The following is a 57,671-nucleotide window of genomic DNA, read 5'->3' as shown; positions in this document are numbered from 1 at the left end:
AGGAGAAGTCCGGGAAGTAGTCCTTGATCAGTTTGGGGAAGACGCCCGCAAAGCCGATGAAGGAACCGAAGGTACCGATGTACAGAAACGCCATGACCCACAGGTGCGGTTCCTTGAGGGCCGCCAGCGAGCCGGCCACATCGCCTTTGGCGCTGGTGAGGTTGTTCATGTACTTCCAGGCGCCGAAGGCGGCGATGAGGATCAGGGGAATCCAGATGATGCCGGCCACGGGAAGGTTGACCGTTCCCGCCGCCAGGAGCGTGATGGCGATCGGAACAACAAGCTGCGCGACGGCGGCACCCAGGTTTCCGCCGGCGGCGTTCAGGCCCAGCGCCCAACCCTTTTCGCGGGCCGGGTAGAAGAAGGTGATGTTGGCCATGGAGCTGGCGAAGTTGCCGCCACCGAAGCCGGCAAGGGCGGCGATGAGAAGCATGACACCGAACGGCGTTTCCGGGTTGGAGACGCAGATCGCCAATCCCGTGGTGGGGATCAGGAGCAGGAGTGCCGAGACGATGGTCCAGTTCCGGCCACCGAACTTCGGAACCATGAAGGTGTAGGGGATACGGAGTGTTGCGCCTACGAGGCTGGGAATGGAGATGAGCCAGAAGATCTGGTTGGAATCAAACGTGAAACCGGCGGCGGGGAGCTGGACAACCACGATGGACCACAGCTGCCACACAACGAATCCGAGGAATTCGGCGAAGATGGACCAATACAGGTTTCGCTTGGCGATGGACCGGCCTTCGGCTTCCCACTGGCCCTTGTCCTCGGCATCCCAGTTGGCGATCCAGCGGCCGGGGCGGTGTTCAAGGGTGGGGGTGGCGGCAGCAGTGGACTGGACGGGAACCAGTGCATCTGCGGTGCTATCAACAGTCACGGGAGTGCCTCCTTGGTGGGGGACGTTGTTCTTCCAAGGTAGGTTTGGCGCATTTCACGGACGGACGCTGTTTGTAAACGCCCTGTGACATTTCCCTATCGGCGGGGTCACCGGCGCGTGAGGCCGTGGTGAGGTATTGTGGCGCAGACCACATCGTGGGATTTCTGCGGCTGTCCGCATGTTGGACTTGGTTGTCCAGTCAATGGACAGCGGGAACTATTATTGAACTCTCGAATAATCCATGTGAACGAAAGCTGCAACTACATGTCTTCCACCGCACCATCCAAGGAAGGCGAGTCCACTCAGCCGGTGAACTCGCGGGGCAAAGTGATCTTCGCCAGCCTGATCGGCACGACGATCGAGTTCTACGACTTCTACGCCTATGCCACCGCGTCGGTACTCGTCTTCCCGAAGCTCTTCTTCCCGGACGCCACTGATATCAACGCGTTGCTCAGTGCGTTTGCCATCTTCGGCGTGGCCTTCTTCGCCCGCCCCGTCGGCGCAGTGGTCTTCGGACACTTTGGTGACAAGATCGGCCGCAAGGGCACCCTGGTCGCTTCGCTTCTGACCATGGGTATTGCCACGTTCCTGATCGGACTCCTGCCTACGGCATCCATGCCGGGTTGGGCCATCCTGGCGCCCATCCTCCTGGTGGTTCTGCGCTTCTTCCAAGGCCTCGCCCTTGGTGGAGAATGGTCCGGCGCGGCTTTGCTCGCCACCGAGAACGCTCCGGAAGGCAAGCGCGCCATCTACGGAACGTTCCCGCAGCTTGGTGCCCCGATCGGCTTCATCATTGCCAACGTCATCTTCATCTGGATGAACGTGGCACTGACCGCCGAAGAGTTCCTCGCATGGGGCTGGCGGGTTCCGTTCATCCTCAGTGCCGTGCTGGTCATCGTGGGCCTCTACGTCCGGTTGAAGCTGGTGGAAAGCGTGTCCTTCACCAAGGTCATCCAGCAGGAGAAGGTCCAGAAGCTGCCCCTCGCAGCCACACTCAAGAGCCACTGGCGCCCCGTGGTGGCCGGTACCTTCATCATGTTCGCCACCTACGTGCTCTTCTACATCATGACCACGTTCACTTTGTCCTACGGCACCAAGCCCACCCTGGCCGGTGCCCAGGCCGCCGCCGAAAAAGCCGGCAAGCCCATGACAGCTGACCAAATCGCAGCATTCGTTCCCGGACTGGGCATTACCCGCTCTGACTTCCTGTGGATGCTGATCATCGGCGTGGTCTTCTTCGGCATCTTCACGGTGGTTTCCGGGCCGCTGGCTGAGAGGTGGGGCCGCCGCAAGTTCCTGCTGGGCGTCACCGCCGGCATCTTCGTCTTCGGTGCGCTCTGGTTCACCATGTTCGGCCCTGGCCAGGCCGCCGCCATGGTTGGACTCATTGTTGGCTTCACGCTCATGGGCCTGACGTTCGGTCCCATGGCCGCCATCCTGCCCGAGCTCTTCCCGGCAAATGTCCGATACACAGGTTCTGCGGTCGCTTACAACCTGTCGTCCATGATCGGTGCCGCCCCGGCATCGTTCGTGGCCATCGCACTCTGGTCGGCAGCGAACGGAAGCACCTGGTTGGTGGGTGTCTACATGGCCGTCGCCGCTGTGGTGACCTTCATCGCCCTGTGGTTGACGCGTGAAACCAAGGACACCGACTACGAGAACAACGTAGCCTAAGTACGCCTTAACGACGTCGGCCCCGCACCGTTTGGTGCGGGGCCGACGTCGTTAAGCGGTTGTTCTTAGTCCTCGATGGTGGCGATGACGGCGCCGGCGGCGACGGTCTCGCCTGCCGCGGCGGACAGGCCGCGAATGGTGCCGGCCTTGTGGGCTGTGAGGGGCTGCTCCATCTTCATGGCTTCGAGGACGACGATCAGGTCGCCCTCGGCCACGACGTCGCCTTCAGAGGCTGCCACCTTGACGATGGTGCCCTGCATGGGCGACGTCAGGGCGTTGCCGCCGGCCGCAGCAGCCGTAGCACCAGCGGAACGGGAGCGCTTTTTGGACTTCCCGGACTTGGTGCCCGAGCCACTCGAGACGGCAGCCACGCCGCCACCCAAGCCGGAAGGCAGGACGACCTCAAGGCGCTTTCCACCAACCTCGACGACGACGCGCTGGCGCTCACCGGCGTCGGGGTTTTCTGCGCCGGCCGTGCTGGCAGACCAAGCCGGGATGCTGTTGACGAACTCAGTTTCGATCCAGCGGGTGTGAACCTTGAAAGGACCCTCGGCCGGGGCGAAATCGGGGTCGGTGACGACTGCCAGGTCGAACGGAATAACGGTGGGGATACCCTCCACCACCATCTCTTCCAAGGCGCGGCGTGAACGCTGCAGGGCCTGCTCGCGGGTAGCGCCGGTGACGATCAGCTTGGAGAGCATGGAGTCGAAGTTGCCACTGATGACGTCTCCCTGATCCACGCCGGAATCGATCCGGACGCCGGGTCCGGTCGGGTTCTTCAGGGTGGTGATGGTGCCAGGGGCGGGCATGAAGTTGCGGCCCGGGTCTTCGCCCGTGATGCGGAACTCGAAGGAGTGGCCACGGACCTCGGGGTCCTCGTAGCCGAGGGCTTCACCGCGGGCGATGCGGAACTGCTCGCGGACCAGGTCGATGCCCGTGACTTCTTCGGATACGCAGTGCTCCACCTGGAGCCGGGTGTTGACCTCGAGGAAGGAAATGGTGCCATCCTGGCCCACCAGGAACTCACATGTGCCGGCACCAAGGTAGTTGGCCTCCTTGAGGATGGCCTTGGAGGATTCGTAGAGGCGCTTGACCTGCTCTTCGCTCAGGTACGGCGCGGGAGCTTCTTCGACAAGTTTCTGGTTGCGGCGCTGCAGGGAGCAGTCGCGGGTGGAGACCACAACCACGTTGCCGAAGCCGTCGGCCAGGCACTGCGTCTCAACGTGGCGCGGTGCATCGAGGAAACGCTCGATGAAGCACTCGCCGCGGCCGAAGGCTGCGGTGGCTTCGCGCACGGCAGACTCGTACAGTTCAGGGATTTCGTCCATGGTGCGGGCCACCTTGATGCCACGCCCGCCACCGCCGAAGGCAGCCTTGATGGCGACAGGAAGTCCGAATTCCTCGGCGAACTTCAGGATTTCGTCGGCATCCTGGACGGGGTCGGCCGTGCCAGGGACCAGCGGAGCCCCCACCTTTTCGGCGATGTGGCGGGCCTGGACCTTATCACCCAACGCGGAGATGGCCTCGGGGGAGGGGCCGATCCAGGTGATACCGGCGTCGATGACCTTCGCAGCAAACTCGGCGTTTTCGGCCAGGAAGCCGTAACCGGGGTGGATGCCGTCGGCGCCGGACTGCTTGGCAACCTCAATGATCTTGTCCATCACCAGGTACGACTCGGCAGCGGTGTTGCCACCCAAAGCGTAGGCTTCATCGGCGAGGCGAACGTGGAGGGCATCGCGGTCAGGGTCGGCGTAAACCGCCACGGAGGCAATGCCTTCGTCCCGGGCGGCTCGGATGATGCGGACCGCGATTTCGCCGCGGTTGGCAATCAAGACCTTGGTAAGAGGGCTGGAAATGGGCTGCGCCGGGTTAGCTGACAAGTTGTTGACTCCTTCTGTCCTTCAGGGAGCCTAGCGTGATTGTGAGGGTTCCGCCCATATTGATGGGGGATTCCGTGTGTGAGGCGATGTTCCTTTGTAGGGTTGCTACAAATTGCTTCTACTGGCTGTTTGAGTTCCACAGCTCTGTGATGCCTACGTTCGCGTGCACCAGCAGATCCCGGAGGGTGGAGATGGAAAGCCCGACGACGGCGTGCGGGTCGCCGTCGACCTTGCGGATGAAGGCCCCACCCAGGCCGTCGATGGTGAAGGATCCGGCGCAGTGCAGGGGCTCGCCGGTAGCGATGTAGGCGTCGATCTCGCTTTCGGACATCTGCGCGAAGTGAACTTCCGCGCTGGAGACCCCGCCCACCGTGGCGCCTGTGCCGTCCGGGGACCAGTCGCCGGCAGCTGCGTCTTCGTCCGCGTCAGCTGCGGTATCGCGGCAGTCAACCAGCCAGTGCCCTGTGTGCAATACTCCCTGCGAGCCGCTCATGCGAAGCATCCGCTCCCGGGCGACTTCCGCGGTGTAGGGCTTACCGTGGGACTCGCCGTCGAATTCGAACACCGAGTCGCACCCGATTACCAGGGCGCCTTCAGCTTCGGGGAGGGCTGCAACGGCTTCTGCCTTGGCCCGGGCGAGCAGCAGGGCGGTGTCGTGGGCGTCCGTCACGCCGTACTTCGCCTGGACTGCATCCTCATCGACTTCCGAGACCAGGATCTCATGCTGGATGCCCGCCTCCGTGAGCAGCTTGGTGCGGGCGGGGGACTGGGAGGCGAGGATCAATCGGGTCACGCCCTCCAGCCTAATACGACCCTCGCTCACATCCCGCCTGCTTCCCGCGGACGCTCTCTCACGTCCCGCCTGTTTCCCGCGGACCCTCTCTCACGTCCCGCCTAAACGCCCGACGCTCCATCACTGGCGTGAAGCAAGTGATGGAGCGTCGGGTTGAAGGGGTGATTACGTGGAGGAGCGTTAGTGGACCAGCTCTCCGGATCCGGCCTTGGGGCGGTCGCTGCGGGTGAGCTTGGCGCCTTCGACGTCCACGTCCGGGAGGATCCGCTGGAGCCACTTGGGCAGCCACCAGGCTTTTTCGCCCAACAGGTACATCACGGCCGGAACGATCGTCATGCGGACCACGAACGCATCGATGAGCACACCGAACGCCATCGCAAAGCCCAGGGGCCGGACCATGGTGAGGTGGCTGAAGATGAAACCCGAGAACACGCTGACCATGATGATCGCGGCGGCGGTGACCACGGCCGCGGCGTGGCTGAACCCGGACCGGACCGCGTGCTTGGCGGACTCGCCGTGCATGAACGATTCGCGCATGCCGGAGGTGATGAACACCTGGTAGTCCATGGCCAGGCCGAACAGCACGCCGATCAAAATGATGGGCAGGAAGCTCAGGACGGCGCCTGGGTTGGCGACGTCGAAGATTCCACCCAACCAGCCCCACTGGTACACGGCAACCACGGCACCGAAAGCGGCGGCCAGCGAGAGCAGGAAGCCACCCGTGGCCAGCAGCGGAACGACGATCGAGCGGAACACCAGCAGGAGCAGGATCAGCGAAAGTCCCACCACAATTGCGAGGTAAGGGGGCAGTGCCGCACCAAGTTTGGCGGACACATCGATGTTGCCGGCCGTCTGGCCGGTCAGTCCGATGGTCACATCGTTCTGGTCACGGATGTCGGTGCCCTTGGCGCGGACGTCGGAAACCACCTGGACGGTGCTGGCGCTGGCGGGTCCCTCTTTAGGGATCACCTGGTAGACCGCGGTTCGCAGGTCATCGCTGAGGGCCACGGGCACTGCGGCGATCACGTTGTCCACGCCCCGCAGCTTGTCGGCGACATCGTACTGTTTGTTCTTGGCGCCGTTTTCGCTCAGACCTTCAGGGAACTCGGCGACCACGATGATCGGGCCCGTCATGCCTTCGCCGAAGCTGCTGCGCGTGAGGTCATAGGCCTTGAACGCCTGTGAATCGACAGGTTCGGAACCGCCGTCGGGCAGTGCAAGCCGCAACTGGGAAGCGGGCAGCGCAACGGCTCCGAGCAGGACGACGCTGAGGATCAAAGCAACCCACGGATGCCGGGTAACAAGGCCGCCCCAGCCACCGCTGCTGCGCTTCTCTTCGAGGGCGCGGTCGGCTGCTTCGTGGCCCGGTTCGGCATTGTGCTTGGCGGCCTTGGCCCAGGCGCGCTTGGAGATGAGCCGGCGGCCGATCAGCGCCAGGATGGCGGGCGTCAGGGTCAATGCGACGACGACGGCGACCGCCACTGTCGCCGCGGCGGCGACACCCATGACTGCGAGGAAGGGAAGCCCGGGGACCACCAGGGCGGCAAGCGCGATGATGACGGTGAGGCCCGCGAACAACACAGCGTTACCGGAGGTTCCCGTGGCAAGGGCCGCGGATTCTTCGCCGTCCATGCCTGCCAAGAGTTGGCCGCGGTGGCGGTTGACGATGAACAGGGAGTAGTCGATACCCACCGCAAGGCCGAGCATCAGGGCGAGCATCGGGGAGATGGAGCTCATGTCGATCACGCTGGTGAGCGCGAATGTGCCACCGACGCCAACCGCGACTCCGATCAAAGCCATCACCAGCGGAAGGCCCGCCGCGACCAGGGTGCCGAGCATAAGGATCAGAACCAACGCGGCAACGGCCACGCCCACGATTTCGGCAATGCCGAAGATCTGGGAGACGTCCTCAGTGATTTCCTTGCTGGCATATGCCGTGACGCCTGCGGAAGATACCTCGTGAACGATGTCCTGCACTTGCTTGCGGTCGGCTGGATCTACCGCGTTGATGGAGGTCTTGAACTGGACCTGCGCGATTGCTGCCTTGTTGTCGCTGGAGACGAACCGGAGCCCCTCCGAGGCAGCAGCTTGCCGCTTGGCGAGGGCCAAGGTGGCAGCGCCGTCGGCGGCCTCCTTAGCACCGGCGTCGAGCTTTTCCTTGCCCGCGGCGAGCTCAGCGCGCTTGGCACCGAGCTGCGCGTCAATCTGCGCGGGGGTGAGGCCGGAGGCCGCCAGCTGCTGCTCGGCCGCGGAGAGTTGCGCCTCGCCAGCCGTCAGCTGTGCGCGGGAGGCATCCAGTTGGGCTTGACCTGCCGCAGCCTTGGCTTCACCGTCGGCGATCTGGCTGGCCGCGGAATCCAGCTGTTCTTGCGTGGTGAACGGGTTCACCGTCCCTTGGATGTCGGGCATGTCCTTGAGCTTGTCGAGGGCGGCCGCGACGGCATCCTTCTTGGCTTGGTCGAAACCGGCGTCGCCGGCGTCAAAGACGACGCTCGCGGATCCGCCGGAGGAAGCAGGCAGGGCTTCCTTGAGCTTGTCGGCCATCCGCTGGGTTTCGGTGCCGGGGATGGTGAAGTTGTTGGACATGGTGCCGTGGAAAGCTGCGGCTGAACCGCCCACGGCCACCAGGACGGCCAGCCAGATGGAGATCACCAGCCAGCGGCGCCGGTACGAGAATTTGCCGAGCCGGTAGAGGAACGAAGCCATGTCAGAACCGATCTTTGGTGGTTGGAACAGAGGGGGCGGCTGATGCCGGAGATTGTGGGGCTGAAACGTCCGACGGCGGCGCGAAGCCGGCGCCGAGGAGACCCATCGCATCGATGAGGTGCTGGCGAAGGACGGCGAGGGATTCCGCGGAGAGGTCGGGCCCTCGTTCGGCGAACCAAACAGTCATGGCCGCCTTGCCGCAGGAGATCACCGAGCCCGCCAAAGCATGCAAGTAGAGCTCGCTGATGCCTTCACCGAGCCTGCTGCGGGCAGCGTCAATGATTTGCCCGGTGCAGTGTTCCCAGGCTTCAAGCTCGGAGCGGGCCAACGCGCGGTTGTCCTGGGTGAGGCTGAACAGCTCGGCCATGGGTGCCACGGACATCGGATCTGCGAGGGCCATGAGGGCGGCCTGCGCGGATTCAAGGATGGATTCTTCTGCGGGGCGCAGGCGGAATTGTTCCAGGGCGTGGTCCATGAAGCCGTCGGCCACTGATGCCAGGGCCGCTTCGAGGCTGGGGAAATAGTTAAAGAAGGTCCGTCGCGAAACTCCCGCGCTGGCAGCGATGTCCTCGACGGTGAAATTGCCGGGGCCTTTGCTTCGGAGGAGGTCGAGGGCTGCGGCGGCTATTGAGCTGCGGGTTGCTGCTTTGTTGAGCTCGCGACGCGAAGGCGTGCTCGGCTCGGGGAGGAGCGGATCCGGGGACGGCTCCTGGGTACTCGTTGTGATCACGTAATTACACTAAGTGCAACTTTGCACTCTGCGCAATTTGAATCTTTTGGCGCTGAACGGAAGAGTCCCGCTCTTGTTCGCCTCACCCGCCCTTGAAGGACGGGTTCAACGAACGAGAGCGGGACTCAGTAAGGGGTTGGACCGTCTCCGAATCAGAACTGCTGCGGAGGCGTGGGCTGCGCAGGTTGCTGGGGCTGCGCAGGTTGCGTGGGTTGCGCAGGTTGCTGAGGGTGCGCGGGGGGAGCGGACTGCTGCTGGGCGGCGGTCTTCGTCAGGTAGATCGACTGTCCCGTTGCCCCGGGCTCGCCTTCGCCGAGGGGGAGCACATAGACCGCGGTTCCATAGGCGCAGACCTCGGTCCAGTTGGTGCCCATCTCGGAGGTGTCGAAACGCATGGCCACAATGGCGTTGGCGCCGCGCTGCTGCGCTTCGTTGACCATGCGTGCCATGACTTCCTGGCGGCTCTCGTAGAGTGCCTTGGTCATCTCGGGCAGCTCACCGCCTCCAAGGGAGCGGAAACCGGCAAGCATCTGCGAGCCGATGTCCCGTGAACGGACAGTGAGGCCCATGACTTCGCCGAACACGGCGTCGATCCGGTGACCCGGAATTTCATTTGAAGTGACGATCAGCATGGTCAGAGCCTATCCAGCTTTGGGCCCATTAAGAGGGAAATCCCCCGGGGAGAACTCCCCGGGGGATTTACACCGTTCTAGAAAGGGGTGGAATCAGGCTTTCGTGCCCGCGAGCTCCCTTTCATCCGCTTCGGCGGCGGCTTTGTCGGCTGCGTATTCATCAGCAAACGCAGCGCCATTGCGGGGTGCGTTGTAGAGCGACTCGTCCAGGATGCCTTGACGCTTTGCCACGATGGCGGGGATCAAAGCCTGGCCCGCAACGTTGACGGCCGTGCGGCCCATGTCCAGGATGGGATCGATCGCCAGCAGGAGGCCGACGCCGGCAAGCGGCAGTCCCAGCGTGGAAAGGGTCAGGGTGAGCATGACCACTGCGCCGGTGGTGCCGGCCGTTGCAGCGGAACCGAGGACGGAGACCAGCACGATCAGCAGGTACTGGCTGAAGTCCAGGTTGATACCGAAGAACTGAGCCACAAAGATTGCTGCGATAGCCGGGTAGATTGCAGCGCAGCCATCCATCTTGGTGGTGGCGCCCAGCGGCACGGCAAAGGAAGCGTAGCCGGAGGGGACGCCCAGGTTCCGTTCAGTGACACGCTGCGTGAGCGGCAGCGTGCCGATGGAGGAACGAGAGACGAATGCCAGCTGGACGGCCGGCCACACACCGGAGAAGTACTGCTTGACGGACAAGCCGTGGACGCGGACCAGGATCGGGTACAGAACAAAGAGCACCAGTGCCAGGCCGATGTAGATGGCGGCCGTGAACTTTCCCAGAGAACCGATGGTGTCCCAGCCGTAGATCGCGACAGCGTTGCCGATCAGGCCCACCGTGCCCAGCGGGGCGATGCGGATGATCCACCAGAGGACCTTCTGGATGACGGCCAGGGCGGAAGCGTTGAAAGTCAGGAAAGCTTCGGCCTGCTTACGGACCTTGAGGGCGGCGATGCCGACGGCGATGGCGACCACAAGGATCTGGAGCACGTTGAAGCTGACGGAGGTGCTGACGGTCGTGGCAGCGTTCGCGCTTTCGGTAACGGTTGAGCTGGCGCCGAGTCCCAGGAAGTTCTTCGGGAACAGCCCGATCAGGAATGCCCACCAGTCGCCGGTCTTGCCAGCGTATTCAGCTTTCTGGGTGATGCCGGTGGCTGCGCCGGGCTGCAGGAGCACGCCCAAGCCGATGCCGATCAGTACCGAAACGAGCGACGTGATGGCGAACCAGAGCAGGGTGTTCCAAGCCAGACGCGCAGCGTTGGAAACCTGCCGCAGGTTGGCGATAGAGCTCACCACGGCGGTGAAGATCAAAGGAACGACGGCGGTCTGCAGCAACGAGACGTAGCTGGAGCCGATCGTCTGGAGGGTTGCGCCAAGGCCGTTGGGGGCTGACTTGGTGCTGCCTGTGTACTTGGCGATGAGGCCAAGGACGAGGCCCACAATGAGGGCTGCGATGATCTGGACGCCGAAGGAACCGGCCCACTTGGGGAGCCGGAAGCCGGGCTTGCCAGCTGCGGGGGAAGTGTTGGTTGAGGTGCTCACCGGAACACGTTAGGTGTTCCCCAAATAACATAGCGAACGGACGTTGAGAAATGTTACGGGCGTGAAAGTTATTCCTACCGCTTCCGTGATGTTGACCTCAGCTGGGAATACGTCGCCGGCGGCGCGATGATAGTGGCTGGAGTCGTGGGCGGCACCTTGCTCATGGCCGTTCCAGGCGTCGGGCCCGTATTGGGTGGCATCGTCATGGGCGCTGCGATAAGCGCTGGCACTTCCATGATTTCGCAGACGGCAACGAACGGCTCAATCGACTGGGGAAGGGTCGGAACTGAAGCGGTCATCGGTGGTGTCGCCGGAGCGTTCGGCGGGGCGGCGGGTATGGTGGTCGCCCGTGGTGGAGGTGCGGTAGCCACTGCCGTGGTCAGTGGCGGTGTTGACGGGGGTATAGGGGCCGGGGCGAGCTATCTTTTCAGTGGGGGTCCTCACACGGTCACAGGACTTCTTGACGCTACTGCGCGTGGAACCATTATTGGAGCGGGCACCGGGGGAATTGCTCACGGTGCCACCTCCAAAGCGGACGATCTTTTCCACGGTATACAAACTACCAATCACGCCGGCCAGTCTTTGAGGACCATGAGCCCGAGACCCACGGGAGCCTGCGATGTATTGAATGGAGTCCGTCTTCGTGCGCAGCTGGCCGGAAAAGAGATAGCTGGCGGGCACGCATTTGGAAAGCACGTAGTGGATGAGGGGCAGTTTCCGGGAATTACAAGTAGGGAGCAATTGGCTTCTAACATTGAGAATGTGATGATTAATGGCACGCCCCGTCATTTGCCAAATGGCAAGAGCTTCTACTGGCTTGACGATACTGTAGTGATAAGAAACCCGAGGGCTGCCGATGGTGGCACATCCTTCAAACCAGATGACGGATATCAATATTTTATTTCGAGTTCTTAAGGTGGGTAATGCGCTGGATTCTTGAAGAGCCAGGATATGAGGTCGAAGACCGTCGCGAGGAGGTGCTGCAGGAGGGCCCCCCGGGACATATCCTCATCGGAACATCTCCTCAGACTATCGTTGCCCTCGCAAACTGCCTGAATGAAGCATCGACTACTGCCCTGGATCGGGCCAGGTTTGCTGTCGCAAGGGATGCGCTTCGACGCGTTCAGGAGCAGGCAGGTCCGTTTTGGATGGAGAACCCACACGGATCATTCAGTTCTGAAAAACCACTGATGTGGCGTTCAATCGAACTACAGGGACAAGAACCTATCGATTTTTTCGACTGCTATGAGGAAGGGTGGTTTCCGGTAGCTGTCGACGACGGAGAAACTGGTGTCTTACGAACGGCCGTATTGGCAGTGTTGCGGACAATTGATAATGAGGAGCTTGTCTCGCGCGTCGATGCTACTGAAATTCAGTTAAGGGAACTCCTTCGCCATATGAGATGAACGGTCGTGTCTGTTCTAAGAATTTATAGGGGATTAACGGCGAGTCGGAGGAAAACAATTGACGCAGAATCTTGCATTGCCAGTTCTCTATGACCGCATGATCGAGCGTGGCATGGTGGACCTGGAACCTTGGGAACTTCTACGCGGAGCACGGCAGGCGCAGCGGATGAAACACCTGGACGAGGTTTTCCCTGGCTGGAACCTGATTCCTTTCGCCGGCAGGTCCGATAACGATAATGTGGCCTGCTGGACCGGAAAGGACGTCGTAGTTGTCGATGACTACGATGTGATGCGGGATGCGACTGGGGCAGCCGTACGGCACCCGGCAGCGGAATACCACTCGATGGATGAATGGCTGATTGCGGCAATACGGGATTTCATAGAGTTTGACTGAACTACCGTTGCGGCACACCGAGAACCCCCGGCCTCTGGCCGGGGGTTCTCAAGCAGATCAGCCCAGCAAGGCCCGCCGCAGCACGTCCAAACCAACTGAGCCGATGTTGAGTGCCTTGCTGTGGAAGGACTTCAGGTCAAAGCCGTCGCGCCCCTCCAGCTCGGCACGGATCTGTTCCCACAGGCGCTGGCCCACCTTGTAAGACGGCGCTTGGCCGGGCCAGCCGAGGTAGCGCGTGAACTCGAACTGGAGTTGGCCTTCGCTGATGTCGAGGTTGGCTTTGAGGAAATCGAAGCCCTTTTCAGGGGTCCAAGTGCCGATGCCCCAGCGTTCGGGGACGGGCAGTTCCAGATGGACGCCGATGTCGAAGACCACACGGGCTGCCCGCATGCGTTGTCCGTCCAGCATGCCCATGTGGTCGCCCGGGTCCTTGAGGTATCCGAGTTCTAGCATGAGCTGCTCCGCGTAGAGCGCCCAGCCTTCGCCGTGGCCGGAGACCCAGCAGACATTGCGGCGCCAGTTGTTCAGGAGTTCGCGGCGGTAGGTTGCCGTTGCGACCTGGAGGTGGTGGCCGGGGACGCCTTCGTGGAAGACAGTGGTGGTTTCGGACCATGTGGTGAACGTGTCCTCGCCTGCTGGAACTGACCACCACATGCGCCCGGGCCGGGAGAAGTCGTCAGAGGGGCCGGTGTAGTAGATGCCACCCTCATCGGTAGGGGCGATCATGCACTCGAGGGTTTTCATGACGTCGGGAATATCGAAGTGGACGTCGGCCAGCTCAGACACGGCACGGTCGGAAAGTTCCTGCATCCACGCTTTGAGTGCGTCGGTGCCCTTGATCTGGCGCGCGGGGTCGCTGTTGAGGATGGCCTTGGCTTCTTCAATGGATGCGCCGGGCTTGATCTGCGCCGCGACCTTTTCCTGCTCGCCGATAAGCCTCTCGAGCTCCTGAACGCCCCAAGAGTACGTCTCTTCCAGATCGATTTGTGCGCCAACGAATGAACGCGAGGCCAGCGCGTAGCGTTCGCGCCCGACCGCGTCCTTCTCCGGTGCAAGGGGGAGGAGCTCGTCCCGAAGAAAATCGCCCAGGGCGCTGTACGCAGAACGCGCGGCTGCAGTCCCGGCGTCGAGCCTGTCCTGAACATCGGCGGGCAGCGGCTGGCCATTAAGGGCGGCCGATGAAGCCATCTTGGCGAAGAATCCGTCCTCGGCTGCGTATCGGCCGGTCTGCTCGATGACAATCCGGACTTGGCGGGCGGCGGCTACTTTTCCGGCGTCAGCGGCGGTCCGGAGGGAAACGATGTACCCCTCAATCGCCCCGGGAACATTAGCTGCACGGCCGGCGATATGCTCCCACTGTTCCACCGTGTCCGTGGGCATGAGGTCGAAGATCGCACGGATGTCCTGGGCGGGCGAGGCGATGTTGTTGAGGTCGGCGGCGTCCCAACCGGACTCGTGGATCTCCAGCTCCAGTCCGAGCCGCTCGCGCATGGCATCCAGGGTGACGGCGTCCACGTCATCTGACGGCTCAAGGCCGGCCAGGGCGTCCAATGCCAACCGTGTGGCCTCCGCATGAGCCTCGGCACCGGCGGGCGAGTAGTCCTGGTACTCGGTTTCGTGTCCCGGCAGCCCAAGCGTGGTGGCGAAGCTGGGGTTGAGTTCGATCAGCTTTTCTGTGTACGCGTCAGCGACGGCATCGATAGCGGACTTCGGGCGTACGGGGGTGTTTGCAGTAGTCACCCACAGAGCCTATCCGCGACGCCGCTTACGTGAAAGGGTTGTTGAACTTTTCTACGAACGGGAAAATTAGCCGCGGCTGCGCTTCCATGCACCCGGACCCGGGCTGGGATCCAGGCGCAGTTGTTGGCGACGGACCCAGTGACGGACGCTCGGCTTGGTTGGGGCCGCTTCCTGCGGTGTCCCAAGGGAGATCACGACGGCGGCAATCGCCGCGAGCTCTTCGGCCGTCGGTTCGCCCTTGACCACCGAGAACATCGGTTCTGCGGACACTTGGTCGGGTGCCGCGTCGGCGCGGTGCTTCGGCGTGCTCACAGCGGGATGTTTCCGTGCTTCTTGGTGGGCAGGCTCGCGCGCTTGTCCCGGAGGGCGCGGAGGCCGCGAATGATCTGCACGCGGGTATCCGAGGGAGCGATCACGGCATCAACGTAACCCAGTTCAGCGGCCTGGTAGGGGTTGAGGAGTTCTTCCTCGTAGCCCTGGATGATCTCGGCCCGCTTGGCCTCGACATCACCGCCGGCTTCGGCCACCGCAGCGAGATCGCGGCGGTACAGGATGTTCACCGCACCCTGGGCTCCCATGACGCCGATCTGGGCGGTGGGCCAGGCGAGATTCAGGTCTGCTCCGAGCTTCTTGGAGCCCATCACGATGTAGGCGCCACCGTAAGCCTTGCGCGTGATGACGGTGAGCTTGGGTACGGTTGCCTCGGCGTAGGCATAGAGGAGCTTGGCGCCACGGCGGATGATGCCCTGGAATTCCTGGTCCTTGCCGGGCAGGAAGCCGGGGACGTCCACCAGGGTGATGATGGGGATGTTGAAGGCATCGCAGTGGCGGACAAAGCGGGCAGCCTTTTCCGAGGCGGAGATGTCCAGGGTTCCCGCGAACTGCATGGGCTGGTTGGCCACGATGCCCACAGTGTGTCCCTCAACGCGACCGTATCCAATGATCACGTTGGGCGCGTACAGCGACTGCATTTCCAGGAAGTGCGCGTCGTCCACGATCTGCTCGATCACCTTGCGCATGTCGTAAGGCTGGTTGGCGGAGTCGGGGATCAACCCGTCCAGGGCGAGGTCGTCGTCGTCGAGTTCCAGTTCCTGGTCGTGCTCAACAACCGGGGCTTCGGAGAGGTTGTTGGAGGGCAGGAAGTCCAGGAGCTCGCGGACGAACTCAATGGCGTCGGCTTCGTCGGAGGCCAGGTACGTGGAGGTGCCGGTGGTGGCGTTGTGCTGGCGTGCGCCGCCCAAGGTTTCCATATCCACGTCTTCACCGGTGACGGTCTTGATGACATCGGGTCCGGTGATGAACATGTGGGACGTCTTGTCCACCATGACCACGTAATCGGTCAGGGCGGGGGAGTACGCGGCGCCGCCGGCGCACGGGCCCATGATGAGGGAAATCTGGGGGACCACGCCGGAAGCGTGGACGTTGTTGCGGAAGATGTCCGCGAACATGGCCAGCGAGGCGACGCCTTCCTGGATACGCGCACCGCCGCCGTCGTTGATGCCCACAACCGGGCACCCGTTGCGGAGGGCAAATTCCTGGACCTTGACGATCTTCTCGCCATTGACCTGGCTCAACGAGCCGCCGTAGACACTGAAGTCCTGGCTGTAGATAGCGACGAGGCGTCCGTCCACTGTGCCGTAGCCGGAGACGACGCCGTCACCCAGGGGCTTCTTCTTTTCCATGCCGAATGCGGTGGAGCGGTGGACTGCAAGGGCGTCGAACTCGACGAATGATTCCGGATCCAACAGGAGGTCGATGCGTTCGCGGGCAGTGTTCTTACCGCGCGCGTGCTGCTTCTCAATCGCTTCCGGGCCGGAGGGTTGCTCGGCACGTGCCTGGCGGTCGCGGAAGTCGGCAATCTTTCCCGCTGTCGTTGTCAGATCGTGGCTCATCAAGTGTCTCCGGCTCTGTAGCTGATTTTCGCTGGCGCAGTTCGGTGTTGGCGCGAAGCTTAAGTAGCTTCCGTACAAAGAACAGGCCCCGCAGGCCAGTCTAGTGACGCCTTTGCCGCGAACCGCTGTAGAAACCCTACAATTTTCCGCGTCCAACCCAAAGGCAACGCTATGTTACCCGTCAGTAACATACTTGGGTTAGAGTGTCCCCATGACTTCAAGCAACGACGCTTCCCGCGCACTCCCGCAGGCAGAAACTCCCTACGTGGCCACCGGATCCCTCAAGGGCAGGACCATCCTCATGTCCGGTGGAAGCCGCGGCATCGGACTGGCCATTGCCACCCGCGCAGCCCGCGATGGCGCCAACATTGTGCTGATGGCAAAGACCGGCGACCCGCATCCCAAACTTGAGGGGACGGTCTTCACCGCCGCTGACCAGCTGGTCGCAGCGGGCGGCCAGGCGCTGCCGTTGGTCGGGGACGTCCGCAATGATGACGACGTCGCTGCAGCGGTCGCCGCCGCCGTCGAGCGGTTCGGAGGGATCGACGTCGTCGTTAACAACGCCTCGGCGATCGACCTGTCCCGGACCGACGCCGTGGACATGAAGCGCTATGACCTCATGCAGGACATCAACGTCCGTGGCACTTTCCTGCTCTCCAAGCTGGCGCTGCCGGCTCTGCGTGAGTCGGGGCACGGCCACATCCTCACATTGTCGCCGCCCCTCAACCTGGACCCCAAATGGGCAGGGATGCACCTCGCGTACACCATGGCCAAGTACGGGATGAGCCTTACCACCCTCGGTCTCGCCGAAGAGTTGAAGGACGACGGCGTTTCGGTCAACTCGCTCTGGCCGTGCACCCTGATCGACACGGCCGCGATCCGGAACATGCCCGGCGGCCAGCAGATCGTCCAAGCAGCTCGTGGCCCGGAGATCATGGCCGACGCCGCGCACGCCGTGCTGACCGGCCAGGGCGCCACAGGTAATTTCTTCACCGACGAACAGGTGCTCCGCGCCGCCGGCGTGTCGGACTTCACGCCGTACAGCCTCGGTGCCCCCGAAGACCGCCTGGTGCCGGACATTTTTCTCTAGGCGGATTCCCAGACGCTTTTGGAGCCAGGCACCATCCCGGGCCGCCGCAACTGGATAGGATTCAGCTATGGATGCCGAACAGCCAGAGAGCAGCGAGCCGCATGTCCCCTCTGCCCACACAGACCGGCCCGGGCTGGACCGCCAGGCGCTCCTTGAGCCGGACTTCCTGTCGGCAACGGGCATCTCCCAACTGAACATTGTCGAGTCCACCGGCTCCACCAACCAGGACCTGGTGCGGGCCGTCACTGTCGAGCCAAAGAAGTGGGCCGACCTCGCCGTGCTGACCGCGGAGCACCAGACTGCTGCGCGCGGACGGCTGGACCGTCATTGGGAATCGCCGGAACGCTCCGCCGTGTCTGTGTCCGTGGTGTTGCGTCCCGTCACGGCTGACGGCATGCCCGTCCCCACGCAGAGCTATTCGTGGATTTCTCTTCTGGCTGCCGTCGCGTTGCGGGAGGCCCTGCAGGAAACGGCCGGCGTGACCGCGGAGATCAAATGGCCCAATGATGTCCTGGTAAACGGACGCAAGATCGCAGGGATACTGGCCCAGATGACGCCCCTGGGGGACGGTTCGGTCCCGGCCGTGATCCTGGGAGTTGGACTCAACGTGTCCCTGGCTGAAGACGAACTTCCGGTGCCCACAGCCACGTCACTCGCGCTGGAAGGGGCCACGACGACGGACCGCACCGCGCTACTGAAGAGTTACCTGTCGCGTTTTGCCCGGTTGTACCGCAGTTTCTGCAACGCCGAAGGTGACCCGGCTGCCGGCCTGGCCGGGGGACAGTCCCTGCATAAGCGCGTTGAATCCGCCATGGTGACATTGGGCCGCGAGGTCCGGGCCCACTTGCCTGGTGACAATGAACTGGTGGGGCATGCATCCCGCCTTGATGAGCATGGTTCGCTGCTGGTTGTGGACCATGGCGGCAGGGAGCACGTTATTACGGCCGGGGATGTGGTGCATTTGCGCGCCACAGAAAGCGGTTATGCGTAAGGAGTTGCTACCGGGGGAACAGGTCATCGCCGTGACACGGCAGCAGGGCCGAACCCTGTTTCTTCCTGTGCTGGTGTTCATTGTCGTTCCGGCTGTCGCCGCTTACGCCTGTGCCTGGGTGGTCAAAGGCAATGCACAGCGTCTGGTCCCCTTCATTACCGCGGAATGGACGCCATGGCTCATGGGCGCTGCGGTGGTTCTTGCTGCGTGGGTGCTGCTTGCCTACAGCTTCAAACGTGTGCTCCACTGGCGTTCTGTCCGATACATCCTGACGAGCTGCAGGATACTTGCCAAGTACGGCATGTTTCGACGCAATGACTGGCAGGTTTCCCTCATGGCGGTACGCCACGTGGGGGTTCATCAGACGGTGATCCAGCGGGCACTGCACTCCGGGAATATATCCTTGGATACCGGGCACTCCGGAGCGGCCGTGCTGAACGACGTCCCCCTGGTTGGGAAATTCAGGGGCTTCATTCTTGACGCGATGGATGAACTCCCGAAGGGTGAGGTTTTTGAGGGTGAAGTGCTGAGGGATTTTGACGAGTTGCCGTGGGAGCTGAGAGAAGGTGGAAGAGATGAGCGTTGAGGATCAGCAGTCCGGCGAGGACCTGGACCAGGAGTTCGACGCCGTACCCGAGCCTTCCGCGGACGAGGACACCGAGGCGCGGCCCGCCCCGGTGACCACCGGACCGCCCACTGGTGTGATGTCCGCGGAGCGCCTCGCCATCAAGGCACTCGAGTCCAAGCTCCTGGGCGGGGAACGCAAGCTCCGCCGTCGTGAAGTTGCCGCCGGTGCCGGCGTGTCCATCCTTTCCGCCCGGAAGATATGGCGAGCCTTGGGCTTCCCGAACTTTGGCGATGAGGACGTTGCCTTCACCGAGCGGGACCAGGCGGCGCTGTCCCGCATCCTTGACCTGGTGCGTGCGGGCCTCCTGACTGAAGAGGCCGCGATTTCCGTGACCCGGTCCATCGGGCAAATGACCGACCGTATGGTGGTCTGGCAAATCGAAGCCCTGGTGGAGGACATGGTGTCCGAACAGGGCATTCCCGACGCGGTCGCCCGCAAGAAATTGGTGGCCCAGCTGCCTGCCCTTGTTGACTCGCTCGAAGAGATCCTTGTCTACTCCTACCGCCGCCAACTCAACGCCGGTGTTCAGCGGCTGGCCGTTCGCGCCGAAGCCGGCTTGCAGGCCAGCGAGGAAGGCCGCGAGGGCGATGAGGACGACTCGCCGCTGCCCTTGGCGCGGGCCGTTGGGTTCGCGGATCTGGTCTCCTACACCAGCCTTTCGCGCCGGATGAATGAGAAGACGCTGGCGCAACTGGTACAGCGCTTCGAGAACAAGTGTGCGGAAATCATCTCCGTCGGCGGTGGCCGCTTGGTCAAGACTGTCGGTGACGAAGTCCTCTACATTGCCGAAACGCCTGCCGCCGGGGCCGAAATTTCGCTGGCGCTCGCCCAAGCCTTCACCGAAGACGAGATCCTGCCGCAATGCCGTGTGTCCATGGTGTGGGGCCGCATCCTTTCCCGGCTCGGCGACATCTACGGGCCCACCGTTAACCTTGCTGCCCGGCTCACCACCCTGGCCCAGCCCGGAACGGTTTTGGTGGATGCCATGACGGCCGCAGCCCTGGGGCAGGATGACCGATTTGTCCTGGTTCCCCAGAAATCCGAGAATGTCCGTGGCTTCGGCGAGATCCACCCTGTGATGCTGGCCCGTGGCCGGGGCAAGGGCCTGGTGCTGGACTAAGGCCCTCCGGGCCTCGTGTCCCTCCGACCACCCACCCCGGACGCTCTCTCACATCCCACCGTATTCCGCCGGACGCTCTCTCACTTCCTTGAAGAAAGTGGGAGAGCGTTCCGGTTTAAGGGGGTGGGATGTGCGAGAGGGTTGGGCAATTAGCGGTTCGGATGGTGCGTTTCAAGTCACAGCTTGGCTATTCGATGGATTAACCCGGTAGGCTGTGCGTTGATTGTGTCGTGTTCAGCAGCGGGGTCGACGCCGGCCCCCTTTGTGCTGCCTGAGTTCTGGGGGAATGTGTGATGGCTTTGCCCAATGGGCCCGGCAAACGTCGCGCCAACAGCCGACGGCGGAAGGTCCTTTCGGTCGCGGCGTTTACTGCCGCTGCCGCCGTCCTGGCGACGGGGGCCATTCTCTACCCCGGCTTCAAAACCACTGAGGTCGACCTCAACGACGGCGGCGTCTGGGTGGTCAGCAAATCCAAGAACGCGGCCGGTCGCCTCAACTACCCCTCCAAATCACTGGACGGTGCCGTCACCCCGGCAAGCACTGAATTCGACATCCTCCAGCAGGCCGGCGATGTCTTCATCGATGATTCGAAGGGCGGCACCCTCAATCCGGTCAGTGCCGCAAACATGAGGCTGGGTGGGGACCAGAAACTCCCTGGCGCAGCTGTGGTCAGTTTCGGCACCAAGGTCCTGGCCGTCACGGACCCGGCCAAAGGCAAGGTATGGGCCCTCTCGCCCACATCCATCGGCGGGTTCAGCGACGAATCCGAGCCGTTGTTCGAGCAGTCCCCGGGGGTGGTTTCAGTGGTTGGCGTCGACGACGTCATTCACACGCTTGACCCGGAGGCAGGCAGAATGACAGCCACGACGGTGGATGCCAACGGCAAGGCCATTGACTCGAAGGTCCAGAATGACCAGGTCCTCAAAGCCGGCGGAACTGTCCAGATGGCGGCAGTCGGAGACAAAGCCATTGTGCTCAATGAAGACACCGGAAACCTCGTCCTTCCCGGGGGCAAACAGCTGCACCTGGACGACGCCCGCGACGCCAAGTTGCAGCAGAGCGGCCCTGCAGCGGACGTTGTTGCCATTGCCACGCCCAAGGCGCTGATCCTGCAGCCGCTGGACGGCGGGACGGCAAAGACCGTCCAAGTCGGCGGTCAGGGCGCTCCAGCGGCGCCGGTCCATCTCGGATCCTGTACCTACGCAGCCTGGTCCGGGACCAACAAATACCTCCGCGAATGCAGCAACGAGGCCGACAACCGGCGGGCGGACATCCCCAAGGCGAGTGGGTCGCCGTCGTACGTTTTCCGGGTCAACCGCGATCTGGTGGTCCTCAACGATGTCAACGCGGGCAACGTCTGGATGGTCAACCAGAACATGCAGTTGGTCAACAACTGGGACGATGTCATTCCGCCACAACAAACATCGGACGACGCCGACAAGGACTCCGCGGACGAAGTCCAGCAGACCGTCCTCCCGGACCGGAGCAAACCGAACACGGCACCGGTGGCCAAGCCGGACGCCTTTGGAATCCGTGCAGGCAAGACCACGATCCTGCCGGTCCTGGACAACGATGCCGACGCCGACGGCGACGTCCTCACCGTCAGTAACAGCAAGGCGCTCAAGACAGGGGCGCTGTCGGCCGTCTATGGAGGCACCGGTTTCCAAATTGCCGTGCCCGCGGGAACAACAGGTTCGGAGACATTCACTTACGCCGTGGATGACGGTCGCGGCGGAACAGGCGGTGCGGACGTAAACCTCCGGGTGGTCCCCGCTGAGGAAAACAACGCGCCGCAGCCCAAGCCGAACCGCAACAACGCCTTGGTGGTGCAGACCGGAAAAATCGCCAGCCAATTCGTCCTGACTGACTGGCTGGATCCCGACGGCGACGACCTCTTCGCCGTCGCCGCTTCCAGCAGTGATCCGGCCGACCAGGTGCGGATCAGGCCGGACGGCTTGCTCACGTTCCAGGATTCGGGCGCAGGGCCGGGGCGCAAGACACTGACCATCAGTGTCTCGGACGGTTCACTGACCACGCAGGGACAGATCAGCGTTGATGTCCGTGCCCCCGGAGCGCTCCCGCCCATCGCGAACGCAGACCACGTGGTGGCCGTCGCTGGCCAGGATACGGTCATTGCACCGCTCAAGAACGATACCGATCCCCAAGGTGGCACCTTACGGTTGGCGCAGGCTCAGCCGGACGGGCAATCAACGGCGGTGGTAGGGCCGGACCAGCAAACCTTCACGTTCAACTCCACGACAGTCGGCGCCCATTACGTCACCTACATGGTCACCAACGGACCGGCGAGCGCGCAGCAATTGGTGCGGGTCGACGTCGTCTCCGGAAACAGCGATGACGCGCCTGTGGCAGTCCGTGACATCGCCCTGCTGCCCAGCGGCGGAAGCACGGTGGTGGACGTGTTGGGGAACGATTCCGACCCGGCTGGCGGCGTCCTGGTGGTCCAGTCCGTAACGGCGGGGGACGGGCTGCCTGTTTCGGTCGCCGTGCTGGACCACTCGGTGGTCAAGATTACGGACATCCGGGCAGAGGGGCAGCTTTCACTCAAGTACACGATTTCCAACGGTAAGGCGTCAGCAACGGGCGATATTTCCGTCCAGGTGGTCCCTGCGCCAAGCAAGCTCCAGGCACCCCAAGCCAAACCGGATGAGGTTACCGTCCGTGTGGGAGACGTGGTGACCATACCGGTCCTGGCAAACGACACCGACCCCAACGGCGGGGAACTCACGTTGGACCCCGTCCTGGCCCAACAGCCGGACGAGGCGGACGGACGGATGTTTGTTTCGGGGAACACGCTGCGCTTTATCGCCGGCGATCACCCCACCACGGTCTACGCCATCTACAAGGTCAGCAATGCCTCGGGGCAGACCGACTCGCAGCAGGTCACCATCCGCGTTCGCGGACGCGACGATGCCACCAACACCAGGCCGGAGCCGCGCAACCTGACAGCCAGGGTGGTGGCCGGCATGACCGTCAAGATCCCGGTGCCGCTGGACGGTATCGACGCTGACGGCGACTCAGTCCAGCTGATAGGCATCGATAAGGCTCCGGAACGTGGAACGGGGATCCTGCGGGACGGGTATCTGGAATACACGGCCGGGGGCAAGTCTGCCGGGACTGATACTTTCAGCTATCGCGTGCGGGACCGCATCGGCGCGGAGAACACCGGCACCTTGATTGTCGGGATTGCACCGGCGGAGGCGGACAACCAGAAGCCGGTTGCCGTCGATGACGCTGTTGACGTCCGTCCCGGACGGCGTATTGCAGTTGATGCGCTGAAGAACGACTCGGACCCCGACGGCGACCCCATCGGCTTGGTGCCCACGCTGGAGGCCAAACCGGAGCTGCAGGCAGAAGCAGCTAATGGGAAGGTGCTGCTCACAGCGCCCAACGCTGCCGGGACTGACAGCATCAGCTACCGGATACAGGACGACAAGAAAGCTGAAGCAAGCGCTGTCATTCGTGTGGAAACCAATCCCACGGCACCCCTCCATGCACCCATAGCCGTGGATGACAGGGTGACCCTGGCCGAAACGCTGGGCAAGACCGCTGTGGACGTTCCTGTGCTGAAGAACGATTCCGATCCGGACGGCGTGGCTGAAGACCTGAAGATCGCTCTGCCGGACGGCAACCCGAATGCCCGTGTCGGTACTGCCGGGAACATCGTGGTGACCCTGGTCCCTGAGGATCAGCTCATTCCGTACACGGTTACGGATATCGATGGCCAGGCCGCTACCGCCATCATGTGGATTCCCGGCCAAGGACTTCAGTACCCGACGCTCGCCAGGAATGACATCGTGGAGATCACCTCAGGCAAGGAGATCACTCTTGCCTTGCAGGACTACGTCAAGGTCCGTGAAGGCCGCCAGCCTCGAATCACGGTTGCCGACAAGATTCGGGTGTTGGGCGGAGATCCCGGCAACGTCATTGCCGGTGATGGAACAGCATTGCGCTACGCCGCCCAAACGGAGTACTCCGGTCCGGGCTCCATCACCTTCGAAGTCACTGATGGAAGCGGCCCCGATGACAGCGAAGGCCTGAAGTCGACGCTGACCATCATGACCCGGGTGCTTCCGGACCCTGACGCCAACCACCCTCCAACCTTCAGCGGAGCGGCCATCGAAGCCCCCAAGGGTGAGACCGCTGAACTGGACCTGGCAAACCTCGCCGCTGATGTGGATGAGAAGGACCAAGGAAAGCTCACCTTCGGGTTCGATGGTGATTTGCCGGCCGGATTCGAAGCCCGTGTGGATGGTTCGGTCCTGAAAGTCGCTGCCGGCAGTTCTCTGAATCCGGGAGCCCGGGGGACATTGCCGCTGAAGGTCACAGATGGCCGGTCCGAGCCGGTCAAGGCAGCAGTCAATGTCACGGTGGTCTCGTCCAACCGTCCCAAACCTGTGGCGAACGATGATGTGGTGGAGAAGGCCAATGCCGGAAAGTCCGAAACGGTCAACGTGCTGGGGAACGATTTCAACCCTTTCAGCGATCCGCTGACGATTCTCTCTGCAGTAGTTGAGACGGGAAATGCCTCCGGCACGCCGAGTATTGCCGGTGACTCCGTTACGGTCACCCCTGCCGATGGCTTCAAGGGCGTCCTGGTAGTGCGTTACACCATAAAGGACAAGACGGATGACCCCAGCCGCCAATCCGTGGGGCGGGTGCGCATCACCGTCAGGGATAAGCCGGATGCCCCCTCGGCACCGGCCGCAACCGATGTGCGGAGCAAGACGGCGGTCCTGAAGTGGGCCCCGCCGTCGGACAACGGGTCACCCATTACCAAATACACGGTGAAGTCGTCCGGCTTCCAGCAGGAATGCCCCACCACCACCTGCACGCTGACGGGGTTGACCAACAACGTGAAGTACGTTTTCACGGTGGTTGCCACCAACGAGGTGGGGGATTCCCAGCCCTCCGGGGCATCCAACGAAATCACCCCCGACGAGAAGCCCTCACCCCCGGATGCGCCAACCGTCAAGGCAGGTGACAAGGACATGGCCATCACCTGGACGCCTGCCAAGACCGAGGGCTCGCCGGTGAAGCATTACAACTTGGAAATATCGCCACCCCCAGCCAACGGTGTTGCCATCAAGAACGAGGTAACCGGGCTGAGCTACACCTGGGCGGGGCTGACGAACGGTGTCAAATACAAGGTCCGTGCCCAGGCCGTCAATGAACTCGGTCCGTCCGATTGGGGCTTGTACTCCGCAGAGGACCATCCTGCTGGCGTCCCGGCAACACCGGCGCCACCGGCCACCACGGTAGTGTCCGCCGTCGGTTCCCGGAACCAGCTCCGCGTCGACTGGGCCGAGCCCGACATCAACGGCGACCCCATCAAGAGCTATTACGTCATTATGACCGGCGGCAGTGGGGCCAACCAGACCCAGACCATTCCCGGCTACGTCCGGACAGCCACCTTCGAGGTCACCACCGACCAAACGGCGTACACCTTTACCGTCCAGGCTGAGAACAAGGCAGGGAAGAGCGCGGTCAGCGCAGCCTCACCGCCGCGGAGGGCGACGGGAAAGCTGGCTACAGTCCAGAACGTCAGTGCCACGCCAGCCAACACGGGCGGTGCCGGTGGCCAGCTCACCATCAACTTCAGTGCCCTCAGCGATACCCAACGCAACGGCTCCAAAGCCAGCGAGGTCAGCTACACCTATTCCGGAGGCGGACGCACTGGTGCCATCCAGCCCGGGCAGACGGTGGGAGGATTCGCCAACGGCCAGGCCACCAGCGTCACCGTCACGGCACACTCGACAGTAGCGCCCAGCTCGGACGGGAGTGCGGCGGCGACAGCGACGCCCTACGGCGCTCCCGGGACGCCGTCGGCGTCGGGGTCCAACGGTGCAGTGAACCAGAAATCTGTGACATTCAATTGGTCGTCTCCTTCGCCGTCCACCAACGACGTCAAGACCACCAAGATCAGCATCGACAACGGCGGCTGGGAAACCGTCGGCGCTTCCGGCAGCCGAACCATCAACACCGCCGGTTGGGAAGAGGGGCACAGCATTCGGGTGCAGACCTTCAACTCTTTGGGAACCGGCGGAGCCGTAGCAACGGCCAGAGCCACATCGGGGCGCCAGGGCGAGTGGACAACTACGATGAACCCCGGAGCGGTAGTGCGGTCCTGCAGCTTTACGCAGGGCGGCGCCAATTATGACCCGAACAAATACACGTGTGACGGCAAGGGTGGCAATACGCCACCGTGGATGGCGTCCGCTGATCAGGGCGCGATTGTGGTGCGTTGTTACATCGACCAAACTGATAACTGGACCGGTATGCACCGCTGGTGGCGCATCGAGTCAGGCTCATACCGCAACGTTGGCCGGTACATCATCGCAGGTCACACCAACCTTCCGGACCCCGCAGGCATAGGTGCGCCCCCGTGCTGACGGTAATGACGGCGGAAAACCGGGCAGTTGTCCCCATCGCGCGACCCCGGCAATGCACAGTAGGCTGTGCAAGCCAATGGATGGCACCTTCCCGGGTTCCCTCGATTGGCCATGGGGTGCGTGGGATAGTCTTGGTGACTGAAAATTCCGCCGCCGTATGGGGGTACTGCGGAATGCAAGGCTGCCGGCATTTGTCGGTTGGCCTGGACGTCGCTGCTTGTGGGCGGCTGTATACAAAGGGAATTTTGGGGCTGTGACATCTTTCTTGGGGCGATTGTGGCCAAAAAAGCGTCGGAACAAGAAACTCATATCGGGCATAGCGGGGACCGCGGCGGGCGCGGTACTCGTCGCCGGTGCGGTGCTCTATCCGGGGTTCAAGACCACTGAGGTGGACTTGAACGACGGCGGCGTCTGGGTTGTGAGCAAGACCAAGAACGCTGTGGGGCGGCTGAACTATCCCTCCCGCGTCCTCGACGGCGCAGTCACGCCGGCCACCACGACTTTCGATGTGCTTCAGCACGATGGCAACGTCTTCGTGGACGACGAATCCGGTTCCACGATCAACCAGGTGTCGGCCGCCAACCTCAAGCTCGGCGGCGACAAGCAACTGCCGTCGTCCTCGCAAGTCAGCTACGGTTCAACCGTCCTTTCCGTGACAGACCCTGCCCGCGGCAAGGTGTGGGCTTTGTCGCCGTCCACCGTCAACGGCTTCGACGAAGAAGGCACCGAGCCCGTGTTGACGGGCAACCAAGGCCTTGTCTCGGCCGTCGGTGCTGACAACCGCATCTACACCGCGGATCCCGGCAAGGGCGAGATCACAGTCACCACCGTTGACGCCGATGGGGTGCGAACCAACTCCGAGGTCACCAGTGTGGACGGGCTCAAGGGAGCGGGCGACCTGCAGATCGCCGTGGTGGGGGACAAGCCAGTGCTCCTGGACGCCAATTCGGGGAATCTCTTCCTCCCGGGCGGCCGCAAGCTCCAACTGCAGGACGCCCGCGAGGCGAAGCTGCAGCAGAGCAGCCAAGGCAGCAGTTACGTGGCCATCGCTACGCGCAAGGCCCTTTTGAAGCAACCGCTGGACGGAGGGACTGCTGCTACCGTCAACGCCGACGGCGAGGGCGTCCCGGCAGCGCCGGTCCAGGTCAGCAAGTGCGTTCACGCAGCCTGGGCGGGGGCCAACAAATACGTCCGCGATTGCGACAACGACGCCGATGACAAGAAGAACAACGTCCCCAAGGCAAGTGCCTCGCCGAGCTACGTGTTCCGCGTCAACCGCGATCTCGTGGTCCTCAACGATGTGAATTCGGGCAGCGTGTGGCTGGTCAACCAGAACATGCAGCTCGTCAACAACTGGGACGACGTTGTCCCTCCCAAGAACCAGTCCGATGACCAGGACCAGGAGTCGGCGGACAACAACACCATCAACGTCCTCCCGGACCGCACCAAGCCGAACCGCCCACCGGAGACCAAACCCGATGAGTTCGGCGTCCGCCCGGGCCGGACATCCATCCTGAGCGTCCTGGACAACGATTCAGATCCCGACGGCGATGTCCTTACCGCTGCTGTGGGGGCGAACGGCCCGAAGGCGGGTGCGCTGGAGAACATCTACGGTGGCTCGGCCTTCCAGATCAAGGTCCCGGCCGAAGCTAAACCGGGGACGGAAGTCTTCGACTACAACGCCTCCGATGGCCGTGGCCTGTCAGCCGGCGGCCAAGTAACACTTCATGTGGTGGGACCGGATGAGAACAAGCCGCCCTTCTTCAAACGCGGGGAGCCGACCACCATGCTGGTGGAACAGGGAAAATCGGTGAGCCAGAACATTCTCACTGACTGGATGGACCCGGACGGGGACGACCTCGTCCTCCTGGACGCAAAGTCCGATAACGACCAGGACCAGGTGAAGGTGCGCCGCGACGGCCTGCTGACCTACCAGGATTCCGGTGCTGCCCCCGGCAAGAAGAACGTCACCATCACTGTTTGGGACGGACGCGCAACCACCACGGGCCGCGTGGTGGTCAACGTGCAGCCGCCAGGTGCCCTCGCCCCGGTGGTCAACGCAGACCACGTCACTGCGGTGGTGGGTCAGGACCTGGTGATCGCACCGTTGAAGAACGACGTTGATCCCAACGGTGGTGCCCTGCGGGTGGCACATGTCGAGGCTGCCGGTCAAGCGGAGCTCGGCCCGGTGACCGACGGCGGTACCTTCACTTTCCGGAGCAACACCCCGGGCCCGGTCTACTTGACGTACATCGCCAGCAACGGCCCCCAAAGCAGCCAAGGCCTGATCCGCGTGGACGTGGAGTCCGGCAAGAACGCGGGAGCCCCGGTAGCCGTCCACGACGTCGCGCTGTTGCCCGTCGGTGGCAGCGTGCTGGTGGATCCGCTGGCCAACGACTCCGATCCGTCCGGTGGCGTGCTGGTGCTTCAGTCGGTGACCGTCCCGGATGGCTCGTCCGCTTCTGTGAGCGTCATTGACCATAGCGTCCTGCGGGTCACGGATGTCCTGGGCGCGAAGGAACCCTTCGTTTTCAGCTACACGATGTCCAACGGCCGCGCCTCAGCCACAGGTACCGTTGGCGTCGTCCCGGTGCCGGCTCCCGCCGTCGTCGAGGCTCCGCAGCCGAAACCTGACGAAGTCAACGTCCGCGTCAACGACGTCGTGACCATTCCTGTCTTGGACAACGACACCCACCCGCAGGGTGAAGAGCTGTCCGTGGACGCAGTGCTGGCCCAGGGGATCCCGGAGGAAGACGGCAAGGCCTTCATTTCCGAGAAGACCCTGCGTTTCATCGCAGGACCGACTCCCAAGACAGTTCGTGCCATCTACAACGCGGTGGATCCACAGGGGCAAAAGAGCGCCGCCGCCGTCACTATCCACATCCTGCCGCTGGAGGGGACCCAGAATTCGCGCCCGCAGCCGAAGAACCTCACGGCCCGGGTGGTGGCTGGTGGCAGTGTCCGGATTCCGGTGCCACTGGACGGCATCGACCCCGACGGCGATTCAGTCCAGCTCACCGGTATCGACAGCACGCCCACCATGGGAACGGCGACGGCGGGCAGCAGCTTCATTGACTTCGTCGCCGCCGGTGACGGCGCCGGCACCGATACGTTCCGGTACAAAGTGATCGACAGGCAAGGCGCCGTCAACACCGGAACGGTGACGGTAGGCGTCGCACCGCGCGGGGAAAACAACCAGAAACCGGCACCCGTGGATGACGAGGTCAAGGTCCGTCCCGGCCGGCAGATCGCTGTGGACGCCACCGCCAATGACACCGACCCCGACGGCGACATCATCCGGATCCTGACGGACAGCATCGAAGCTGACCAGGGCGTGGATGCCCAGGTCAGCAAGACCAGTGGCCGTGTCCTGGTGACAGCTCCAGCCGTAGAGGGCACCATCAACGTGCGGTACTCGGTGGCTGACGACCGTGATGCCGTGGGTAATGCCACCATCCGTGTGATCGTCAAGAATGACATCCCGCTGCAGGCACCGATCGCCCGCGACGACCGTGTGACGTCAGCCCAGACCCTGGGTAAGACTGCCGTTGACGTTCCCGTCCTCAAGAACGACGAAGACCCGGACGGTGTGGGGGAGAACCTGAAGATCAGCACCGGGCTGGAGACCGCCCGGCCGGGTCCCGACGGCAACGTGGTGGTGGACCTCACCGAGCAGCCGCAGCTGGTTCCCTACACGGTGGAAGATGTGGACGGCCAGAAGTCCACCGCCATTATCTGGGTTCCGGGCATCGGCCAGCAGGTTCCAACTTTGGCCAAGGACGATGTTGTGGAACTCGTTTCGGGCCAGTCCGTCACAGTGGACCTCGCTGAATGGGTGAAGGTCCGTGATGGACGATCACCCCAACTGACCCAGTTGGACCGCATCAAATTGATTGGATCCGACGGCAGTAACCCGGTGGCCAACAACGGAACGGCCATCAAATACACGGCCGGCGCCGAATATGTTGGCCCGGGCTCCATCAGCTTTGAAGTCACGGACGGCTCCGGCCCCGATGACCCCAACGGATTGAAGTCGACTCTGAGCATCCGGACCAAGGTGCTGCCGGATCCCAACAAGAACAACCCGCCGGTGCTTCTGGGAAGTGACCTGGAGGTGCCCAAGGGCGACTCCGCCAGCCTGGACCTGGGCAAGCTCACGTCCGATCCCGATTCCGATGACGTCCAGAACATGAACTACGAACTTGTGGGCGCAGCTCCTGGTGGATTCAGGGTCAACGTGGACGGCAAATCACTGAAGGTTTCAGCCGACGATTCGGTGCAGATCGGGCAGGCCGGAGCCGTCCAGGTGAAGGCCAAAGACCCACGTGGGCTCGAAGCGTTGGCCACTTACAAGCTCACGCTGACCGCTTCCAACCGGCCCAAGCCGGTAGCCAACGATGACGCTGAACCGGATGCCCAATCAGGGAAGCCGGTGACCGTGAACGTACTGGCGAACGACTCCAACCCGTTCCCAGATACGGCCCTGAAGATCGTCTCGGCTGTCACCGAGACCGGCCAAGGGTCCGCCGACATCGGCGGCGACAGCGTTACCGTCACACCGGCTTCCGGATTTACGGGCACCATGGTGGTTGCTTATACGGTCTCGGATAAGACGGGGGAGCTCTCCCGCTACGCGACAGCCCGCATCCGCCTGACCGTTAAGGACAAACCAGCAGCGCCGACCACACCGCTGGCCCAGAGCGTGGGAGACCAGACGGCCCTGCTCACCTGGAATGCCCCTGCAGATCGTGGTTCCCCCATCACCAAGTACACCGTGTACGGCGAGGGCGGATTCAAGCAGGACTGCCCTGCCAACACCTGCACCCTGACCGGGCTGACCAACAACGTGAAGTACCACTTCGCGGTGACGGCCACCAACGCCATCAATGAGTCCGAGCGTTCACCGGCTTCCGCCGAGGTGCGTCCGGACGTGAAGCCTGATACTCCGGTGGCACCGACGCTGAAGTTCGGCGACAAGCAGCTTTCGGTCGCATGGGTTCCTCCGGCCAGTAAGGGCTCTCCGATCAAGTCCTACGATCTGGAGATCTCGCCTGCCCCGGCAGGACAGAACGCCCAGATCCAGAACCTCACGGGCTCCAGCCATGTGTGGTCGGGGCTGAGCAATGGTGTGGCGTACAAGGTGCGCGTGCTCGCCAGGAATGACGCGAAGGAGCCGTCGGAGTGGAGCCCGTACTCTGCTGCCGAGACCCCTGCCGGCGTTCCTGCGACGCCTGGCGCCCCAAGCGTTTCCGGGGCCGGGTCCGTCAACCAGAACAGCCAGCTGCAGGTCAGCTGGAAGGCGCCCAACAACAACGGTGACGCCATCTCTGCCTACACGCTGACCACCTACCGCGGCGGCGCCGTCGTCGGTACCCAGTCGGTGGCCGCGACGTCGCAGAACGTCACCGTGGCCAACAACGAAGCCGACTACACCTTCACTGTTTCGGCAACGAACAAGGCCGGGGTCAGTGGCGTGAGTCAACAGTCTGCCGGGATCCGGGCCGCAGGCAAGCCTGGTCAGGTCAGCAGTGGTTCGGTCACGGCAACAGGAGCCAGCGGCCAGTTGCGGGTCACGTTCACCCCGCTCAGCGGAACAGAGCGTAACGGTTCCCAAGACAACGAAATCACCTACCGCTGGCAGACGGCCAACGGCTCCGGTCCCATCGGGCGCGGTGGCGGTGACATCGGGGGCCAACCCAACGGCACCAATGTTGCGGTCAACATCATCGCGACGTCGGTCAAGAACGGTATGGCCGGCGACGGCAAGAACATCGGCTCGGGTAACCCCTATGGTCCGCCGAACGCGCCCAACGTCAGCGGCGGCAAGTCCTCCAAGGGAGACGGCCAGGTCCACTGGACGTGGAACAACCCGAACATGAACGGCCGCCCACTGGACCACTATGAGATCAGCCTCGACAACGGTGGGTGGACTGGAGTGGGGAAAGCAAACAGCTATGACGCACCCGGTGGTGGCTGGGAAAAGACCCGTCAGCTGAAGGTACGGGCCGTCACGATAGTCGCAGGACCCGGCAGCGGAAACGTGAGTGCCACCAGTGGCGTCGATCCGACCCCTCCGCCACCGCCTCCGTCGCCAACTACCGTCCAGGCACACAACAGCACCTGCCCGGGTAAGCCGGGCCAGGCGGACACGTATAACCCGAGCGGCCCGACCTGTGGCGTCGGCTGGGTTTACCGTAATGAGGGGAAACTCAAGATCGACTGCACGAAGAACATCTATGGCGGTTCCACCAAGTGGTACCGCGTCACCGAGGGCAGCCACCCCGGTTGGTTCGTGAAGTCCACTACGGTGGACCGTTTCGGTGCCGAACCGGGCGGTTGCTGATGCACCGGACACTGCACCAACTTCATTCGCATAAGACAACGAACAGGACCAACCGATGACCATGACAAACGAGCAAGCCGCGTGGTTTGCAGAAACGTTCGAGAAGCTCGTTGCCAATGTGGGCCAGGCAGTACTGGGCAAGGAACACGTCATCCGGCTGACCTTCACAGCGATGCTGGCCGAAGGGCACGTCCTGTTCGAGGACGCACCCGGGACGGGAAAAACGTCGCTGGCCCGTGCGCTGGCTGCAACGGTGCAGGGTTCACACAATCGCATCCAGTTCACCCCCGACCTTCTGCCGTCGGACGTCACGGGTGTGACTATCTACGACCAGAAGACCCAGAAGTTCGAGTTCCACAAGGGTCCGGTCTTCAGCAACATCGTCCTTGCCGACGAAATCAACCGCGCCTCCCCGAAGACGCAGTCCGCGTTGCTTGAGGTCATGGAAGAGTCGCGCGTGACGGTTGATGGCACCACCTACGACGCCGGTCGTCCGTTCATGGTGCTGGCGACCCAGAACCCGATCGAGCAGGCGGGCACCTACCGGCTGCCGGAAGCCCAGCTTGACCGCTTCCTGATCAAGACCTCCATCGGTTACCCGGACCACGCATCCACGGTCCGGTTGCTGGGCGGGGCCAACCTCAAGGACCGGTCGAAGGACCTGACGGCCATCATCACTACCCAGGCCGTGGCTGACATGGCGGACCTGGGCGCGACCACCCATGTGGACACCGCTGTGCTGGAGTACATTTCCCGCCTGTGCGAGGAGACCCGCAACGCCCCCGAGACCCGCCTCGGTGTGTCCGTCCGTGGCGCATTGGCCATGGTGCGGGCGGCGAAAGTTTGGGCCGCCGGGCAGGGCCGGAACTTCGTGCTCCCGGACGACGTCAAGGAACTGGCACCTGTGGTGTGGACGCACCGATTGGTGATGGATCCGGAAGCCGAGTTCTCCGGTGCCACACCGGAAGTCGTGCTCAACCGCGTCCTCGCCGACGTCGCTGCCCCACAGCAGCGCGCCACGGCCTAGCGGCCACTCCTGACCCACCACGCACCTGCACTCCGGCACGAACAAAGGTCCCCACATGTCCTCCAGCACACCCCTGAACAGGGCTGCTGATTCGCTCAAGCGCGCTGCCTCGTCGCTTGGCGGCGCCGTCCGCGGCCTCCGCGGTTCGGCCGATCCCTCGGGCAACCGCCCCGACCGGGGTGGCCGAACCAGCAAGGCAAGCAAGCTCCACCCGGCGTCGCTCTGGGCTGAAGCGGCTGGAACGGCCGGTGAGGTCCTGCTCCCGGCCTGGCGCGCAGTCCGGAAAGCCTGGTTGACGTATGCCTGGCCCGTTCTTGCCGTGGTCAGCCTCCTGGGCTGGGTTGTCCTGGCTGCTGCCATCGGGCTGTGGTGGGCCGGTCAGGCCTGGGGTTGGCAGGAAGCGAAGTCGGCCGCGTTGGTGGCCTTCCTCCTGTTTGTCCTGGCCATCGCCTTCATTATTGGCCGTTCCGCGTACGGTGTGGTCCTGGACCTTGCCCGCACCCGTGTAGCTGTGGGAGACGACGCGGTGGGCAGCATCGCCGTATCCAACGTTTCCACCCGGCCCCTCCTGCCTGCGGCGCTTGAATTGCCCGTGGGCGCCAACACCGCGATCTTCCACTTGCCGCGCATGAAACCCGCCCAGGTCCATGAGGACCTCTTCACCATCCCCACAGCCCGCCGGGCAGTGATAGTGGTGGGGCCTGTCCGTTCGGTTCGGGCCGACCCCCTGCACCTCCTGCGTCGCAGGGTGCTGTGGACCGAGCCCGTGGATTTGTTCGTGCACCCGCGGACGGTGTCTTTGGGCAGTTCCGCCGCGGGGTTCATCCGCGACCTCGAGGGCATGCCGACCACCGAGCTCTCAAGCGCCGACGTCTCCTTCCATGCCCTGCGCGATTACGTCCCCGGTGATGATCGTCGCCATATCCATTGGAAGACCACCGCGCGCACCAACAAGCTCATGGTCCGCCAGTTCGAGGAGACGCGCCGCGCGCACCTCGCCATTGCGTTGTCGATCAACACCGACGAATACGACTCCGAGGCGGAGTTCGAAATGGCAATTTCGGTTGCGGCGTCCATCGGCCGCCAAGCCATCCGCGAACAGCGTGACCTGGACGTCCTGACCCAAAAGGGGCCGCTTCGCTGTGAAACCGGCCGCAACCTGTTGGACGACACCACCCGGATTGTCGGGGCACCCATGCGAAAGACCGCCGTCGACCTCGCCCGGAATCTTGCAGACGCTGTCCCGAACGCCTCCGTGGTGTTCTTCGTCGTCGGCAGCCACGTCACAGCGACCCAGCTCCGTACCTCGGCAGCCTCCGTTCCGCCGGGCGTGCGAAGCCTGGCCGTGCGGGTTCAACCCGGGGCCGCGGCGTCCAGGGCCAACATCGCGGACCTGACCGTCCTCACCGTTGGCGACCTGGACGATCTCGCCATTGTTCTTCGAAAGGCGGCAGCATGAGCTCCGCGCCCAACGTTCGCGTCCGGCCCCGTGCGGCCAGGTCTGCGGGCCGGACCAGGAATACCGGCGGGGGATCGCCCTTCGGTGCAGGCCGCCCCCTCTGGCATTTCGCCGTCGACTTCGCCTCTTTGACAGTGTTGCTGCTGCTCGGCGTTCTTGGCTTCAGCCTCAGCTTCGGGGGAGACCCCCGTTATTTCATCGCAGGCCTGGGAGGTGTGCTCCTGGGACTGGGTATTGCGGTACTGAACGCGCACTTGCGCCTGGGGATGCTCATCACTACCGCTTTGGCCCTTGGCGCCTACCTGCTGCTCGGCCCGGCGCTGGCGGTCCCGGACTCTGCCGCATTCGGCGTCCTGCCAAGCCTGGAGTCGCTGAGGACCTTGCTCCTGGGCGTTGTCTTCGCCTGGAAAGACATGTTGACCGTCGGGGTTCCCGTGGGGACCGCGAACGGCACGCTGATCGTGCCGTTCCTGAGCTCGCTGCTCACGGCCCTGGCCGCGGGACTCCTGGCATGGCGGCTGAAAAGCCCTTACTGGCCGCTGCTTCCAGTGCTTGTACTGTTCGTTACCGGTATCGCGTTCAGCACCAACGCCGGGTTCCTCAACGTGGAGCGCGGCGTCTCGCTGACCATCGTGTCAGTCGTTTGGGCGACGTTCCGCCGCGACGTCCTGCGCCAGAGCAGCACCAGGTCCGTTTCGGCCAACAGGCCCAATTCCGACGCCGGTGCGGCCCGCCGCGGACAGCTCCGCCGCCTGGGGACTGCTGCAGCCGTGATCGCCGTTGCGGTTGGCGTCACCGCGCTCGCATCACCCCTGGTGACCGCCAGCGACGACCGGAAGGTCCTCCGCAACACGATCGTGCCCCCCTTCGACCCCCGGGACTACATCACGCCGCTGGCGAGCTTCCGGAATTTCGTCAAGGACGAGAAGGACCACACCCTCTTTACGGTGAAGGGCCTGCCCAAGGATGCCCGGGTCCGGCTCGCGGCACTGGACGCCTTCAACGGCACGAACTACACCATGGACCCGAACAGCTCCGGAAACTTCAGCAAAGTGGGAGATGCCAAGTCGTTGAACACATTGGCTGACGCCGGCAGCCCGGTCAAGGCCACCAACTACACCCTGGACATCAGCATTGAGGACTATCAGGGATACTTCGTCCCGGGTGGCCGCCACACCACCGGCATGAGTTTCGCTGATGCTTCGGGCGCCGCCTCCGGTCTCTATTTCAACTCAGGAACAGACACCGCCGTGACCACCAACGGCATGGCCAAGGGCGACACCTATACGGTCCAGGTCTCCGATCCGGGCACCTTGGAGCACGGCCAGCTGACGCAGTACGACTTTGCGAAGATGACCCTGCCTGATGCCCAGGACGTCCCGCCGATCGTGGCGTCGCAGGCCAACGAAATTTCTGCCGACGCGCCCACGGCCATTGATCGTGTCCGCCAGATTGAGGCCCATTTCCAAAAGAGCGGGGCTTTCAGCAACGGGTTGGTAGCCGACGGCCAGCTTCCCAGCCTTCCCGGCCACAGTGCTGCGCGGATCAGGAACATGCTTTCGGCCAAGCAGATGCTGGGCGACGACGAGCAGTATGCCGTTTCCATGTCACTGATGCTCCGCCATTTGGGGATTCCGTCCCGCGTCGTCATGGGTTTCTATCCGGATCCCAAGAGTCCCGAAAACGGTGCAGGCGATATCAAGATCACGGGCAAGGACGTGCACGCCTGGGTGGAGGTGGCCTTCGACCGGGTGGGTTGGGTGTCCTTCGATCCCACGCCGCCCAAGGACAACGTGCCGATCCCGCCGGACCCACAGAACAAGTCCAAGCCCAAGCCGCAGGTACTGCAGCCGCCACCCCCGCCCCAGGAACCTGCGGATCTGCCGCCGGACTCCACTCCGGACGCGTTGGACGCGGACGAGAAGAAGAACAACCCGTGGCTCTTCTGGGGTCCGTTGCTCGCTGCCATCGGGGTTGCGCTGATTCCACTGGGGATCCTGGGCATTCCGTTGTTGCTGATCCTCCTGCTGAAATCACGACGCCGTAAGGCACGCTTCCGTGATGGCCATCCGGCCCAGCGTGTGGGCGGTGGCTGGAACGAGGTACTGAGCCTCGCAACTGACCTGGGTGCTTCCATCGATACCAAGTCCACCCGCCGCGAGTCCGCCACGGTCATCGCGGATGCGTTCCCGTCCACGGGGAGCACCACCACTATGCTCGCCCATCGGGCCGATGCGGCCGTTTTCGGGGCCGGACAGCCCAGCGAGGCAGAGGTGAAGGAGTACTGGAAGATCGTGGATTCGTCCCTGACCGATATCACGGGGAGCGTTGGCTTCTGGAAACGGCAGCAGGCGAGGTTCTCACCGCGGTCGCTGTTGTCGGACGGCAGGGCAGCGCTCCGCCGTCGCGAGCAGTCATCAACCACTGCCGGCCGCCGGCGGTTTCGTTTGAAGCGCATGAAGGACTCCACCGATGAACAGTAGCCAGCCAGAACTGTGTCCGGCCTGCCGTCACCCGGTCCGTCCGGGGGCCACATTCTGTACGCAGTGCGGATCTCCCCTGAGCAATCGCGGAGCACGCAAAGAGGGCAACATCAACCACGCCCAAATGGCTGCTCTGGAGTCTGCCGCCCGGCAAGGCCACACCGATCCCGGTAGTATCTCGGTAGTGTCATCGCCGGTGCACCATGCGCAGGCGGGAACAACAACGACGCCGGACGCAGGACCGGGACCAGGGGGAGGGGCAACAATGACCAGCAAGCTGGAATTGGTGCCTGCATCCACCGGGAAGCGGCTCGGTGCGGCGGTTCTGGACTGGCTTGGTCCCATCGCCGTCCTGGCCACCACTTTCGCCATCGGGATTGCCGGCATCACGCAAACCCGGAAAAACGGCTTCATTGTCTATGACACCGGGCTGTTGGTCCTCCTGGGCAGCATAGGCCTGGGAGTGACAGTGGTTTATTGCTTCGTGCTCCTTGGGCTGGAAGCCAGGACCGGCAACACCCTTGGGAACAAGCTGATGGGTATCCGGAGCACCGACTCCGATGGCTACGCACCCGGGGCAGGAGCGGTCTTTGTCCGGGGCATCGTGACCGGCAGCGTCTTGCTCCTCGGCGCGCTGGCCTCTGTCATCCTCTCCGCCCTTGGCCTGATTGGTCCGGTCCTGTGGATTGGATTGCCGCTGTTGGTGCTGGGTGCGGTGTGGGCCATCCTGGTTGTCGTCTCCAACGCATGGGACAGGGACGGCAAGCTGCGCGGCTGGCACGACAAGGCCGCGAAGACATTGGTCTTCGATGTTGGTGCAGGGCGCAATCCCGTGACCACAGGTGGCATCCAGGGTCCTTACAGTTTCGCGCCGATGAACCTCCCGCCGGTGCAGCCTGTGACCTCGCCGGTCCCGGGCGGCAGGCCCACCGAACGTGCGCAGGTTGCCCCGATGCAGGTTTCACCGTCGCAGGCCGCTCCCGGCCCAAGCCCGGCGCCGTCTGTGCAGCCATCGCACGACCCCAATCAATGGCGGCCGCCCACAGCCCCGCGCCCCGTAACCGCAGCGGGACTGCAACCGACCGTGAACCCGGAAGCCACCGCCGTCGTCCCCCAAGAGGCCCATGCCGCACCGCGGCCTGAACCTGCCAACCAGCACGGTTTTGCTGCCCACCCGGATGACGACGTCGAACGGACCCAGATGCGGCCCGGGGCCCGCCGGGCCCAGGCGGTACTGAGGATCACGGTCGACGACGGCCAGGACGTCCAGCTTGGCGGCTCGGTCCTGCTTGGGCGGAACCCTGCACCCCAGCCAGGGGAAACCGTGGAGCAATTGCTGCCGGTGTCGGACCCCGGCAGGTCCATCTCCAAAACCCATCTGCACCTCCGGGTTGATGGCGACGGCGTGTGGGTCACCGACCGGAATTCCACCAACGGGAGCGCAGTCACCACGCCTGACGGCATCCAGACCAGGCTCCACCCCGGCGACGCCATACTGGTCCGTCCCGGTTCGACAGTCCACTTTGGCGACCGTTCCTTCCACCTAGGACAAGCATGAATCCACAGCCGTCCACGCCCGCTGACGCCGGCCAGGCATCAGCACCGTCCACCTTCCGCCTGAGTTACGGGTACGGGACCGATCGTGGTCTCCGGCGCGAGCTGAACGAGGATTCGTTCATCGCGGCCGACCCCGTTTTTGCCGTGGCTGACGGCATGGGCGGCCACGAGGCCGGCGAAATAGCCAGCGGCATGTGCGTGCGGACGTTGGGGAGCTCACCCGAACTCGCGTCGGGCGTCCGCACCGCCTCTGCGGCGGAGTTGCAGGCCTGCCTGCTGAACGCCGACGCAGCCATCCGGACTGCCACCGGAGCCCGGGCAGGGACAACCCTGTCCGGCGTCGTGGTGGTGGAACAGATGGGCCTGCCCTACTGGCTGGTGATGAACATCGGAGACTCCAGGACCTACCGCCTGAGCCAGGGCGAGTTCGCCCAGGTCAGCGTGGACCACTCCGAAGTGCAGGAACTGGTGGACTCCGGTGACATCACTGCCGAACAGGCGGCAGTCCATCCTCGGCGCCATGTGGTCACGCGCGCCTTGGGTACGGGAGATGAAACCGAGGCCGACTTCTGGTTGCTTCCCATCCAGGAAGGCGACCGGATCATGGTCTGCTCTGACGGCCTCAACGGCGAACTCGGCGATGAGCACATGTTCCGCATCCTCAGCACAGTGGCCCACCCGCAGGACGCGGTGGACGCGCTGATCCAGGCGGCTCTGCGGAGCGGGGGCCGGGACAACGTCACCGTGATTGTGGTTGACGCCAAGAACGTAATGAACGACGCCGGCATCGCCACCACCGCGCCGAGGCCCGAGGTCGCGTCCGAGGTGGAGGAGGACACCCTTCCCAGGGCTTGGGTGAATGGGACTGACCACGAGGAAGGCGTCGATGGCAAGCAATAACCACCGCTCGCCGGCCCGATACCAGCAGGGTGAGTGGTTCGGTGTGGTCCGCGAGGGGACAGTTGTTCTCCTGGGCCCGGACACGCCGCACGCACTCATCGATACCGTGTGGGAGTTGCTGGCATCTGCGCCCGAGGCCCATGAGGTGCTTCACGAAGTGACGGAGGCCTTCGGTGTCTCGCTCAGCCGTATCCCTCCTTTCGGGATCATCGCCGCCACGGATGCCCTGCGTGTTTTCCTCCGCGGGGAGCTCGAATTGGTGGTGCACCTCGAGGACGGCCAGGAACGGATCACCGGGCGGGACGTGACCACCTGGACCGAACGTCGGATCGCGGATGCCCGGGGTTACAGTCTCCGCATCGACAGCAGCACCGGGCCATTGGACCAGTCTTCGTTGAGCGGGGCTGCCCTGAACAGCTTTCCCTTGGCCGAAGGCGTGGTGCTGCTGGCATCCCTTGACGTCCAGTTGGGTACCGCGGCAGGCGGCGCTGTGGCCGAGGCTGAAGCCGTAGCCATAGCCGTTCCTGGAACCGCAGCGACCGGGACCCCTGTCTCTGAACCGGTGTCCGATGAAACCATGATCGGCTTCCCGGAACCGGAACCGGAACCGGAACCGGAGCCCGAGCCCGAGCCCGAACCGGAGCCTGAGCCCGAGCCCGAGCTGATGCTGGAACCCGAACCCGAGCCGGAGCCAGAAGAAGAAGCCGAGCTTCCCGTCCACACCAGCACCACCGATCCCTTGGTCCCGTCGCTGGAGAACACCACCAACTACGACCACCTCTGGGATAAGACGGTGATGCGGAACATCGAGGACGCCGCCGTCCGCATCGACGATGAAGCCGAGCACCCACACGAAGCACCAGCCCCTCCGGCTGCGCTAACCCCGCAAGAACCACCGGCCGCGGAAACCAGAGCGGCAGCGATCGCGCCCGCTCCGGCCGAGTCCGCCGTCGGGCAGGTCCAGGCTGTACCGGCCACGGGCCTCATCGATTCGGTTCCGTGGCTCCGAAGCAGCTCCGGCACGTCAACTGCGGTGGGCAACCAGTCCGCTGCGCCGGCCGTTCAGGCCGCGGAGCAAGTGGCCGAACCCGCACCCCAAATGCCAACGGGTTGGTCGCCTGCCTTGCCACCGCCCCCGCCGTCGGAGACGTCCGGAGGAGCGGACCCGGACCACGACGGCGAAACCATCATGAAGAGCAATCTTCCCGTCGGTAACGACGCAGCCGCCCAGCAGTCCGGTGCAGCAGCAGGAACAGCACCCGTCAATGGGCCGAGTGTCCTGGCGCGTGTCTGCCCAGCAGGACATGCCAATCCGCCAACCTACCCCCAATGCTCCGTGTGCGGTATGGCACTGTCCGGGGACGCCGTTCACGTTCCGCGACCCAGGCTCGGCCGCATGCGGCTTTCCACAGGTGAGCTGATCGACCTTGACCAGTCGCTGATTATTGGCCGGCAGCCGTCGGTTTCCCGTGTCCAGGGTGGCACCATGCCCCGTTTGGTCCAGGTGGAGAGCCCTGGCGGGGACATTTCGCGCTCGCATGTCGAGGTGCGGCTCGAGGGCTGGCACGTCATGTTGTGTGACTTGAAGGCCACCAATGGCACCGTGCTCATCAGGGAAGGGCAAGCGCCACGCCGGCTCGCCCAGAACGAGATGGCTATCCTGCTGGACGGCGACATCGCCGAACTGGGTGACGATATTTCATTGCGTTTCGAGGAGATTCTTTGAGTTCCAAGAGGCCCCCCGCGCCGCCTCCACCCATCCCGGGTTTCAAATACGTCAGCCTGCTGGGTTCCGGTGGCTTCTCGGATGTTTACCTTTACGAGCAGGACAGGCCGCGTCGAAAAGTGGCTGTGAAGGTGCTGTTGTCGGACCTGAAGACCGAAGGGGCGCGCCGCCGCTTCGAGTCAGAGGCGAACCTGATGGCGCAGTTGTCCTCCCACCCGTACATCGTGACGATCTTCGAGGCCGAGATCACCGAAAACGGTCACTCCTACCTCGCCATGGAATACTGCTCCAGGCCAAGCCTGGACGTCCGCTACCGTCGTCAGCGCTTCAGCGTGGACGAGGTCCTCGCCATCGGGATCCAGGTGGCGTCCGCCGTCGAGACCGCGCATCGCGCCGGAATCGTGCACCGCGACATCAAGCCCGCCAACATCCTGGTCACGGACTACAACAGGCCTGCGCTGACGGACTTTGGCATCTCCGGCACCATCGGCGCCGACACCGAGGACGACGCCGGCATGTCCATTCCGTGGTCGCCGCCGGAGCAGTTCCGGGGAGGTCCAGTAGAAGGTGTCCCCGTGGACATCTGGGCTTTGGGTGCCACCCTGTACACGCTGCTGGCCGGCCGTTCGCCCTTCGTTCTTCCGGGGCAGGACAATTCACAGCGTGAACTGATTTCGAGGATCACCAACTCGGCACTTCCGCGCTTGGGCCGGGCCGATGTCCCCGAATCCCTCGAGCTGGTGTTGGCTACGGCCATGGCGAAGTCGCCCGAATCCCGCTACTCCTCGGCGCATGCTTTCGCCCTGGCGCTGCAGCGGATCCAGACCGAGCTCAACCTCTCCGTCACGCCCTTCGAAGTGCTCGAAGAACCGGGCCATGGCGACGAGCACCCGGACGACGACGTCGAGGAAACCCGGGTCCGGAGCATCGCCTCCATCGATCCGGACGCTTCCGGAACCGCCACGACCGGGTCCGCCCCGACGTTCCCGGCACGCACGTTCCCGTCCACGGTTCCAGGTACAAGTCCGCAGCCTGTGCAGCCCAAGAACCCGCCACAAACGGTGCAGACGCCTGCCCAGTTCCAGGCACCGCCGCAATTCCGGGTGCCGGACCACACGGCCAACCGCGCGCCCGCGGAGCCGGACACTGCCGAGTCCACGGTCCTGCGCGGCTGGCAGCCTTCCGGCAAAAACGACGACGTCGACGCCACGGTCAGCCGCTCCGGCGCGCCATCGGGTGCCTCGCCGGTTGAGCCGCAGCCGGCCGATCACGGCAAACGAAACCTGTGGTTGGCGGCAACCGGGGCAGCTGTCCTGGTGGTGGCCATTGTGGTGGGCGTGGTCCTCGGGGCAAATGCCCAACCCAAGGCAGCTCCCACCGAGAGCAGCAGCAAGCCACCCGTGGACGCGCTGGGTGATGGCGGCGTTCCTGAAGTGACCGGTTTGCACGCAGAACAGCAGTCCGGCGGCATGGGACCTCCACTCATTATTTTCCGGTGGGATTACGTCGAGATGAAGCCCGGGGACACGTTCAAATGGAGGACCAAGTCGGCCAAGTCCGATGGTCCCTACGAGTCGACGCTCGCCACCAACGCAGTGGTGTCGGGTAACACAGCACCACCGGTGTGTATCCAGGTCATCCTGGTCAGGGCTGACGGATCAGCGTCGCCCGGAGGACCCGATTCCATCGCTTGCCTGGACAAGTAGACGGCTTATGCAACAAATTCACTGCCCACTGAGGAGGCACAGATCATGGGGGATCTAGCAATAGATTTCTGTGGGGAATGGTACGAACCATCCGATGAGGACGTGTTCGACATCGGCCGCGAAGGCGACCTTGAGGTAGATGACAACCCTTACCTGCACCGGCGCTTCCTGCAGATTGCCCGTTACGACGGCATCTGGTGGCTCAGCAACGTGGGCAGCATGCTGTCCGCCACCATCGCCGACGGTTCCGGCGGGATGCAGGCCTGGCTGGCTCCCGGGGCTCGGATTCCGCTGGTTTTCAGCCACACCAACGTGATTTTCACGGCCGGTCCCACCACTTACGAGTTCGCGGTGCATTTGAAAACTCCGTCGTTCCGCCATGAAGCACGGGATGAGGACCAGGCGGGCGACACCACCATCGGGCCCGTGGTTTTCACCGATTCGCAGAAGGCACTGATTGTCGCGCTGGCCGAGCCCATGCTTCGGCGTGACGGCACCGGTTTCAGCGCAATCCCGTCGTCCGCTGAGGCCGCAAAGCGGCTGGGGTGGGCGCTGACCCGTTTCAACCGCAAGTTGGACAATGTGTGCGACAAACTGGACCGCGTAGGCGTGGTCGGGCTGCGTGGGGGAGCCGGGAAACTCGCCACCAACCGCCGCGCCCGGCTGGTTGAGCACGCCGTGACCTCGCATCTGGTGACAGCGGCCGACCTGCACCTCCTTGACACCATGACTGGAGCCGACGAAGCATGAAGTTCCGCCTGACCCTGCGGCGCGATCCGGCGGAAGCCAAGGACCTGGCCGTCACAGTTGATGGCCGCGCCACCGTCGCGGACATCGCCACCGAGCTCTGGGTGGCGGACCCCGCGCGTAAGGGGACCGAACCACCGTCGAACCTGTCCATCAGCGTCGACGAAGCGTTCGTCGGTGGCGGGCTTTCCGGGCACGTCCTCCGGCCAACGGACAACCTGCTGGAGTCGGGGCTCCGGCCCGGATCCAAAGTCTCCCTCGCGCAGGTAAGTGAGCAGTTCGCCTCGAACGGCCACGCCGACGGCAACAACAGGGGACCGGCGGCGGCGACCTTGCGCGTCTTGTCAGGGCCCGACGTCGGCCGCGAATTTTCGCTGCCGTTCGGTACCAGCTACATCGGCCGGGACCGGGACGTGGACATCCGCCTTTCGGATCCGCTCACCTCGAAGCGCCATGCGCGGGTCACCGTGGGCGAAACCGTGGAGATCGTTGACACGAATTCGGCCAACGGCCTGCTCATGGACGGGTTGCCCGTGACGCGGGCAACCCTTGGTTCCTCCGATACGGTGACGCTGGGTGACACCACCGTGGGCGTGGTTGCCCTCTCGCGGAACCACAGTGGTGGACCGTCCTCGCCGCTGGTGGACTTCAACCGCTCGCCGCGTGTGCTCCCTAGGTTCGAATCGCCCAAGCGGGTGCCACCGGCCGGTCCGAAGCGTCCCGAGCACCAGCCGTTCCCGTACATCATGCTGGTGGCACCGCTGCTGATGGGTGGCGTGCTTTTCGCCGTCACCCAGAACCTGCTCTCAGTGCTGTTCATGGCCATGATGCCGCTCTTCATTGTGGGGCACTATGTGGACCACAAGATGCAAAGCAAGCGCCAGGCCAAGGAAGGCCACAAACAGTTCACGGCTGCCATGCTGGCTTTCCGCGAGGACATCGACCGGCAGCAAAACATCGAACGGGCGGTCAGGCTGCAGGAAGCGCCGTCCGTCAGTGACACCGTGGACGCGATCTACAAGCTCGGGCCGCTCCTGTGGACCAAGCGTCCAGAACACGAGCACTTCCTCGGGGTGCGGTTCGGGCTCGGCTCCGCGCCGTCGCGGATCCAGTTCGAGGAACCGGGTGCAAACGAAACCGAACCCCGGTACATGCGCGAAATCCAGGAGTGCCTGCAGCAGGTCCGCGTCATTGAGGGTGTACCGATCGTTTCGCAGTTGCGCACCTCGGGTTCCTTCGGGGTGGCCGGTGACCGTAGCGTGGTGGACGACGTCGCCCGCGGCGTGGTGCTTCAACTGGTAGGCCTGCACTCACCGGCGGAAGTGGTCTTGGCGGCGCTGACCTCGGCCCGGTCACGGGAACGCTGGGACTGGCTGCAATGGCTCCCACACGTGGGCTCGGGCCACAGCCCCCTGTCAGGCGACCATCTGGCGGCCGGTCCCGGGGCAGGTGCGGCACTGTTGTCCCGTCTCGAGAACCTCGTGGAAGAACGCGAGTCCATGGCCAAGGAGCCCGGTCCGCAGCTGCGTCCCGGGCTTAAGGATGAGCACGAAGAACTTCCTGGCCCCGTTGTTCCCGCCGTCCTGGTGGTCGTCGAGGATGATGCTCCCGTGGACCGCGGACGCCTCACCCGCCTGGTAGAGAGGGGCCCCGACTACGGCGTCCACATCATGTGGGTGGCCGCGAATGTCCAGTCCTTGCCGGCAGCCTGCCGCGATTTCCTGTCGGTCGACGGCGATCACGGCACAACCACGGGCCAGGTGCGCCTGGGACGCCACACGTATCCGGTCAGTTGCGAAAGCGTCGATGCGGAGCTGGCGACGCAACTCGCTCGCATGATGTCACCCCTGGTGGATGTCGGAAACCCGCTCGAGGACGACTCCGACCTTCCGCGTGCTGTCTCCTACGCCACGTTGATCGGCAAGGAGCTGATGGACAACCCGCAGGCCGTTGCCGAGCGGTGGCAGGAGAACAACTCCGTCCATGCCACGGCCGTGCCCAACCGCAAAGACAACGGCAGCCTCCGGGCCCTGGTGGGGTCCAAGGGCGTGGAGCCGTTCTACCTGGACCTCAAGAACGAGGGACCGCACGCGCTGGTGGGCGGAACCACCGGTGCGGGCAAGTCCGAGTTCCTGCAGTCCTGGGTCATGGGCATGGCCGCCGCCTACAGCCCGGACCGCGTCAGTTTCCTCTTCGTCGACTACAAGGGCGGTGCAGCGTTCGCGGACTGCCTGCACCTGCCGCACACCGTAGGCCTCGTCACCGACCTTTCGCCGCACCTGGTCCGCCGGGCACTGACATCCCTGCGCGCTGAGCTGCACTACCGCGAACGCCTCCTTAACAGGAAGAAGGCGAAGGACCTGCTGGCACTCCAACGCGAAGCAGATCCCGAAGCGCCGCCGTACCTCATCATCATCGTGGACGAATTCGCCGCCCTCGCCACCGAGGTTCCGGAGTTCGTCGATGGCGTTGTGGACGTCGCAGCCCGTGGCCGATCCCTGGGCCTGCACCTGATCCTCGCCACTCAACGGCCCGCCGGTGTCATCAAGGACAACCTGCGCGCCAACACCAATCTCCGGGTCGCGTTGCGCATGGCCGACGAAGTGGACGCAGTGGACATCCTGGGCGTTCCCACTGCAGCGTACTTTGATCCGTCCATTCCAGGCCGAGGTGCCGCCAAGACCGGCCCGGGACGCATCCAGGGTTTCCAGACCGGATATGCCGGTGGTTGGACCACGGACAAGCCCCAGCGTCCCCGCATCGACATTGTGGAGATGGCCTTCGGATCCGGACCTGCCTGGGAACCGCCCCTGGACCAGCATGGAGAGGAAGAACCTGCCGGCCCCAACGACATTGCCAGGATGACCGGAAACATCATCCGTGCAGCTGACGTCCTGTCGATTGAGCCGCCCAGGAAGCCGTGGCTCAACGAACTGGCCACCACCTACGACTTCTCAAAGCTCCCGAACCCGCGAAGCGATGAACGCCTCCTGCTCGGAGTGGCCGACGACCCCGCCCACCAGGACCAGCCGACCGTTTTCTACGAGCCGGACAAAGACGGAAATATGGCCGTCTACGGCACGGGTGGATCCGGCAAGTCCGCAGCGTTGCGCAGCATCGCCATCGCCGCGGCCGTCACACCCCGTGGCGGGCCCGTGCACGTTTATGGCATCGACTGTGGTTCCAACGGCTTGAAGATGCTCGAAGGTCTCCCGCACGTCGGCGAAATCATCAACGGCGACGACGTCGAAAGAGTCGGCAGGCTGCTTCGCTGGCTCAAGGACGTCGCTGATGACCGGGCAGCACGGTTCGCGGAGGTCCGGGCCTCAACGATCGTCGAATACCGGGAACTGGCCAACAAACCGGACGAGAAGCGCATCTTCATCCTGGTGGACGGTATGTCGGCGTTCCGGGAAGGGTACGAATACAGCAAGCTGTCCGCGCTCTGGGACATCTTCCTGACCCTCGCCACGGACGGTCGTCCCTTGGGCATCCACCTGGTAGTGAGCGGTGACCGCACCAACTCCGTCCCGGCGTCGCTCCTTGCATCCATCCAGAAACGGTTGGTCCTTCGCCTCAGCTCCGAGGACGACTACATGACCCTTGATGTTCCCAAGGACGTCCTCAATGCAGCTTCGCCTCCCGGGCGTGGACTGCTGGACGGACTCGAGGTCCAGCTCGCCGTGCTGGGCGGCAACTCGAACCTTGCCCTTCAGGCGCGGGAAGTGGCCAAGCTCAGCCAGGCAATGATCCGCCAAGGCCTCGAACAGGCACCCCAGATCCAGCGGCTCCCCGAACTGGTGGACCTGGACATCCTGCCCGGCGGCGCGCAGGACAACCCGGTCATCGGCGTCGACGACGAAACCCTCGGCCCGGCTGCCATTGCGGCCAAGGGTTCGCTCCTGCTCGCAGGCCCCCCGGGCGCCGGGCGAACGGTGGCACTGGTTACCCTGGCGTACGCGCTGCGCAGGTCCAATCCCCGGACCGACCTCATCTACATCGGGTCGCGGCGCTCGGCGGTTGCGGACCTGAACATCTGGAGCAGGTCCCTGGTGGGACCGGACGAGGTCTCGGATGTGGTTGACGACCTGATCGACAAGGCATCGGATAATCCGGGCACCATGGCCATATTCATCGAGGGACTGACAGAGTTCACCGATACGTTGGCCGAGTCCGGTGTCGGCCGGTTGGTCACGTCAGCGATCAAGGCCGACCAATGGGTGGTGGGTGAGTCCGAAACGTCCACCTGGTCGCAGGCCTGGTCCCTCGCCCAGCCTTTCAAATCCGGGCGTCGCGGGCTGTTGCTCAATCCGGGAGACGTCGAGGGTGATTCCTTGCTCAACACCTCGCTTGGGCGGGTCAGCCCGGACTTCATTCCAGGACGCGGGTACATCGTGGGGCGCGGAAAAGTACGTAAGCTTCAGATCGCCATGCCGCCCGAGAACCGCAGCCAGGATTTGCCGCCACGCGGGAGGATGTAGGAGGATTTCTCGAAACACCCCCAATTTCGGGGCGCCCCAACGCCCCAGCTGAGGTTACTTTCATGCGACACTCCGTTGTCCCTGCCGTTTTCCTGGCCGCTGGCTTGCTGCTTGCGCCCGCCGCCGCTGCCCAAGCCGTCCCCTGCGGAGGCAAGCTGGCCTGCGCCCCCACCGAGGGAGCAGTGAACCCTTCACCGACCCAGCCGGGGCTGGCGCCGGAACTCGACCAGAAGCCCGCACCGAAGCCGGAACCCACCCGTGTACGGGAAACCCAGCCCGCACCGGCACCGGTTGCGCCGGCCCCTCCCGTGCAGGTTCCACAACAGCCGGCCGTAACGCAGTTCGTCACCGTGGCACCCCAGGTGGCCAATCCGGCACAAAGCACCCCGGAGCCAACCCAGGCCCCGGAAACCACGGCGGCGTCAGCAACGCCGTCGGCGACTCCTTCAGCGACACCCAGCACTGCAAGCCCGAGTCCCACCAAGTCCTCCAACTGGAACACGCCCGTGGACAAGGGCCACCCAACGCAGGCCGCGGTGCTGGCATCGAACTCCTTTACGGGGCCCAACCTGATGGGCTTGTTCGGCATCCTGGGTGGCGTGCTGCTGGTGGGGTTGGGTGGATTGGGGTTCGCCCTCTGGAGCAAGAACCGGCTCTCCTCCCACTAACAGCGCTTTATTGTCGGTGGCTTGCGGCAAGATAGACCTGTGAGCACACCAGAAATTGCGAATCCGGTAGAAACCACAGGTGAAGGTGCGGCGGCCGCCGTCGTCGAAGCGGAAGGGACCCCGCCTTCAGGGTCGTTGCGGGACGAATATGAGCAATTAGCCGACCTCGTCCGTAAGTACCGGTATGCCTACTACCAGGAAGACTCACCCACGGTTTCGGACGCCGAGTTCGATGAACTCTACCGTCGCCTGGAGGAGCTGGAGGCGCTTCACCCGGAGCTCGTCTCCAACGATTCCCCCACGCAGGAAGTCGGCGGGGAAGTCTCATCGGCTTTCGCCGCAGTAGAGCACCTGCAGCGGATGTATAGCCTTGACGACGTCTTTTCGCTGGACGAACTCGAAGCGTGGGTCCGCAAGGCCGAAGCATCCGTCGCAAAGCTGGGTGACAGGGTGCCGCCTATCCGCTGGCTGACAGAGTTGAAAATTGATGGCCTCGCAGTGAACCTCCTCTACCGGGACGGCAAACTGGTGCGCGCGGCCACCCGCGGAGATGGCACCACCGGGGAAGACATCACCCACAATGTCCTCACTATCAAGGAAATCCCGCGGGAACTCAGCGGCTCCGGTTATCCCACCGAGGTCGAAATCAGGGGCGAGGTCTTCATCCCGTCCAAGGCGTTCACGGAGTTCAACCAGAGCCTGGTGGCCGCAGGCAAAGCGCCCCTCGCCAACCCCCGCAACGCGGCAGCGGGCTCCCTGCGTCAGAAGGATCCGGCCGAAACGGCGAAGCGTCCACTGAGCATGTTCGTCCACGGCATCGGCGCCCGTGAGGGACTGGATGCCAGCAGCCAATCGGAAACGTACCAATTGCTCGCCGAATGGGGACTGCCGGTCAGTCCCTACTCGAAAGTGCTGGACACTTACGAAGGCGTCCTCGAATTCATCGCGCACTACGGCGAGCACCGCCATGACCTCCTCCACGAGATCGACGGCATCGTGGTCAAGATCGACGATTTCGCCACGCAACGCGCCCTGGGCTACACCTCCAGGGTGCCCAGGTGGGCAGCGGCCTACAAATACCCGCCGGAAGAAGTGCACACCAAGCTCCTGGACATCATGGTCAACGTCGGCCGGACAGGGCGGGTCACCCCGTTCGGACTGATGGAGCCGGTAAAGGTTGCCGGTTCCACCGTGGGCATGGCCACCTTGCATAACCAGGATGTTGTCAAGGCCAAGGGCGTCATGATCGGGGACATCGTGATCCTGCGGAAAGCCGGCGATGTCATTCCTGAAATTGTCGGGCCGGTCCTGGCCTTGCGGGACAAACAGGATCCACCGGTCCGCGAGTTCGTGATGCCCACCGAATGTCCTTCCTGCGGCACGCCCTTGGCGCCGTCCAAGGAAGGGGACGTGGATATCCGCTGCCCCAACGCGAAGTCCTGCCCGTCCCAGTTGCGCGAGCGCGTGTTCCACGTCGCCAGCAGGGGCGCGTTCGATATCGAAGCGCTGGGGTGGGAAGCAGCCGTTGCTCTGACTCAGCCTGCGGAGCCGGAAACCCCGCCCCTTACCAGCGAGGCCGGACTGTTCAGCCTGACGCGGGAGGACCTTGCCAATGTCCTGATCCGCCGGGAAAAGCGCTCCAAGGGCGTGGGCACTGGGGAGTTCGAACTCGTCCCGTACTTCTACACCAAGGGAACCGCCAAAACCCCGTCCAAGCCGACGGCGACCACCGAGAAACTCTTTGCGGAGCTGGAGAAAGCCAAGAAGCAGCCCTTGTGGCGCGTGCTGGTGGCGCTCTCCATCCGGCACGTCGGCCCCACGGCTTCCCGTGCACTGGCCACGGCGTTCGGCAGCATGGACGCCATCCGGAACGCCACCGAAGAGCAAATGGCGCACGTGGACGGCGTTGGCCCCACTATTGCCGTGGCGCTCAAGGAATGGTTTGCCGTGGACTGGCACAACGAGATCGTGGACAGCTGGGCTGCTGCGGGGGTTCGGATGGAGGACGAGCGCGACTCCTCAATGCCCCGGACACTTGAAGGCCTGACCGTGGTGGTCACGGGAACACTTCCGAACTTCAGCCGGGACGAAGCCAAAGAAGCCATCATCATCCGAGGCGGCAAGGCCTCGGGGTCCGTCTCCAAGAACACCAGCTACCTCGTGGCCGGCGAAAGCGCAGGGACCAAGCTGGACAAGGCTGAACAGCTGGGCATTCCCGTGCTGGACGAGGACGGCTTCCGTGAGCTGTTGGCCAACGGGCCTGCCCCGACGGACGCTGACCAGGACAATGAGGAGGCCGCGGTTGCTGACCCCGTAGCGGAGGCAGCATCCGAATGACCGATCCATTGGAGTTGCTTGCAGTTGCCAAGCGTGCCGCCGCTGCCGGCGCAGCTGTCCTTGCCCGCCGGTCCGTCAGCGGAACCGGCGGGGAGGGCCTGGAAACCACCAATAAAGGTGAAGCGGGCGACTGGGTCACCGCCTTCGATGTCGCGGCGGAGAACGCAGTCCGCGACGCAATCCTGGCCGAACGCCCCCATGATGCGCTCACCGGCGAAGAACACGGAACCACCCGGCCCGAGGACCATTCAGGGTATCGCTGGTCCATTGATCCGCTGGACGGGACCACCAACTTCATCCGCAACATCGTCTACTACGCAACGTCCGTTGCCGTGGCGGACTCCGACGGCGTGTGGCTGGCTGGGGTGGTGCACGCGCCGGCGCTGGGCCGCGTCTACTCGGCCGCCCGGGGACACGGCGCCTGGGTGGAAGCTGCCGGGCAGTCAACACGGCTCGAAGGACCGATTCCGGGGCGGAAGGGGTTGATCCTGGCAACGGGCTTCAGCTACGACCCCGCCACCCGCGCAAGCCAGCTGAAGGGACTGGGCGAGGTGATGGACGGCTTCGCCGATGTCCGGCGCCTGGGCTCGGCTGCGTTGGATCTTTGCATGGTGGCCGACGGCACCTTTGACGCCTATGGGGAACGTGGACTGAACGAGCACGATTTTTCCGCGGGTGCGCTGATCGCGGAAGAGGCCGGCTGCTGGGTTCGCCGGCCGCGGCTTCGGAGCCCGCTCGACGGCGGGCCGAGCACCGAAGACCGCTTGGCGGCGTGGATGTGCGCCGGGGCGTTGGAGCTGTCCGGCAAATTCCCCTTGTGACCACCGCCCCGTGATCACCACACTCGCCATCGCCAACTACCGTTCCATCCGCGACCTCGCCATGGAGTTGCACGGCCTGGATGTCGTGACGGGGGCCAACGGCAGCGGCAAGTCCTCGTTGTACCGTGCCTTGCGGCTGTTGGCCGAGTGCGCAGGCGGGGATTCCGGAAACGTGGTGGGTTCCCTGGCCAGGGACGGCGGTTTGTCGTCCACTTTGTGGGCCGGACCGGAGTCCATCAGTGAGGCCATGCGGCGCGGCGACGTCCCCGTCCAGGGAACGGTCCGGCGGGAATCCGTGAACCTGAAACTGGGCTACTCCGGTGACGACTTCGGATACTTGGTGGACCTCGGGATGCCGGTTGCCAGCGGTGCCGGTTTTGACGAAGCCACGGGCAGGCCCCGCCGCTCCGCCTTCAGCCTGGACCCCGAGATCAAGAGGGAACAGATCTTTTCGGGACCAGTGGCCCGGCCGGGTTCGCTATTGGTGGATCGCAAGGGAAGCCTCGCCAAACTGCGGGAACCGGGCGGGGACTGGACTGAGCTCTCCCGGCGGCTGGACACATTCCAGAGCATGCTGACGGAAGTCTCGGACGAGGACCGGGCCCCGGAAGTATTACGTGTGCGGGATTCGGTTCGATCCTGGCGGTTTTACGATCATTTCCGCACGGACGCAGATGCTCCTGCCCGGCAAGCCCAGATCGGGACGCGAACCCCCGTGTTGCACCACAGCGGAAGGGACCTGGCGGCGGCCCTCCAGACGCTGCGGGAGGTGGGCTTCGAGCGGCAGTTGGATGCCGCCGTCGGCCATGCCTTTCCCGGAAGCCGGCTGGAGGTCGCGGTCAGCGACGGCAGGTTCGGCGTGGAGCTTCGCCAACCCGGAATGCTGCGGCCCATGAAAGCCGCAGAGCTTTCAGACGGTACGTTGCGGTTCCTACTCCTGACTGCTGCGCTCCTGACGCCCCGGCCGCCGGAATTGATGGTGCTCAACGAACCGGAGACCAGCCTGCATGTGGACCTGATGCCAGCACTGGCTGGATTGATTGTCCAAGCCAGTGCCAGCAGCCAGATGATCGTCGTGACCCATTCTGAGGCACTGCTCAAGGCGCTTCGCGAGAGCGGCGCGGCGCACGAGCATGAGCTGTACAAGGACATGGGCGAAACCAGGATCAAGGGCCTGGGGTCCCTCGAGGGTCCGTTGTGGAGCTGGCCCAAGCGCTAGGGGCTAGAACGCTGAGCCGATGGAGGTGAGCTCCTTGGCTTCGGCGTGGGCGTACTGGCTCTCGGGCCGCTCCAGACCGTAGTGTCCCCGCAAGGTGGAGGCCGTGTAGTCGGTGCGGAAGAGACCGCGTTGCTGAAGGATCGGCACTACCTGGTCCACGAAGACTTCCAATCCCGAGGGAAGAACCGGCGGCATGATGTTGAAACCGTCGGCAGCCCCGGCGAAGAACCAATCCTGGAGGGCGTCTGCTACCTGTTCCGGAGTGCCGGAGAAGGTGCGGTGTCCACGCCCACCACCCAAACGGCCGATCAGTTGCCGGACGGTGAGTTTTTCGCGGCGGGCCAGTTCCACGATCAAGGTGTACCGGCTTTTGGCCCCCTCGATTTCGTCTTCCGAGGGAAGGTCCGCGGGCAGCTGACGGTCCAACGGAAGGTCTTCGGGGGAGAGCCGCAGGGTCTTGGCGAGTTGCTCTCGAGCGTATTCAGGCTTGATCAGCTGGTCGAGTTCGCGCTCCAGCTTCAGCGCTTCTTTCTCCGTGGAGCCAATCACGGGGACGATGCCCGGCAGGATCTTGATGCCCTCCGGGTTACGGCCCACGGCAGCGGTGCGTGCTTTGAGGTCCGTGTAAAACGCCTGCGCGTCGGCGAGGGTTTGATGGGCGGTGAAGACTGCATCTGCGTATTGTGCTGCGAGGTTTTTGCCGTTTTCCGAGGATCCGGCCTGGACGATCAGGGGGTGGCCTTGGGGGGAGCGCGGAACATTCAGCGGCCCGCGGACCCTGAAATGCTTCCCCTCGTGGTCGATGACCCGGATTTTTGTATCGTCGCCCCACACGCCCGCGGCTTTGTCGGCGAGCACGGCGTCATCGTCCCAGCTGTCCCAGAGTTTCCGGGCCACCTCGATGAATTCCGCTGCCCGTTCGTAGCGGACAGCGTGGGCGGGTTGGTCGTCCACGCCGAAGTTGCGGGCGGCGTCGGGTCCTGCAGTAGTGACCACGTTCCAGCCTGCCCGGCCTCCGCTGACCCAATCCACTGACGCGAAACGGCGTGCCAGATTGAAGGGATCGTTGTAGGTGGTGGAGGCGGTGGCGATGAGCCCGATCTTCTGAGTCGCTGCCGCGATGGCGGTCAACAACACCGTGGGCTCCAGTTTGCCGGCGGGACGGCGGCCCACTTCACCAAACAGGGCCGGGGAATCGGCGAAGAAGATGGAGTCCAGCTTCCCGCGTTCGGCTGTCCGGGCCAGCTGCTGGTAGTGCTCCACCTTGGTGACGGCCAACGGATCGCTCTCCGGCAGGCGCCAGGATGCTTCGTGGTGGCCAGTGCTCATGAGGAAGGCGTTGAGGTGGAGGTGGCGCTGTGGTTCGGTCATGGGGGTTCTCCTCGGTTCATACCTGATAGGGGAGGCAAGCTGTGGTGTGGGGCAACTCAAACACGCCCCTTACGGACACCGCCAGCGCTCCGACATGTGCCCGCAACAGCGCGAAACCGGGGTTCACGGCACGCAACCCGGCTCAATTCGACGCCACGGAAAGCAACACAAAAAGTGCGGACGCAACCCGGGCAACCGGCGTCTGACTTCTGTTCATGACTGATAGATCCATCACGGAAAGCGCCATTTGGCGGTTCCGGTACCGGACGGCGACTACCATTGGTAGGTGCTTTCCCCGATTACCGTCCGTCCCGCCCTGCCCGAAGACTACGACGACGTTGCCCGCATCACGCAGGACTCCTACGTCACTGCGGGGTACTACGGCGACGCCGACCACCCGTACCTGCAGAAACTCCAGGATGTGGCCGGCCGGGCAGAGCACGCCGACGTGCTGGTGGCTGAGCGTGACGGCGAGGTTATCGGATCCGTGACCGCGGCTCCGGCCGGCGGCGGCTTCTCGGACATCGGCTTGGACGACGAACTGGAACTCCGCACCCTCGTGGTGGACCCAGCAGTCCAGCGCTCCGGGGCTGGCCGTGCGCTGGTCCAGGCTGTCGTGGACAAAGCCAAGGCGATGACCGGGATCAACGCAGTATCCCTGACCACGGGTGCCACGTGGGAGAGCGCCAATGCCCTTTACTCGCGGACCGGCTTTGACCGCGCCCCGCACAGGGACTGGTTCGTGCCCGGCACCGACATAAAACTGTTCGTTTACAGGCTCGAGCTCGGACAGCCATAAAGTTTCCTTCGAAGCGCCGGTCACCGGGCCGGGCGCAACGACAGGAAGGCGCGGCATGCGCAAGACATTCGGCACGGGTTCGGTCTGGGAACAGACCCTTGGCTACTCCCGCGCGGTCCAGGTGGATAACACCCTCTTCATTTCCGCTACGGCAGCTTCCGGCGAAAACGGCATTGTCGGCGATGATTTCTACTCACAGACCAGGTTCATCCTCGAAAAGCTTGGCTCTGTCCTCGAAGATGCCGGCTTCTCCTATGAGGACGTCGTCCAGTCCAAGCTGTACCTGACGGACATCAGCAAGTGGGAGGACGCCGGACGTGCCCACGGAGAAGTCTTCGGCGAGATCCGGCCTACGTTGTCCCTGGTCCACGTCCTGCCGTTCCTGGACCCGCAGATGCTGGTGGAGATCGAGCTCGTAGCGCAGAAATCCGCGTAGCGCCCTAATACTTTGGGTCAGCCCGGGATGCCGTACCGGTGTTCCGGGCGACCCGTGGTTCCGTAACGCAGTTGAATTTCGACGGCGCCATCATCAGCAAGCGACGACAGGTACCTCTGCGCTGTTGCGCGGGAAACGCCGACCCGTTCCGCGACTTCGGCAGCGGAGTACTGTTCGCCGGGAAGCAAGGATTCCAGGACCGCGGCTTCGGTGGCGGACCGGGGCTTGGCCGCCGGCGATACATCCCCTGGAATGAGTGAGCGTTTGGCCCGTTCGATGGTGCCCTGGTCAATGCTGGGCTGTTGGCCGAGGATCCTGCGGTAGCGCGCGTAGGACCGGAGCTGCTGGGACAAGGTTTCAGCAGTGAAGGGTTTGAGCATGTAGCCCAAGGCACCCCGTCGCAGGGCAACGCGTACGGACTGCGCGTCAGAGGCGGCAGTCAGCATCACAGCATCGACATCCAGCTGCCCCAGCAGGTCCAGTCCGGAACCGTCGGGCAGGTACACGTCCAGCAGCACCAGGTCCGGGCGCAGGCTGTGGATCGCCTGCAAAGCCTGGGATACCGACCCCGCAGGTGCCAGGGCCATGAATCCTGCCACCGAATCGACGTACGCCGCATGCAGCCGTGCGACGTGGAAGTCGTCATCGACGATCAGCACCCTCAGATCCTCAACCACTGCGGTCCTCCCTCTCCGTTGAGCTTGTGGGCCCTTCATCCATGACCCCGGGAATGGTGGCCATGAACACCGCGCCCGGGCCACCCTCGCTGCCGTGTTCCAGGACCCGGACATCCCCTCCGCGCCTGCGTGCCAGTTGCCGCACCAAAGCCAGCCCCAATCCTTGTCCAGCCCCCGAGCGTACCGGTTGCGCCGACGTCGTGAATCCTTCGGTGAAGATGTCCTCCGGGTCCGCGGCACCCAGTCCGTCTCCGGAGTCGCCCACTACAAGGTGCAGGCGTCCGGCGTCGTCCAGCAGTTCCACTTCCACCCAACGGTCCGCGGCGGAACCGGCGACGGCGGCACTGACCGCATTGTCTATGAGGTTGCCGAGCACGGTGGTGACGTCCTGCGGATCGGCGACATGGCCACGGACCATGGTCTC

At 63.9% G+C, this 57,671-nt stretch carries 38 protein-coding genes (2 of these 38 only partly in view); 24 read left to right on the top strand and 14 right to left on the bottom strand.

The annotated features are described in order from the left end of the window. Positions 1-877, bottom strand: partial view of an MFS transporter gene (locus ABHM97_RS03580; protein ID WP_235519463.1) — the 5' portion only. Its footprint begins 536 nt before the window's first position; only the first 877 of its 1,413 coding nucleotides appear in the window; its start codon is at positions 875-877; its stop codon lies off the left edge, out of view. Positions 878-1,141: 264 nt separating this feature from the next. On the opposite strand from ABHM97_RS03580, the gene ABHM97_RS03575 reads away from it, so the two are divergent. Then, on the top strand, positions 1,142-2,551 hold the full coding sequence (locus ABHM97_RS03575) for an MFS transporter (protein ID WP_349469627.1): 1,410 nt from the start codon (positions 1,142-1,144) through the stop codon (positions 2,549-2,551). A gap of 65 nt (positions 2,552-2,616) precedes the next feature. Here the strand turns inward: ABHM97_RS03575 and ABHM97_RS03570 are convergent, their stop codons facing one another. From ABHM97_RS03570 to ABHM97_RS03540, 7 genes are all read right to left on the bottom strand, one after another. Beyond that, positions 2,617-4,431: an acetyl/propionyl/methylcrotonyl-CoA carboxylase subunit alpha gene (locus ABHM97_RS03570; protein ID WP_349469626.1), complete on the bottom strand. Its 1,815-nt coding sequence runs from the start codon at positions 4,429-4,431 to the stop codon at positions 2,617-2,619. Positions 4,432-4,549: 118 nt separating this feature from the next. Next, positions 4,550-5,224, bottom strand: a complete 675-nt coding sequence (locus tag ABHM97_RS03565; RefSeq protein ID WP_235519468.1) for a Maf family protein — start codon at positions 5,222-5,224, stop codon at positions 4,550-4,552. Between the two features lie 180 nt (positions 5,225-5,404). Next, positions 5,405-7,930 (bottom strand): MMPL family transporter, encoded by a 2,526-nt coding sequence (locus tag ABHM97_RS03560; protein ID WP_349469625.1) that lies wholly within the window; start codon positions 7,928-7,930, stop codon positions 5,405-5,407. Between the two features lies 1 nt (position 7,931). After that, positions 7,932-8,660 carry a TetR/AcrR family transcriptional regulator gene (locus ABHM97_RS03555; RefSeq protein WP_349469624.1) on the bottom strand — a complete coding sequence of 243 codons (729 nt, stop codon included), beginning with the start codon at positions 8,658-8,660 and terminating at the stop codon, positions 7,932-7,934. A gap of 152 nt (positions 8,661-8,812) precedes the next feature. Continuing rightward, the gene (locus ABHM97_RS03550; RefSeq protein WP_349469623.1) at positions 8,813-9,292 is read right to left on the bottom strand and encodes a YbjQ family protein; all 480 of its coding nucleotides are present in this window, start codon (positions 9,290-9,292) and stop codon (positions 8,813-8,815) included. A gap of 93 nt (positions 9,293-9,385) precedes the next feature. Then, the gene (locus ABHM97_RS03545; protein ID WP_349469622.1) at positions 9,386-10,819 is read right to left on the bottom strand and encodes a dicarboxylate/amino acid:cation symporter; all 1,434 of its coding nucleotides are present in this window, start codon (positions 10,817-10,819) and stop codon (positions 9,386-9,388) included. A gap of 261 nt (positions 10,820-11,080) precedes the next feature. Then, a complete protein-coding gene (locus tag ABHM97_RS03540; RefSeq protein WP_349469621.1) occupies positions 11,081-11,335 on the bottom strand; it encodes a hypothetical protein in 255 nt (84 codons plus the stop codon). 407 nt (positions 11,336-11,742) lie between these two features. Here ABHM97_RS03540 and ABHM97_RS03535 point away from each other — a divergent pair, with 407 nt between their 5' ends. Then, positions 11,743-12,225 (top strand): hypothetical protein, encoded by a 483-nt coding sequence (locus tag ABHM97_RS03535; RefSeq protein ID WP_349469620.1) that lies wholly within the window; start codon positions 11,743-11,745, stop codon positions 12,223-12,225. Between the two features lie 58 nt (positions 12,226-12,283). Beyond that, a complete protein-coding gene (locus tag ABHM97_RS03530) occupies positions 12,284-12,619 on the top strand; it encodes a hypothetical protein (RefSeq protein ID WP_235519477.1) in 336 nt (111 codons plus the stop codon). A 57-nt stretch (positions 12,620-12,676) separates the two neighbouring features. Here ABHM97_RS03530 and ABHM97_RS03525 read toward each other — a convergent pair whose 3' ends face one another. The 3 genes from ABHM97_RS03525 to ABHM97_RS03515 all read right to left on the bottom strand — a co-directional run bounded on the left by ABHM97_RS03525 (position 12,677) and on the right by ABHM97_RS03515 (position 16,251). Beyond that, positions 12,677-14,359, bottom strand: coding sequence for a DUF885 domain-containing protein (locus ABHM97_RS03525; RefSeq protein WP_349469619.1), 1,683 nt, complete (start codon positions 14,357-14,359; stop codon positions 12,677-12,679). Positions 14,360-14,425: 66 nt separating this feature from the next. After that, positions 14,426-14,671, bottom strand: a complete 246-nt coding sequence (locus tag ABHM97_RS03520; protein ID WP_349469617.1) for an acyl-CoA carboxylase subunit epsilon — start codon at positions 14,669-14,671, stop codon at positions 14,426-14,428. Continuing rightward, positions 14,668-16,251, bottom strand: coding sequence for an acyl-CoA carboxylase subunit beta (locus ABHM97_RS03515; protein ID WP_349469615.1), 1,584 nt, complete (start codon positions 16,249-16,251; stop codon positions 14,668-14,670). The genes ABHM97_RS03520 and ABHM97_RS03515 overlap by 4 nt, the downstream gene beginning before the upstream one ends. 211 nt (positions 16,252-16,462) lie before the next feature. On the opposite strand from ABHM97_RS03515, the gene ABHM97_RS03510 reads away from it, so the two are divergent. The 19 genes from ABHM97_RS03510 to ABHM97_RS03420 all read left to right on the top strand — a co-directional run bounded on the left by ABHM97_RS03510 (position 16,463) and on the right by ABHM97_RS03420 (position 53,964). Next, complete coding sequence (locus tag ABHM97_RS03510) at positions 16,463-17,341, top strand: SDR family oxidoreductase (RefSeq protein WP_349469614.1); 879 nt, start codon at positions 16,463-16,465, stop codon at positions 17,339-17,341. 67 nt (positions 17,342-17,408) lie between these two features. Then, positions 17,409-18,332, top strand: coding sequence for a biotin--[acetyl-CoA-carboxylase] ligase (locus ABHM97_RS03505; RefSeq protein WP_349469612.1), 924 nt, complete (start codon positions 17,409-17,411; stop codon positions 18,330-18,332). Next, positions 18,325-18,918: a PH domain-containing protein gene (locus tag ABHM97_RS03500; protein WP_349469611.1), complete on the top strand. Its 594-nt coding sequence runs from the start codon at positions 18,325-18,327 to the stop codon at positions 18,916-18,918. The genes ABHM97_RS03505 and ABHM97_RS03500 overlap by 8 nt, the downstream gene beginning before the upstream one ends. Then, a complete protein-coding gene (locus tag ABHM97_RS03495; protein WP_235519495.1) occupies positions 18,908-20,080 on the top strand; it encodes an adenylate/guanylate cyclase domain-containing protein in 1,173 nt (390 codons plus the stop codon). Before ABHM97_RS03500 ends, ABHM97_RS03495 begins: the two co-directional genes overlap by 11 nt. 293 nt (positions 20,081-20,373) lie before the next feature. Further along, positions 20,374-26,490, top strand: coding sequence for an Ig-like domain-containing protein (locus tag ABHM97_RS03490; RefSeq protein WP_349469609.1), 6,117 nt, complete (start codon positions 20,374-20,376; stop codon positions 26,488-26,490). Positions 26,491-26,647: 157 nt separating this feature from the next. Further along, positions 26,648-32,833: a fibronectin type III domain-containing protein gene (locus tag ABHM97_RS03485; protein ID WP_502921249.1), complete on the top strand. Its 6,186-nt coding sequence runs from the start codon at positions 26,648-26,650 to the stop codon at positions 32,831-32,833. A 55-nt stretch (positions 32,834-32,888) separates the two neighbouring features. Next, positions 32,889-33,860: an AAA family ATPase gene (locus tag ABHM97_RS03480; RefSeq protein ID WP_235519499.1), complete on the top strand. Its 972-nt coding sequence runs from the start codon at positions 32,889-32,891 to the stop codon at positions 33,858-33,860. 55 nt (positions 33,861-33,915) lie between these two features. Continuing rightward, positions 33,916-35,319 (top strand): DUF58 domain-containing protein, encoded by a 1,404-nt coding sequence (locus ABHM97_RS03475; protein WP_349469607.1) that lies wholly within the window; start codon positions 33,916-33,918, stop codon positions 35,317-35,319. Then, positions 35,316-37,802: a transglutaminase-like domain-containing protein gene (locus ABHM97_RS03470; protein WP_349469606.1), complete on the top strand. Its 2,487-nt coding sequence runs from the start codon at positions 35,316-35,318 to the stop codon at positions 37,800-37,802. Before ABHM97_RS03475 ends, ABHM97_RS03470 begins: the two co-directional genes overlap by 4 nt. Then, on the top strand, positions 37,792-39,360 hold the full coding sequence (locus ABHM97_RS03465) for an RDD family protein (RefSeq protein ID WP_349469605.1): 1,569 nt from the start codon (positions 37,792-37,794) through the stop codon (positions 39,358-39,360). Before ABHM97_RS03470 ends, ABHM97_RS03465 begins: the two co-directional genes overlap by 11 nt. Beyond that, positions 39,357-40,259 carry a PP2C family protein-serine/threonine phosphatase gene (locus ABHM97_RS03460; RefSeq protein WP_349469604.1) on the top strand — a complete coding sequence of 301 codons (903 nt, stop codon included), beginning with the start codon at positions 39,357-39,359 and terminating at the stop codon, positions 40,257-40,259. The genes ABHM97_RS03465 and ABHM97_RS03460 overlap by 4 nt, the downstream gene beginning before the upstream one ends. Continuing rightward, positions 40,246-41,985, top strand: coding sequence for an FHA domain-containing protein (locus ABHM97_RS03455; protein WP_349469603.1), 1,740 nt, complete (start codon positions 40,246-40,248; stop codon positions 41,983-41,985). Before ABHM97_RS03460 ends, ABHM97_RS03455 begins: the two co-directional genes overlap by 14 nt. Next, the gene (locus ABHM97_RS03450; protein ID WP_349469602.1) at positions 41,982-43,691 is read left to right on the top strand and encodes a serine/threonine-protein kinase; all 1,710 of its coding nucleotides are present in this window, start codon (positions 41,982-41,984) and stop codon (positions 43,689-43,691) included. Before ABHM97_RS03455 ends, ABHM97_RS03450 begins: the two co-directional genes overlap by 4 nt. Before the next feature lie 45 nt (positions 43,692-43,736). Continuing rightward, positions 43,737-44,441 carry a hypothetical protein gene (locus ABHM97_RS03445; protein WP_349469601.1) on the top strand — a complete coding sequence of 235 codons (705 nt, stop codon included), beginning with the start codon at positions 43,737-43,739 and terminating at the stop codon, positions 44,439-44,441. Continuing rightward, positions 44,438-48,919, top strand: coding sequence for a type VII secretion EssC family protein (locus tag ABHM97_RS03440; RefSeq protein ID WP_349469600.1), 4,482 nt, complete (start codon positions 44,438-44,440; stop codon positions 48,917-48,919). The genes ABHM97_RS03445 and ABHM97_RS03440 overlap by 4 nt, the downstream gene beginning before the upstream one ends. Positions 48,920-48,981: 62 nt before the next feature. Beyond that, complete coding sequence (locus ABHM97_RS03435; RefSeq protein ID WP_235519537.1) at positions 48,982-49,587, top strand: superantigen-like protein SSL4; 606 nt, start codon at positions 48,982-48,984, stop codon at positions 49,585-49,587. Between the two features lie 39 nt (positions 49,588-49,626). Further along, positions 49,627-51,924, top strand: a complete 2,298-nt coding sequence (gene ligA, locus ABHM97_RS03430) for an NAD-dependent DNA ligase LigA (RefSeq protein ID WP_349469599.1) — start codon at positions 49,627-49,629, stop codon at positions 51,922-51,924. Continuing rightward, positions 51,921-52,745 carry an inositol monophosphatase family protein gene (locus ABHM97_RS03425; protein WP_349469598.1) on the top strand — a complete coding sequence of 275 codons (825 nt, stop codon included), beginning with the start codon at positions 51,921-51,923 and terminating at the stop codon, positions 52,743-52,745. The genes ligA and ABHM97_RS03425 overlap by 4 nt, the downstream gene beginning before the upstream one ends. Before the next feature lie 10 nt (positions 52,746-52,755). Further along, the gene (locus tag ABHM97_RS03420; protein ID WP_349469597.1) at positions 52,756-53,964 is read left to right on the top strand and encodes an AAA family ATPase; all 1,209 of its coding nucleotides are present in this window, start codon (positions 52,756-52,758) and stop codon (positions 53,962-53,964) included. 3 nt (positions 53,965-53,967) lie between these two features. Here ABHM97_RS03420 and ABHM97_RS03415 read toward each other — a convergent pair whose 3' ends face one another. After that, positions 53,968-55,335, bottom strand: a complete 1,368-nt coding sequence (locus ABHM97_RS03415) for an LLM class flavin-dependent oxidoreductase (RefSeq protein ID WP_349469596.1) — start codon at positions 55,333-55,335, stop codon at positions 53,968-53,970. 286 nt (positions 55,336-55,621) lie between these two features. On the opposite strand from ABHM97_RS03415, the gene ABHM97_RS03410 reads away from it, so the two are divergent. Beyond that, a complete protein-coding gene (locus tag ABHM97_RS03410) occupies positions 55,622-56,134 on the top strand; it encodes a GNAT family N-acetyltransferase (RefSeq protein ID WP_257368534.1) in 513 nt (170 codons plus the stop codon). 55 nt (positions 56,135-56,189) lie between these two features. Continuing rightward, the gene (locus tag ABHM97_RS03405) at positions 56,190-56,570 is read left to right on the top strand and encodes a RidA family protein (protein ID WP_235519550.1); all 381 of its coding nucleotides are present in this window, start codon (positions 56,190-56,192) and stop codon (positions 56,568-56,570) included. A gap of 17 nt (positions 56,571-56,587) precedes the next feature. Here ABHM97_RS03405 and ABHM97_RS03400 read toward each other — a convergent pair whose 3' ends face one another. Both ABHM97_RS03400 and ABHM97_RS03395 read right to left on the bottom strand, forming a co-directional pair. Then, complete coding sequence (locus tag ABHM97_RS03400) at positions 56,588-57,247, bottom strand: response regulator (RefSeq protein ID WP_235519553.1); 660 nt, start codon at positions 57,245-57,247, stop codon at positions 56,588-56,590. After that, positions 57,240-57,671, bottom strand: the 3' end of a protein-coding gene (locus tag ABHM97_RS03395) for a sensor histidine kinase (RefSeq protein WP_235519749.1). It continues 1,242 nt past the right edge of the window; 432 of the gene's 1,674 nt are visible here — the last part of the coding sequence; the start codon falls outside the window, past its right edge; the stop codon is at positions 57,240-57,242. The genes ABHM97_RS03400 and ABHM97_RS03395 overlap by 8 nt, the downstream gene beginning before the upstream one ends.

Origin of the sequence: Paenarthrobacter sp. CAP02, assembly GCF_040137855.1 — a bacterium.
GTDB lineage: Bacteria > Actinomycetota > Actinomycetes > Actinomycetales > Micrococcaceae > Arthrobacter.
This window is presented reverse-complemented; position numbering and strand designations above follow the sequence as displayed.

Bases quoted from the DNA above. Each gene is read 5' to 3' on its own strand.
- ABHM97_RS03550 (WP_349469623.1), bottom strand. From the start codon at position 9,292: ATGCTGATCGTCACTTCAAATGAAATTCCGGGTCACCGGATCGACGCC.
- ABHM97_RS03495 (WP_235519495.1), top strand. From the start codon at position 18,908: ATGAGCGTTGAGGATCAGCAGTCCGGCGAGGACCTGGACCAGGAGTTC.
- ABHM97_RS03455 (WP_349469603.1), top strand. From the start codon at position 40,246: ATGGCAAGCAATAACCACCGCTCGCCGGCCCGATACCAGCAGGGTGAG.
- ABHM97_RS03500 (WP_349469611.1), top strand. From the start codon at position 18,325: ATGCGTAAGGAGTTGCTACCGGGGGAACAGGTCATCGCCGTGACACGG.
- ABHM97_RS03470 (WP_349469606.1), top strand. From the start codon at position 35,316: ATGAGCTCCGCGCCCAACGTTCGCGTCCGGCCCCGTGCGGCCAGGTCT.
- ABHM97_RS03405 (WP_235519550.1), top strand. From the start codon at position 56,190: ATGCGCAAGACATTCGGCACGGGTTCGGTCTGGGAACAGACCCTTGGC.
- ABHM97_RS03460 (WP_349469604.1), top strand. From the start codon at position 39,357: ATGAATCCACAGCCGTCCACGCCCGCTGACGCCGGCCAGGCATCAGCA.
- ABHM97_RS03485 (WP_502921249.1), top strand. From the start codon at position 26,648: ATGGGGGTACTGCGGAATGCAAGGCTGCCGGCATTTGTCGGTTGGCCT.
- ABHM97_RS03575 (WP_349469627.1), top strand. From the start codon at position 1,142: ATGTCTTCCACCGCACCATCCAAGGAAGGCGAGTCCACTCAGCCGGTG.
- ABHM97_RS03445 (WP_349469601.1), top strand. From the start codon at position 43,737: ATGGGGGATCTAGCAATAGATTTCTGTGGGGAATGGTACGAACCATCC.
- ABHM97_RS03510 (WP_349469614.1), top strand. From the start codon at position 16,463: ATGACTTCAAGCAACGACGCTTCCCGCGCACTCCCGCAGGCAGAAACT.
- ABHM97_RS03480 (WP_235519499.1), top strand. From the start codon at position 32,889: ATGACCATGACAAACGAGCAAGCCGCGTGGTTTGCAGAAACGTTCGAG.
- ABHM97_RS03465 (WP_349469605.1), top strand. From the start codon at position 37,792: ATGAACAGTAGCCAGCCAGAACTGTGTCCGGCCTGCCGTCACCCGGTC.
- ABHM97_RS03505 (WP_349469612.1), top strand. From the start codon at position 17,409: ATGGATGCCGAACAGCCAGAGAGCAGCGAGCCGCATGTCCCCTCTGCC.
- ABHM97_RS03475 (WP_349469607.1), top strand. From the start codon at position 33,916: ATGTCCTCCAGCACACCCCTGAACAGGGCTGCTGATTCGCTCAAGCGC.
- ABHM97_RS03440 (WP_349469600.1), top strand. From the start codon at position 44,438: ATGAAGTTCCGCCTGACCCTGCGGCGCGATCCGGCGGAAGCCAAGGAC.
- ABHM97_RS03515 (WP_349469615.1), bottom strand. From the start codon at position 16,251: ATGAGCCACGATCTGACAACGACAGCGGGAAAGATTGCCGACTTCCGC.
- ABHM97_RS03560 (WP_349469625.1), bottom strand. From the start codon at position 7,930: ATGGCTTCGTTCCTCTACCGGCTCGGCAAATTCTCGTACCGGCGCCGC.
- ABHM97_RS03490 (WP_349469609.1), top strand. From the start codon at position 20,374: ATGGCTTTGCCCAATGGGCCCGGCAAACGTCGCGCCAACAGCCGACGG.
- ABHM97_RS03535 (WP_349469620.1), top strand. From the start codon at position 11,743: ATGCGCTGGATTCTTGAAGAGCCAGGATATGAGGTCGAAGACCGTCGC.
- ABHM97_RS03415 (WP_349469596.1), bottom strand. From the start codon at position 55,335: ATGACCGAACCACAGCGCCACCTCCACCTCAACGCCTTCCTCATGAGC.
- ABHM97_RS03435 (WP_235519537.1), top strand. From the start codon at position 48,982: ATGCGACACTCCGTTGTCCCTGCCGTTTTCCTGGCCGCTGGCTTGCTG.
- ABHM97_RS03425 (WP_349469598.1), top strand. From the start codon at position 51,921: ATGACCGATCCATTGGAGTTGCTTGCAGTTGCCAAGCGTGCCGCCGCT.